Source organism: Lentzea sp. NPDC020367 (genome assembly GCF_044387305.1).
Taxonomy (GTDB): domain Bacteria; phylum Actinomycetota; class Actinomycetes; order Mycobacteriales; family Pseudonocardiaceae; genus Lentzea.
The window spans coordinates 531767-587805 of the sequence record NZ_JBIRVV010000005.1; the positions used below are offsets into that span (position 1 = coordinate 531767).

A 56039-nucleotide genomic window follows, 5' to 3' on the forward strand; every position below is an offset into this window, starting at 1 on the left:
CGATCACGCCGCTGGACTCGAGCTTGCCGACCCGCTCGTGCACGGCGGAGGCGGACAGGCCGACCTGCCTGCCGAGGTCGGCGTACGTGGCCCGTCCGTTGGCACGAAGTGCGGCGATGATCTGTCGATCAAGAGCATCCACCCGCGACACCCTATGCCCCACAAGTGCACGCACGTAGCGGCGGTCACACCTGCGCACACATCGCGGCGATCACATGGGGTCGCGAGTTCGCGTCGGTCGTCCGGGTCCCTCTTCGTGTCAACCGCCGCAGGCGATTCGGCGCGAAGCGGGGCCCGGACGGCCGACTGAGGGCGAACTCGCCGCGCGAGCGGAGCGAGCGCAGACTGAACTGTCCGAATCGCGCCGGTCGTCCCTTACTACCTCTTTACCAAAAAACAAGCGTTCGAGTACCTGATGGGTCAGATGCCACGATCAGACCGGAACGTCTGATCTGAGGAGGACGAGTGACTGCAGCCACCGAGCGGCTCTTGACGCCTGGGGAAGTCGCCAATCTGTTCCGGGTCGACCCGAAGACCGTGACCCGATGGGCCACCGCAGGTCGCATCGGCTCGATCCGCACCCCTGGAGGACATCGCAGGTTCCGTGAGACCGAGGTGAAGGCTCTGCTTTCGGAGCTGACCACCGAGGCGACTGAACCCGTCCGCCACTGAAACCGTAGTTATCCCTGTGCCGCGGGTAATCTCGTGGCAAAGGGAGGTGGCGACACGATGATCTACCTGCTGGCGGTGATCGGTGCGCTCACCGTGGCTGTGCTCGTGTGGCGAGCGTTCGCCCCGCAGCACTCGGAGTACACCCCAGGCCGCAAGGTGATCGCGCCCGACGACGACCCGGAGTTCCTGCGCAAGCTCGACGAGCAGCGCAAGCGCGACGAGTGACGGAAAAGGGGCCCTGATCACAGGACCCCTTTCCGCTAACTTTCAGACCCGCTGACCGGCTCAGGAGGAGTGCTGGAAGTCGTCCGCCACCACGGCGGCGAGTTCCAGCAACGCGAGCCGGGTCTCCGGCGCGAGCTGGTCCAGCGCGATCTCCGCGCCTTCTTCGAGGTGCTCGTCGAACGGCAGGCGGACCACGGCGCGGCAGCGCTGCTGGAAGTGCGCGGCGAGCTTGTCGAGGTCGACCTTGCCCGACTTCGGGCGCACCGAGTTGATCACGCAGACAGACTTCGCGACCAGGTCGCGGTAGCCGTGCGCCTCCAGCCAGTCGAGCGTCGCCGCTGACGTCTGCGCGCCGTCGACCGAGCCGGACGACACCAGGACCAGCGAGTCCGCCTCGTCCAGCACGCCCTTCATCGCGGAGTGCATCAAACCGGTGCCGCAGTCGGTCAGCACGATGTTGTAGAAGTGCTCCAGCAACGCCACCGTGCGCCGGTAGTCGTCCTCGCTGAACGCCTCCGAGACGGCCGGGTCCTGCTCGGACGCCAGCACCTCGAGCCGTGCCGGCGACTGCGAGGTGTACGCGCGCACGTCGCTGTACTTGGTGATCCGCGGGGCGTCGCGCAGCAGGTGACGCACGGTCGCCGTGGTCTCGCGCGGGATCTTCAACGCCAGCGTGCCGCGGTCGGGGTTCGCGTCGACCGCGACCACCCGGTCGCCGCGCAGCGACGAGAACGTCGAGCCCAGCGTCGTGGTCGTCGTGGTCTTGCCGACGCCGCCCTTCAGGGACAGCATCGCGATCTTGTAGCACCCGCGCAGGGGCTGGTTGATCCGCGCGATCAGCTCACGTCGCCGCACATCGGCCGGGCTCTCGCCGAGGTTGATGGCGCCGCCGGACAGCGAGTGCAGGGACTTGCGCCAGCCAGAGGTCGGCGGACGCTTCTCCTTCTTGATCAGCTGCTGCGACGACACTTCCTGCGCCTGCGAGCGGTACTCCTGCTGCGGGAAGTTGTTCGGGAACTGCGCGCCGGCGAACTGGCCGTACTGCGCCGTGTTCTGGGTGTTGTGGGGACCCGACTGGCCGCCACCCACCTGGTAGGGACCTGACTGCGCGCCCGGCACCGGGTAGGAACCCGACGTGGTGCCGGGGACCGGGTAGGGACCTGACGCGTTGCCGGGCACCTGGTAGGGGCCGGAGGCGTTGCCGGGCACCGGGTAGGAACCCGACTGGTTGCCCAAGTTGTACGGGCCGGACTGGCCGCCGCTGACGTGCTGCGGACCGGACTGCTGCGGGTCGAGGTAGGCCGCCGCCTGCGGGTCGACGTACTGCGGGCCGGAGCCCTGTTCCTCACCCGGTGGTTGCCATGTCACCGCTGTGGCCCTCCCTGAGCAAGAGGGACCGAGACTTCCCCGACCCCCAGGTTGCGACGGTACGCAACCGGCAACGGTTCCATCGACCTGGGGGCTTAACTCGTTAGAGACCCGCGTACGAATGCAACCCGCTAGTAACCAAGTTGATGAAGAACAGGTTGAACACGTTCAGGGCAAAGCCCGCGATGTTGATCCAAGCGGCCCCACGGCCACGCCATCCGGCCGTAGCGCGCGCGTGCAGATACGCCGCGTAGACCACCCACGAGACGAACGCGACCGTCTCCTTCGGGTCCCAGCCCCAGAACCGGCCCCACGCAGCTTCCGCCCAGATCGCGCCGAGGATGATCCCGGCCGTGAACAACGGGAACGCCAGCACGGTGGTCCGGTACGACATCCGGTCCAGCACGTCGGCGGACGGCAGCTTCGGGAAGCGGTCGGCCTTGCTGTCCTTGAGCAGGTAGAGGATCGACGTCACGCCGGGGATCAGCAGCACGCCGGACGAGATCGAGATCACCGAGACGTGGATCACCAGCCAGTACGACCGCAGCGCCGGCTGGACGGGCGCGGACTCGGCGTACAGGACGGTGCCGCCGAGGAACAGCAGCGTCAGGATCGGCGGCAGCACGAACACGCCGAGACGGCGGATCGGGAACTTCGCCATCAGCACGATCCACGTCACCACGGCCGCAAGGCACAGCAGCGACATGTACTCGTACATGTTGCCCCAGGGCGCGCGCCCGGCGGACAGGCCGCGCATGACCAACGAGCCGAGGTGCAGCAGCGCGCCGAGGACCGTCATCGCGGCACCCATGCGGCCGATGCGCTCGGCCCTGGTCAACTCGGCCTTGGGCTCGTCGACGAGGACGTCCGGCCCACCGGCGCCCACCAGCGCCTTGCGCGGCGCACGGGCGAAGGCCTGCTCCACCGCGTAGAGCAGGATCGCGAAGAGGTAGACCCCGAGGGCGCTGCGGTACAGCCAGTCGCTGTAGGTCGCGAAGGTCTCGTTGACCGGCATCAGGACTTCTCCTCGTTCAGCACCGCGCGGGCGAGCCGCGTGAACTCCTCGCCGTATCCTGCCTGGTCAGTGCGGGCGAGCCCGCCGACCTCGACCAAAGTACGCCCGTCTTCCAGACGAGTCGCACGGACCCACACCCTGCGGCGCTTGACGGTCAGCGAGACCCCCAGGCCGAGGATGATCAGGATGGCGAAAACCAGCACGTAACCCTGGGTCGGGTCGTGCGAGACCTGCAACGACACCCAGTCGCTCACGCTGTCGAAGCGCACCTTGGTGCCGTCGTCGAGCGCGATCTCCTCGCCCAGCGCGAGGTTCTTGCGCGCGACCTTCTGCAACCGGCCCTGGTCGACCATCTTCTGGTCGATCGAGAAGATCGACTGGCCGCGGCCGTCGTCCACGCCCAGGTCGCCCCGGTACACGTCGACGGCGACCATCGGGTCGTTCAGCGCCGGGAACTTCGAGTTCAGGATGTTGCCGTGCAGCAACGGCGTCGGCGCCAGCAGGCCCGTCACCGCGATCTGGTTCTTGCGCCGCGTCTCGGAGTCCGTGACGCCGGGCGGGTCGAACTTCGTCGCGCCCTCCGAGGCCAGCGTGAGCTGGTCGGTCGGCAGCCATTGGATGCCCTGCGTGCGCTTCTCGCCGTTGGGGAACGTCACCGTGAACGTCGGCGTGTACCCGTGGCCGAGCAGGTAGAGGCGGTCGCCCTCGGTACGCAGGGGGTGGTTGACCTGCAGCGTGTACGGGTTCCAGGTGTTCGAGGCGAGACTCTCGCCCGACTGGTAGCGGATGTCCGCCTTGAAGCCGACGGGCTGACCGTTGTCGAGGTACTCGGCGGAGAACTTGCCGATCTCGACGCAGAACGGCGTGAGGTCCGTGCCGTCGACCCGCAGGCCCGGCCGGAACTGGTCGTAGTTGAAGATGCCGCCGTTGCAGAACTGGCCGCCGTCGGCCTGGACGATGATCTGGCCCTCGTAGCTGAACATCTTGCCCAGCGCGAACGACACCAGCAGGCCGAGCAGTGCGAAGTGGAAGACCAGGTTGCCGGTCTCGCGCAGGAACCCGCGTTCGGCGCTGACCGTGTCCTCGCCGGTCTCCATCCGCCAGCCGCGCAGGACCTTCTTGGCCCGTGCGACGGCCTCGTCCGGTGTGATGTCGAGCTCGGCCTGCGCGTGGTGCGGCATCCGCGAGAGATTGCGCGGCGTCAGCACCGGCTTCGCGCGCATCTGCTTGAAGTACTCCCACGTGCGGGGAAGCAGGCACCCGACGAGGGAGGTGAACAGCAGCAGGTAGATCGCGGCGAACCACGGCGTGGCGTACACCTCGAAGAACCCGAGCTTGAGCAGGAGCTCGCCCCACCAGCCCTTCTGGGCGATGTAGTCGTCGACCTTGGCCGAGTTGAGCGACCGCTGCGGCAGCAACGCGCCGGGCATGGCCGCGAGCGCGAGCAGGAACAGCAGGGTCAGCGCGGTCCTCATCGAGGTGAGCCCGCGCCACGTGTTGCGGAGGAAGGCGATCACTAGAGCGGCAGCCTCACGACGTCGACGAACGAGTAGCGCAGCCACCCGACGAACTCACCCCAGAGCCCGGTGACCAGCGCGATCCCGACCAGGATCAGCAGCACGCCACCGAAGATCTGCACCTGACGGGCGTGCGTGCGCAGCCACTTCGTGACGCCCAGCGCCCACCGCGCGCCGAGCGCGAGGACCACGAACGGCAACCCGAGCCCCAGGCAGTAGGCCAGGACCAGCACCGCGCCGCGCGCCGTCGACGACCCGACCTCGGTGCTGCGCGCGACGGCGAGCACCCCGGCCAGCGTCGGCCCGAGACACGGCGTCCACCCGAGCGCGAACACGGCCCCGAGCACCGGCGCGCCGAACAACCCGGCGTTGGGCTTGGTGTGGAACCGCACGTCCTTCTGCAGCGCCGGAACGAGCCCGATGAACACCAGTCCCATCAGGATCGTGACGACACCACCGATGCGCTGGAACAGATCGGCGTTGAGGAACAACGCGTCCGACGCGCCGAGGATGGCCATCGAGGCCAACGCGAAGACGACCGTGAACCCGAGCACGAACAGCAACGAGGCCCCGGCGACGCGCCACCGGCCCTGCTTCGCCGGCTCGTTCGCCTCCACCCGAGGCGCCTCGGCACCGACCAGACCGGCGAGGTACGCGAGGTAACCGGGCACGAGCGGCACCACGCACGGTGACGCGAACGAGATGAAGCCAGCGAGCAAGGCAACCCCGGTGGCCAGCAGCAACGGCCCGGAGATCGCCAGATCGGTGGGGTTCACAGACCTCAGAGTAGGTAGTTGCCCAGATCACGCGACGACCGGCACCGGTTTCCACCCGACACAAGGCTTGGGCCAAAATTACGAACAATTGCCGCTTGTGGGTGACATCACGGTTGCTTAGCGTCAGGTCATGCATCGTTCCCGGCTGCTGCTCCCCGCGTTCACCGTCGCGGCGCTGGCACTGTTCGCGCAGGTACCGGCCGGTGGCGCTGCCCCGGCGATGGAATGGCGAGAGGTCTTCAACGAGGACGGCTCCATCACCCAGGCCCTGACCCCGAAAGCACCAGCCGAGAAGTCGACGAACTTCCGCGCCCTGGCGGCGGCCGACGTGATCCCCGTCCAGGTGACCGGTGACTCCGCCGAGCGCTTCGACCTCGTCTTCGTGGGCGACGGCTACACGGCCGACGACCTGGAGACCTACACCGGCAACGTGAAGAGCAAGTGGGAAGAGCTCTCCGCCGTGGAGCCCTTCGCCTCCTACAAGGAGTACTTCAACGTCTGGCAGGTCAACGTGATCTCCGCCGAGTCCGGTGTGGACCACGACCCGACCAAGGGCCTGCTCAAGAACACCGCGCTGGACATGGGTTTCTGGTGCCAGGGCCGGGACGCCAACACCGAGCGCCTGCTGTGCGTCAACGAGACCAAGGCCAAGGAGTTCGCGGCGCTGGCCCCGCAGGCCGACCAGGTGATCGCCCTCGGCAACACCGCGAAGTACGGCGGCGCGGGCGGTTCGGTGGCCACCGCGTCCGGCTCGAACGCCCAGGCCGGCCAGATCGCGATCCACGAGCTCGGCCACTCGATCGGCGGCCTGGCCGACGAGTACGACTACCCGTACGCCAACTACGTGGGCTCCGAACCGCGCGAGATCAACGTGACCAACGACCCGACCGGCGCGAAGTGGGGCGAGTACCTGGGCAAGCCCTCCCCGGACGGCGGCGTGGTCGCCCCGGTCGAGGGTGCGCGGTACTACAAGACCGGCCTCTACCGGCCGACCGGCAACTCGATCATGCGCACGCTGGGCAAGCAGTTCAACTCGATCGGCCGGGACGCGATGATCAAGGCCTTCAAGGCCAAGATCCCGTCGCTGAACGCTCCGGTGGAACCGCCCGCCCAGTAAGCGATGAAAAAGGGGGCCGCGAAGGCCCCCTTTTTCATTCCTTGGCCAGTTCGTCCAGAACGGACTGGAGGTCGGAGGCCAGCACCGGTACCAGGAACGCCGCCGCCACCTTGTGGTCCTTGTCCACGATGAACGTGGAAGGCACGGTGTTGGCCGGAACTCCCCGGAACACGTTGATGAAACTCCGCGCCGAAGCGTCGTAAATGGACGGATAGGTCAGCGACCGGTCCTTCATGAAGTCCCGGGGATGATCCTTCGAGGTCTCCTTGACGTCGACCCCGAGCACCTGGGTACCGGCGTCGAAGACCTTCTGCATCTCGGGCGCCTCGGTCCGGCAGGGCCCGCACCAGGCTCCCCAGATGTTGATCACGACGGGCTTGCCCGCGTAGTCGGAGAGCTTGACGACCTTGCCCTCTTCGAGCAGGGACTCGCCTTCGAGCCCCTTCAACTCCTTGCGCTCGCCAGGCGCGTACCGGATCTTGACCTGCCCGCCGGGCGCCACGAGGTAGAAGTCCCCGGCCCCGATCTGGGCGGCGTCCTTTCCGGTCGTGCACCCGGCGAGCAACAACAAAAGCACCAGAAAACGCTTCATGCCCCGGTCACCCGAGGGTTGGTAGCACCCACCGGTTCGGAGTAGGCGATGCGCACGAGCTGCTCGCCCTCGAAGATCAGCGAGGTGAGCGAGGCGAGCGAGCACTCCCGCTTGCGCGGGTCGTGCCACATCCGCTTGCCCTCCAGGAACCGTCGCACGGTCCAGATGGGCAGCTGATGCGAAACGCACACGGCCTCATGGCCCTCGGCGGCGGCCCGGGCCTTCTGCACCGCTCCCAGCATCCGGTGAGCGATCTCGATGTACGGCTCGCCCCACGACGGCTTGAACGGGTTGACCAGCTTCGACCAGTGCTGGGGAGAGCGCAGCGCCCCGTCGCCGACAGCGACCTTCAGCCCCTCGAACTGGTTGTCGGCCTCGATCAACCGGTCGTCGGTCGCGAGCTCCAGCCGATGCGAGTCGGCGATGGGCGACGCGGTCTGCTGTGCACGGTCCAAAGGGGACGCGACGACGTGCACGATGTCGTGGTCCGCCAGGTGTTCGGCCACGGTCAGCGCCTGCTTCTGCCCCCGCTCGGACAGCTTGAAGCCGGGCAGGCGGCCGTAGAGGATGCCGGTCGGGTTGTGCACCTCGCCGTGGCGGAGCAGGTGGACGACGGTGCGGGTCACTTGCTGGCCTCCTTGGCGGCACGGGCCGCGTGCGGCAACGCGTCGGCGATCACTGCGAACTCCTCTTCACCCATGGCGGCGTTCACGAACCACGCCTCGAACGCCGACGGCGGGGCGTAGACGCCTCGCTCCAGCAGTGCGTGGAAGAACGGCGGGAAGCGCCACGTCTCACACGCCTGCGCGCCCGCGTAGTCCTTCACCTCGGTGGCACCGAAGAACACGCTCACCAGGTTGCCGGCGAACTGCACGCGGTGCTCGACTCCGGCCTCGGTCAGCGCGGCCGTGAACAGCGCGCCGAGGCGCGTGGCGTTGCGGTCGAGGGCCCGGTAGACGTCCTCGTCGGCGGCCTTCAACGTGGCCAGGCCGGCGGCGACGGCGACGGGGTTACCCGACAGCGTGCCCGCCTGGTAGACGGGGCCGGAGGGCGCCAGGCGGGACATCACGTCCGTGCGGCCGCCGAACGCCGCCGCGGGCAGGCCACCGGACATGACCTTGCCGAACGTGTAGAGGTCACCGCGCACGCGCTCCAGGCCGAACCAGCCGGCCCGCGAGACGCGGAAGCCGGTCATGACCTCGTCCATGATCAGCAACGCGCCGTCGGCGTCGCAGATCTCGCGCAGGCCCGCGTTGAAGTCGGAGCCGGGCGCGACCGCGCCCATGTTGCCCGCCGCCGCCTCGGTGATGACGCAGGCGATCTCGCCGGGGTTCTCCGCGAACGCCGCGCGCACGGCCTCGATGTCGTTGTACGGCAGGACGATCGTGTCCTCGGCCTGCGCACCCGTGACGCCGGGCGACGAAGGCAGGCCCAGGGTCGCGACGCCGGAGCCCGCCTGGGCGAGCAGCGCGTCGACGTGGCCGTGGTAGCAGCCGGCGAACTTGATGACCTTGCGGCGCTCGGTGAAGCCGCGCGCGAGGCGGATCGCGCTCATCGTGGCCTCGGTGCCCGAGTTGACCAGGCGGACCTGCCGGACCGGCTCGACGCGGTCGATGATCTCGGCCGCGAGGTCGATCTCGCCCTCGGTCGGCGTGCCGAACGACAGACCGTTCACCGCCGCCTTCTGCACGGCCTCGACCACGGCCGGGTGGGCGTGCCCGAGGATCATCGGGCCCCACGAGGACACCAGGTCGACGTAGCGGTTGCCGTCCGCGTCCCACAGGTGCGGGCCCTCGCCGCGAACCATGAATCGCGGGGTGCCGCCGACGGAGTGGAACGCCCGCACCGGAGAGTTGACCCCGCCGGGGGTCAGCGTCGACGCGCGCTCGAACAGGGCCTGGGATCGACTCGCAGTCACGTACCCCAGTCTCACATGTCGGAGTCGGCGGCTTTCTGCGGCCGGGTGCGCACAGCCAGCAGGACCTGCCGCACGGCGTCGAGGAGGAAGACCACGGCCAGCGTGAGAGCGCCGGCGGCGGTGCCCAGCCAGTTGCCGTGATAGCGCGTGGAGATCAACGGCTCGCGGCCGTCGATCGGGTACTCCAGGCGCACGACGCCGCGGTTCCAGGCCCACACGGCAACGATCACCAGCACGACGATCGCGACGACCTCACCCGCGGCGATGAGCCACCGCTTGGGCTGGTGCAGGCTCGGACCGACCGGCGGGGCCGCCTCAGGCTCCGCCACGACGGTGTCCGACTCCGGCTCAGTCACGGCCTCTGTCACGTCGCTCACCCTCTCACGACCCGCCGCAGCGCCGCGAGGAAGGCTTCCGGATCACGCGCCCATCCCAGCACCACCGTGCCGTCGACCAGCCGCAACGGCATCGCGGTCGTTCCCTTGGGCACCGACCAGCCGCCGCCGAGCACCTTGGCGCCCGTGGGAGCGCCGACGTCGGTGAAGGCCTGGATCATCGCGACCGGCAGCTTCTCCCGCCCGAACTGGGCCTCTTCGGTCGTCAGCACGACGCTGCCGGTCTTGACCCGCAGGTTCACCCACAACACCGCGCACAGCGTCAGCACGAGCCCCACGATCGTCCACAGCGCCGCAGACGCGGGCCCGGTGATGAGCTCGATCAGGTATCCGGCGACCGCGAACCCCGGTCCCCACACCAACGGCCACCAGCTGCTGCCGGACTCCCGGTAGAGCACTAGCGCACGAACTTGTTCGAGGCGGGCAGGAACTGCAGCACCACGGCCGCGATGGTCAGCCCGATCACCACGACGCTGATCACCAGGCTCGGCTGCCACACCCGCGCGTTCAGCGAGATGAGCATGATGGCGATCATCGACAGGAACCCGATCACACCGAGGATCGTGAGCAGGATGCGCGCCCAGTTCTGGCCGTTGCGCAGCACGACGGCGAACGCGACGTACGGCGCCGCGGCGACGAGCATGGCGAACCCGAACAGCACGGCCATGACCCGCACACCGAGCTCACCGGCCTGCCGGTCCTCGTCCGTGACGACGCTGTCCTGGTTGACGAAGTAGTCGCCGTTCACGAGCAGCATCACCGGGAGCACGGCCACCGAGAGCACGGCGCCCGCGATCCAGATCCACATCGCGGCGGTGATCGTGGCGGGCCGCGGCGGCGCCATCTCGTGGGGCAGCACGGGCGAGAGCGGCGCCATCGCGAAGCTCGCCTGCCCGACCTGGTTCACCTGGTACTGCCCGGCGGGCGCCGGGGCCACGGGATAGGCGCCGGCGGGGTTCTGCCACTGGACGTCGTCAGGGTTCTGCTGCTGCCACGGGTCCTGCGGATAGGTCACTGCTCTCGCACCTCCGCGATCCACTGTGCCGTACGCGCCTGCCACGTGAAGACGATTGCGAAGCAGATGAGCAGCAACGTGACCAAGTTCGACGCGCTGATGCCGACGAACAGGATCCAGACCATGTGCGCGATGGCGACGAACGACAACGTGATCCGCGCCCAGTTCCTGCGCTTGAGGAACAGCCTGGTCAGCACCACGTAGGCCGCCACGAAGATCAGCGCGACCCCGGACAGCGTGGCCAGGAAGCTCGTGACCTGTCCTGACGTCCAGTCGGTCAGGCGCTGCACCTCACCGCGCTGGAACCACAGCCCGGCCGTGGTGAACACCACGAAGACGGCCGTCGCGAGCCAGAGTCCGACCGCGATGCGGACCGGCCGGGGAGCGTCGTTCACGTCAGCTGCTCGCGCTCGGCCAGGTAGTCGGTCGACTGCCGGAAGTAGAACAGCACCAGGCCGGAGATCGCGATCAGCAGCGTCACGATCCCAAGAGGGCTCGAGATCATCTGGAAGAAGAGCCCGATCAGCAACGTGATCATCAGGCCGGTGCGGCTCCTCCTGATCCCCGCCTTGACCTTGCCCGCGAACCACACCGAGAGACCGGCCAGCACGAGCGTCACGACCAGCGAGACGATCACCAGGGTGTTCACCGACGAGGTGATCATCTCCCGCGTGACCTTCGGGTCCTTGTTGCCTTGGAGGGAGGCCTCGACCAGCACCTGCTTGTTGAGCAACACGTACAGCGAGGCCAGCACGCTCAGGGCCACACCTGCCACGACGAGCCAGTAGCCCGCGGTGATGGTGCGAGGGGTGCCCGATTCCTTCGGAGACGTCACGCTCGAAACCTAGGTCCGCAGGAAGGTGCTGTCCACCGTGACGCGCTTCCTGAAGTGCGCGGACACCCGGTACATCAGCACGATCGCGGTCGCGTCCAGCGCAGTGGTGACCAGCGTTACGGCCAGATCGACCGCCCGCATCTCCACGCCGAGTTCCGCGGCGACCCCGCTCGCCCAGGCACCGAGCCGGAACAGTCCGAACGCGACGGAGGCACCGCCCAGCACGGTCAGCACGATCCGGGCCCAGTTGCGGCCACGCGCCATCGCGTTGGCAAGGCGCGTGTAAGCAAGCAGGACCGCGACGGCGATCAGCAGTCCGAAGAGGACACCACCGTTGACGCCGGCGTCGATCTGATCCTGGTTCATCGCCGGGTTCTGCCGGCGCGCTTCGGCCACCAGGGTCTCGCGGTCGAAGAGCTGCACCACGAACCGCAGCATGCCGACGCACGCGCTGGCGATCCACAACCAGCGCGCGACGTCGATCAGCTTCGGGGTCGGGGTTACCGGTCCAGCCATCGGGCGGCTTCGGTTGCCCAGTACGTGAGCACGATGTCCGCGCCGGCACGACGGATGGACGTGAGCGACTCCAGGATCGAGCGCTCGCGGTCGATCCAGCCGTTCGCGGCGGCGGCCTCGATCATCGAGTACTCGCCGGAGATCTGGTACGCCGCAACGGGTACGTCCGAGATCTCGGCGACCGAGCGCAGCACGTCCAGGTACAGCAGGGCGGGCTTGACCATGACCATGTCCGCGCCCTCGGCGAGGTCCAGCTGCACCTCGCGGATCGCCTCGCGGGCGTTCGCCGGGTCCTGCTGGTAGGTCTTGCGGTCACCTGAGAGCTGCGACTCGACGGCGTCGCGGAACGGGCCGTAGAACGCCGACGCGTACTTGGCCGAGTAGGCCAGGACGCCGGTGTCGGCGAGGCCCGCCTGGTCCAAAGCGTTGCGGATGAAGGCGATCTGGCCGTCCATCATGCCGCTGGGGCCGACGACGTGGGCACCGGCGCGGGCCTGGGCCACGGCCATCTCGCCGTAGACCTCCAGGGTCGCGTCGTTGTCCACGCTGCCGTCGGCGGTGAGAACGCCGCAGTGGCCGTGGTCGGTGAACTCGTCGAGGCAGCAGTCCGACATGAGGACGGTGCTGTCGCCCAGCTCTGCACGCAGGTCGCCCAGTGCGGCGTTGAGGATGCCGTCCGGGTCGGTGCCGCCGGAACCGACGGCGTCGCGCACGGCGGGGACGCCGAACAGCATGATGCCGCCGACCCCTGCCTGCACGGCCTCGACCGCGGCCTTGCGCAGCGAGTCACGGGAGTGCTGCAGGACGCCCGGCATGCTGCTGATCTCAGCAGGCTCGGCCAGGCCTTCCTTGACGAACATCGGCAGCACGAGCTGCCTCGGGCGCACCTCGGTCTCGGAGACCAGGCGGCGCATGGCGGGCGTCGTGCGCAGACGCCTCGGCCGGTGCAGTGGGTACATCGTTGACTCCCTGACGGAAGAGAGTCGAAGGGGCCACTCAAAGGATCTTGAGTGGCCCCGACGGCTTCGTTGACTTAGCTGCGGCGCAGACGCTTGGTCTTGCGCGGAGGAGGCAGCGCTCCCTCGGCGCGCAACCGGGCGGCGTGGGCGGCCAGCGCGTCGACCAGCGCGGGCACGTTCGCCTCCTCGGGCTGCACGTCGACCCGGAGGCCGAACTCCCGCGCCGTCTCGGCGGTCTGCGGGCCGATGCACGCGACGAGCGTGCGGGCGTGCGGCTTGCCCGCGATGCCGACCAGGTTCCGCACGGTCGACGACGAGGTGAAGCACACCGCGTCGAAGCCACCGGACTTGATCATCTCGCGGGTGTCGGCGGGCGGCGGGGCCGCACGCACGGTGCGGTACGCCGTCACGTCGTCGATCTCCCAGCCACGTTCGCGCAGGCCCGCGGCCAGCGTCTCGGTGGCGATGTCGGCCCGCGGCAGCAGCACGCGGTCGACCGGGTCGAGAATGTCGTCGTAGGGCGGGAAGTCGTTCAGCAGGCCCTCGGACGACTGGTCACCCGACGGCACGAGCTCCGGGATGATGCCGAACGAGCGCACCTTCGCGGCCGTGGCCTCGCCGACGCACGCGATCTTCACGCCGGAGAACGCACGGGCGTCCAGGCCGAACTCGCGGAACTTCTCCCACACCGCGCGGACGGCGTTGGTCGAGGTGAAGACGACCCACTGGTAGCGGCCGTCGACGAGACCCTTGACCGAGCGCTCCATCTGCGCGGGGCTGCGGGGCGGCTCGACCGAGATCGTCGGCACCTCGACGGCGATAGCGCCGTGCGAGTGCAGACGCTCGCTCATCGCGCCGGCCTGCTCCTTGGTCCGCGGGACCAGCACTCGCCAGCCGTACAGCGCCCGCGACTCCCACCAGGAGAGCTTCGAGCGGTTGGCGGCGGCGGCACCGACGGTGACGACCAGCGGGCCGCCCATCTCACCGGCGTCGGCCGCGACGGCGGCCAGCGTGGTGTCGATGGTGCGCTGCTGGAAGCCCGTTCCCTCGGCGGTCACGGCGACTGGCGTCTGCGGCGCGAGGCCGTTCTCCACCAGGTTCGACGCGGCCTCTGCCAGGTGCGAGCCGGTCGCGTGCAGCACGAGCGTGCCGGGCGCGGCGGCGAGGCCGGCCCAGTCCGTCACGGCGCGCACGTCGACCTCAGTGTGCACGCCACCGAGAGCGACACCCGCGTACGCCGGAACCGCGGTGCCCGAGGGCACTCCGGGTACGACGTCGAACGGGATCGTCGACTTCGCGACGGCCTGCGCTTCCTTGACGACCGAGTCGAGCGTCAGCGGGTCACCCGCGACGAGACGGACGACGGTCGCACCGTTGCGCGCCTCGTTCACCAGGTCCTTGGCCACGTCGGCGGACTCGCCGACAGCGGGGCGGACCTCGACTCCCTCCGGCACGGTCGCGAGGACGTCCGAAGGAACGTCCGGGTCCGTGACCACGAGTTCAGCCCTGGTGAGCAAGTCGTGGGCCCGGACCGTGAGCAGCCCGGTGTCGCCGGGGCCGGAGCCCACGAAGGCGATGCGTCCGGGGGTCTTGCGTGCGCGGGTCATCAGGGCACTCCCCATCGATTACGCCTCTGGACCGCTGAGAACCGCGGCCCCGAGGTCGAGCAACTCGGCGGCCAGCGCCCGGCCAAGTCCCTCAGCTTCGGTCAAGTCACCGGTGGCGGACGCCCGGAGGAGATCGTTCTCCGGCGTCGCAGCGACCCCGCGCAGAGAAAGCCGGTACACGACCTTCCCGTCGTCATCGAGGTCTTCCACCACATCGGCCAGCGCGCCGACCGGCGCGCTGCAGCCCGCTTCGAGCGCGGCCAGCATGGCGCGCTCAGCGGTCACAGCGGCCCGGCTGGCCGAATCGTCCAAAGTGGACTGGATCAGGTGCTCGGCGTCGACGTCGTCGACCCGGCACTCGACTGCCAACGCACCCTGCGCGGGTGCGGGAAGCATCTGGATGGGCTCCAGGTTCTCGGTGATCTCGCTCGTGCGGCCGAGCCGCGCGATGCCGGCGCGTGCCAGCACCACCGCGTCGAGCTCACCGTTGCGGACCTTGCCGATCCGCGTGTCCACGTTGCCGCGCAACGGGACGATGTCCAGCCCGAGGCCGAGGGCCTCCAACTGGGCCGCGCGGCGCGGCGAACCGGTGCCCACAGTGGACCCCTGCGGCAGCTCACCGAGCGTGAGGCCGTCGCGCGCCACGAGTGCGTCGCGCGGGTCCTCTCGCTGGGGTACGGCCGCGAGCGTCAGCCGGGGGTCCGGCGCGGTCGGGAGGTCCTTGTAGGAATGGACGGCGACGTCGATCTCGTCGTTCGCGAGCGCGTCACGAAGAGCCGACGTGAAGACGCCGATGCCGATCTGGGCGATCGGAGCGTCGGAGAGGTCGCCCGGCGTCTTGATGACGACGATCTCGACCTGTGCTCCGGCAGCCTTCAGCGCCTCGGCCACGGTTCCCGTCTGCGCGAGCGCCAGAGCGCTGCCTCGGGTACCGATCCGTAGGGTGCGGGTCACCGCGTTTCACCATCCACAGAAGACTTGGTCTGACTGACAACCCCAGGCGACTGGGGGTCGAGCCCGAACAGTTCGCGGAGAGCCTCCGCGTAGCCGGTACCACCAGGGGCGGAGGCGAGCTCCTTCACCCTGACGGTCGGCGTGTGCAGGAGCTTGTCTACAACGCGGCGCACCGTCTTGGCCAATTCACCGCGTGTCGCGGCGTCCAGTTCGGGAAGTCGCGAATCAAGACGGAGCAGTTCGGCGTCGACCACCTCGGCGGCCCGCTTGCGCAGGGCCGTGACGGTCGGCGTGACCTCGGCGGACCGCTGGCCCGCGAGGTAGGCCTTCACCTCGTCGGCGACCAGCTGGACCGCCAGCCGCGTGTCCTGGCCGGCGGGCGCGTCCGAGAGGCGGCGCTGCAGCGTTTCCAGATCCACCACACGAACGTTCGGCAGTTCGGCCGCGGCCGGGTCGACGTCCTTGGGCAGGCCCAGGTCGCACACGACCAGCGGCCGCGAGCGCTTGCTGATCATGTCCGCGCGGACGACCGTGTCGACCGACCCGGTGCACGCGAAGACGATGTCCGCGAGGTCGATCTCGACGCCCAGCGCGGCCAGGTCGACGGCCGTCGCGGGGACGCCCTCGGCCTTCAGCGACGTGGCGAGACGCACACCGTTGGCCTGCGTCCGGTTCGCGATGACGACCTCGCCGATGCCCGCCCTGCGCAGGTGCGCGGCGGCCAGGCCACCCATGGCGCCCGCGCCGACGAGCAGCGCGCGCTTGCCCACGAGGGTGCCCAGCTGGGCCTCGGCGTCACCGAGGGCCTCGGACACGACCGACGCGCCCGCGTGGTCGATGCCGGTCTCGGAGTGCACGCGCTTGCCGACGCGCAGCGCGTTCTGGGTCAGTTCGTGGACGGTCCTGCCGACGGTGCCCGCCTCGTCCGCCGCCGCGTACGCACCGCGCAGCTGGCCGAGGATCTGGGACTCGCCGACGACCATCGAGTCGAGGCCGGCCGCGACGGAGAACAGGTGCTCGACGGCAGCGGCGGCGTAATGCACGTAAAAGTGCTCGTAGAGCGAGTTCGCGTCGACCTGGGCGTGCTGCGCGAGGACGTCGACGACCTCGGACATGCCGCCGTGGAACGACTCGACGACGGCGTAGACCTCGACCCTGTTGCAGGTCGACAGGACCATCGCCTCGGAGACGCTGGGCGCGGCGAGCAGCTGACCGAGGACCTTGGGCAGGTTCGGCTCGGCCACGGTGACGCGTTCCAGGACGGGAACGGGGGCGGTGCGGTGCGACAGACCGACTACGAGCAAGCTCATGTGGTCACCACGTCTGCCGGAGCCGATTGGCTCACGCTCACGGGCGAATCACCATCCCGTCCACACCGAGTCCGTTGTTGCCGACCGAGACGTTGGCAGCTTCGTCCGCACGTCGAGCGACGTGGAACGACAGGATCTGCATCTCGACCGCCAAGTCAACCTTGCGCACCTCGACGTTGTCTGGAACCTGAAGGACAACTGGTGCAAAGTTCAGAATGCACTGGACGCCCGCAGATACCAAACGGTCGCAAACCGACTGAGCCGCAGGCGGCGGCGTCGCGATGACGCCGATCGACACCTCGCGCTCCATGCAGACCGACGTGATCTCGTCGATGTGGTTGACGGGGATGCCCCCAACAGGGATTCCGACGAGATCGGCGTCCACGTCGAAGAGGGCGGTGACCGGGAAACCGCGACCGGGGAACCCGCCGTAGTTGGCGAGAGCGTGACCAAGGTTACCGATGCCGACGACGGCCACGGAGTGGTTGCGGGTGAGGCCGAGGATGCGCTCGATGTGGCTCACGAGGACCTCGACGTCGTACCCGACGCCCCTCGTGCCGTAGCTGCCGATGTAGCTCAGGTCCTTGCGGAGCTTCGCCGCGTTGACGCCGGCGGCCTGGCTCAGTTCCTCGCTGGAAACCGCCGTCACGCCCTGGTCGGCCATGCCGGACAGCGCGCGCAGGTACACGGCGAGGCGGGCCACGGCCGCTTCCGGGATCGCACGAGCGCGCTCCCTGTCGGCAGGCTCCAGAGGGGTGGTGGTCGTCTCACCTTCGCCCCGCTGTGATGCCACGCTCTCCGACCTCCGGGTGTGCTTCACCGCAGGGACCCCGCGGCGTTGGTGATGCTCACACCGTACCGCTTGTGAACGCATGCACAAAGTCGGTGATCGGGTGTCACAGCACTGGTGACAGGGCGTGACCAGCGCTTCAGCGGTTCATGATCACTACGGGGTGAGCGCCTACTCGACGGTGAAGGTGACCGAATGCCATCCCGTCGCGCCGTCGGGAACGGGGTCCAGGCGCGCCTGGTCCTGGGTGAACCCGGATTTGTCGGTGGCCCGGCACTCGACCGTGTGACTGCTCTGGGAGAGGTCCGTCTCGATCTTCCACATCCGCCAGGTGCTGTCGCTGACGTCGGCGCCGAGCTCGGTCTCCTGCCACGGCCCGCCGTCGAAGCGGACCTCGACCTTGGCCACGCCCTTGGGCTGCGCCCACGCCGTTCCGGCGATGACGGCCTTGCCCTGGACCTTGCCCATCCGCTTCGGCCGGTCGATCCGCGAGGACGCCTTGATCGGCGCCCGCGTCGCCCACCCGCGCGGGATCCAGTACCCCTGGTCCTTCGCGAACGTCGTGACGTTGAGGTCGGTGACCCACTTGGTCGCGGAGACGTAGCCGTAGAGCCCCGGCACCACGAGCCGCGCGGGGAAGCCGTGCTCCGCGGGCAGCGGCTCGCCGTTCATGCCGATCGCGATCAGCCCGTTCTCCAGCACGTAGTCGAGCGGGCTGCCCGCCGTGAACCCGTCGTCGCTCGTGCTGAACAGCTGGTCGGCACCGGCCTTCACGCCGGCCTCCCGCAGCACGTCGCCGATCTTCACGCCGATGAAGTTGGCGGTGGAGATGTACGGCCCGCCGACCTCGTTGGAGACGCAGGTCAGCGTGACCGTCTCCTCGACGAGGTCCTTGCTGCGGATCTCCTCGAACGTGAGCACCATCGGCCGCTCGACCATGCCGTGCACCCGCAGCGCCCACTCCTCGGCCCGGATCCGCGGCACGCTCAGCGCGGTGTCGATCCGGTAGAAGTCCTTGCCGCTGGTGATGAAGCTCGGGGTGCCGTCCTTGACGAAGTCGGCGTTGAACGGGATCTCCGGCGCCTTGACCTTCGGCGTGAGGTCCCCGATGGCCTGCCGCGAGCCCTCGACGTCCGTCCGGTTGCCGAACAGCTGCCCCGCGACCCCGGCGAAGACCGTGAGCCCGGCGGTGATCAGGAACCCGCGCCGGCTGTCGCTCTCCTCGGCCTCTTTGTGCAGGTAGCGGAACACGTAGACGCCCGCGGCCGTGCTGGCGACGGGCGCGAGGACCGCGAGCTGCCCGACGTCCGGCCTCGTGACGACCGCCGCGACCCCCACGAACCCGAGCAGCACGGCCACCAGCGACCCCGGCGCGGCGCTGTTCCTGCTGGCCAGCCCCGCTGCCACGCCGATGCCCGCGAGGACCAGGGCCATGCCGCTGAGCAGCACGAGCTTGTCCGCCGTGCCGAACGTGGAGACCGCGAAGTCCTTCAGCCACGACGGCGTGAGGTCGATCGCGGCGTTGCCCACCGCGAGGTACGGCGACGCGCTGATGCCCACGAAGGCCGCCACCAGATGCCCCGCCGCTAGGGCGGCCACGAGGGCGAGCAGTCCGGTCAGTGCGGCCTTGGCGGGCTTCATGCCTCTCATTCGACACCCGAACGGCCCCGGTTCGCTCAGGTCGTAAGCCCTCGGTAATCAACTCCTACGCTGGGAGGCGTGTCCGAAGACGGCTGGCCTGAGCAGGAGTACGTCGCGTACCTCGAGAACGAGCGCGCGAACTACGCCTGGACGTTGCAGCACTACGGCGACATGTCCGCAGATGAGGCCGTGGCGGCCGCCCTCGCGAGCTACCCGTACGAACCGCCGGACGCGCCCTACCGAGGCCTGCACTTCAACAAGGAGGCCTGGTACTGGGCGGCTGAGCGGATCGCGGAGGCCAGGGGAACCGACCCGCACGACTTCCCGGCCATGCCGCCCGAGTACCCCGGCTACGTCGAGCCTGGCGTGATCGAGCCGTCCGAGGAGCAACTGGCGGCGCTCCGACGCAGGCTGGACGGCGGCGAGGGCTGAACGGCGTCGGCTGAACGCCGTCGGCAGACGAGTCTCCGGCAGACGAGTCCCCGGCAGACGTGACCCGCCCACGAGTCCCCGACCACATGACCCCGGCCCACGTGCCAGCCCATGTAAACCCCGGCCGATGTGACACCCAGCCGGGACTAGCCGGCGAGGGCCGCCCGCAGGCGGTCATCCTCCACCTTCCAGTACCCGTGCTCGGCCCCGTCCACCAGGAACACCGGCACCCGGTCCCCGTACTCGGCCCGCAGCTCCGGATCGGCGTCCACGTCCTCGACGGACCAGGTCGCGCCAGCCTCGGCGCAGATCCGCTCGATCTCGGTCGCCGCCTCCTCGCAGGCGTGGCAGTCGACCCGGCTCATCAGCGTGACGTGGTGGCTCATGCCGGTCATGCTCCCAGTGGCTTGCGCAGGACGGCGCGCGCCAGCTTGCCGGTCGGCGAGTGCGGCAGGGCCGGGGCGAACTCCACCGACGTCGGCACCTTGAACTTGGCCAGGCGGGCGGCGCAGTGCGCGACGACGTCCTCGATCGACACGGTGGCGCCGTCGCGGAGCACCACGACGACCTTCACCGACTCGCCGGTCTTCTCGTCCGGCACGCCGACGGCCGCGGCCTCCACGACCCCGTCCATCTCGCCGACGACCTGTTCGACCTCGTGCGGGTAGACGTTGAAGCCGTTGACGATGATCAGGTCACCGGCGCGGTCCACCAGGTGCAGGTCGCCGTCGGCGTCGATGAAGCCGACGTCGCCCGTGCGGAACCAGCCGGAGCTGTCCGGGCCGTACGCGCCGTCCGGCCAGTAGCCGCTGAAGAGGTTGTCGCCCTTCGCGGAGACCAGGCCCGTACCGGGTTCGTCCTCGTCGATGTCGAGCACCGAGCCGTCGGTGTCGACCAGGCGGATCTCGACGCCGGGGAGTGCCTGGCCCACCGAACCCGGCTTCGGCGTGCCGCCGACCAGCGTGGACGTCAGCACCGGGCCCGTCTCGGTCAGGCCGTAGCCCTCGAAGATCGGGATGCCGATCGCGCCGCGCATCTCCGCGATGACGCTCGCCGGGAGCGGGGCAGCGCCGGAGGTGAAGAGGCGAACGGTGGCGAGCTTCTCGCGCAGCACGTCGACCGGGTTCGCGAGCAGCGCCCGGTACATGGGCGGCACGCCGACCATCGTGGTGACGCGGTGCTCCTCGATGACGTCCAGCGCCGCCGCCGGGTCGAAGCGCTCCAGCAGGACCGCCGTGGCGCCGGCGCCCGCCACCTGCAGCAGGCCCGGGCCGAGGCCGTAGACGTGGAACAACGGCAGCGCGAGCAGCACCCGGTCGCCCGCCGTCACGGGGGCGGGGCGCAGGGAGGCGCACTGCGAGACGTTCGCGAGCAACGCCCGGTGCGACAGCATCGCGCCGCGCGGCACGCCGGACGTGCCCGAGGTGTAGCCGAGAACCGCCAGGTCCTCACCGCCGCGAACGGCCTCGAAACGCTCACCGACGGCGGTCACGTCCGGGACGTCGAGGACCTGGGCATCCGAGCCCTCGCCGTCGCCCACGAGCAGCGCGGCGCCGGAGTCGGCGAGGATCCGCTGGAGCTCGCGGGGCGGGATGCCGGGGCCGGTGGGCACCACGACGCCGCCCGCACGCAGAATTCCGAACACGGCGACCACGAACTCGGGGCTCGTGGGCAGCCGTACCGCCACTCGGTCGCCCGATTCGAGTCCTGAATCAGCCAAATGGCGGGCGAAAGCATCGGTCGCGCCGTCGATGGTTTCCCACGTGAGGCTCTTACCGCTCGCTACGTCGACCAAGGCGACGTGGCTGGGTCCCCGCTGTGCCGAAGCACGGACCAGATCTGACACATTGCGAGCGGAAGTCAACATGGCCTCCTCATGAACAACTGGACGCTTCGAGCAGTCTTCCACGCGTGACGAGCGTCATGAAGTCACGGTTGGCTCGTCTACACCACAGAACACCGTCCGCTACCTACTACGGAGTAACAACACGTATGCTGCCGCCACGGCGACTCTGTGGAGGTGCCGCGAGCCGATGACCGCGCGGGCACGACCGAACACGATCAGGACCACCCGAACCATGACGGGGGGTCAGCACGACAACGCCACCGACGAGCCGTGGCAGCTCGTCAAGGCCGCCCAAGAGGGTGACACCGAGGCGTTCGGAGTGCTCTACGACAACTACGTCGACATGGTGTTCCGCTATGTCCTCTTCCGGGTGGGCGGCGATCGCGCGTTCGCCGAGGACGTGACGAGCGAGACGTTCCTCAGGGCGCTGCGGAGCATCGCCTCGGTCAGCTACCAGGGCCGCGACGTCGGGGCGTGGTTCGTCACGATCGCCCGCAACATCGTGTTCGACCACGTGAAGTCGAGCCGCTACCGGCTCGAGGTCACCACGGCTGAGCTGCAGGACAACCGCGAGGAGACGAGCGGCCCTGAACAGGAGGTCATGACCGAGGCGACCAACGCGGAGCTGCTCCGGTGCGTCTCCCAGCTGGGTGATGACCAGCGCGACTGCATCGTGCTGAGGTTCATCGAGGGCAAGTCCGTGTCCGAGGTCGCGCAGATCATGGACCGCAACGAAGGCGCCGTGAAGGCGCTGCAACACCGGGCCGTGAGGCGGCTCGCACAGATTCTTCCGTCGTGGTTGCGGTGATTGCGATCGCAGACGCGTAACCCAAAGCAGATCAACTTCGTTACTCGGGCTGAGATGGACGGCAAGGGAAGAACACCGCGGTGGCGGCACACGGAGCACGAGCGCTTCGCTCGTGCCGTTGAAGGCGGCCCACAGCCGGTGGGGAACGACGACCTCGCTGAGGACCTCGCGATCGTCGAACTCCTCCGGAGGATGGACGTCGGTCCGGACGCCGAGGCGCGCGAACGGATGAGACAGCGCGTCCTCACCGCGCCCCCACCTGAGAAGCCACTGGAGCTCTCGTCGGTAAGACGGGTGGGAGCGCGCGCACGATTAGCGGTCGCAGCGGCCGCGGTCCTCTGCTTGCTGTTGTCACTCGCCGGCATGAGTGTGCTGCTCAGCCGTGACGCGCTCCCGGGAGATCCGCTCTACGGCATCAAACGCACCACCGAAAGCGCCTCGCTGGGCCTGACCTTCGACGACGAGGACCGCGCCCTCAAGCACCTGGAGTTCGCCGCGTCCAGGGTCACCGAGATGGAGACCCTCGCCGACCGCTCCTCGGCCCCGGAAGCGCAGCTCACCGCGCTGTCCGACCTGGACGCCGACGCGGTCGAGGGCGCCCGCCAGCTCACCACCTACGCGGCCGCGTCCGACGAGACGGCCCTGCCCGCGCTCCGCGACTGGGCACTCGGCCAGTACATGAAGCTCGGCACGCTTCGCCCCCGTCTGCCCGGCGACGCCGGTGCCCACGCCGACACCACGATGTGGCTGCTGGCGAGCATCGCGCAGCGCGCCCACGACCTGGCCGCACGAGCCGGGTGCGACGCCGTGACCAGCGGTTCGTCCGACCCGCTCGGCCCGTTGCCGGCCAAGGACGCGTGCGCCGCGGCCGTCACCGACCCGAACTCCTCGACGGGCCGCAAGCCGTCCTCGGTGCAGCCGACCCCGTCCGGCCTGCCCGTGCCGTCCGGCTCGGTGGCTCCTCCGGTCCAGCCCACCCAGTCGGTGGCGCCGGGCACGTCGAACCCGCAGACGTCCCAGCCGGGCACGTCCACGAAGCCGTCGACGGGCAAGCCGGGAATCACGATTCCGCTGCCGCTCCCGTTGCCGAGCATCTCGCTTCCGCTGCTCCCCGGCATCAGCTTCGGCTGAGTCGGGCGCTTTCCGACGAACCTGATCGCTACGCTTGGGACATGGCAAGCAAGCGTGACGTGGAGAGCGACCGGCTGGCCGAACTAGCCGGCGAGGCATCGGCAGACGCGGCGATCCAGGCTGCCGCAATGGCGCCAGAGCTCGAAGCGTCACTGACGGTCCCGCCGGACCTGACGGCGGCGGCCTTCTTCGACGTGGACAACACGATGATGATGGGCGCGTCGATCTTCCACTTCGCCCGCGGCCTGGCCGCGCGCAAGTACTTCTCGTCCTCGGACCTCGCGGGCTTCGTCTGGCAGCAGCTCAAGTTCCGCGTCGGCGGCCGCGAGGACCCGGAGTCGGTCAAGGCCTCCCGCGAGCAGGCCCTGTCCTTCGTGGCGGGCCGCAGCGTCGCCGAACTGGTCTCGCTGGGCGAGGAGATCTACGACGAGCTGATGGCCGACCGCATCTGGAAGGGCACGCAGGCCCTCGCCCAGATGCACCTCGACGCGGGTCAGCGCGTCTGGCTGGTCACCGCCACCCCGGTGGAACTGGCCCAGATCATCGCGCGCCGCCTCGGCCTGACCGGCGCCCTCGGCACGGTCTCCGAGTCGACGAACGGCGTCTACACCGGCCGTCTGGTCGGCGACCTCCTGCACGGCAAGGCCAAGGCGCAGGCGGTCCGCTCGCTGGCCGCCAAGGAAGGCCTCGACCTGCGCAGGTGCACCGCCTACTCGGACTCGTCCAACGACGTCCCGATGCTCTCGGTCGTGGGCACCGCCGTGGCCGTGAACCCGGACTCGCAGCTGCGCGAGGTCTCCCGCCGCAAGGGCTGGGAGATCCGCGACTTCCGCACCGGCCGCAAGGCGGCGAAGATCGGCGTCCCGTCGGTGCTGGGCGCGGGTGCCCTCGCCGGAGCCGTGGCGGCCACGATGGCCTACCGCCGCCGGGTGAAGTAGCCGGTCAGACGATCCCCAGTTCCCGCCAGCCCTGCTCGCCGGCAGGAGCGAGAACGACGGCCCGTCCGGACCCGATCCGGCGCACCCAGCCGCGCTCGAAGAACACCCTGCACAGGTGAGCCCCTGCCGCGCCGGCGAGGTGCGGCACGCGCTCGGTCCAGTCCAGGCAGGCCCGGCTGAGCTGACGCTGCGACGGCTCGAACCCGAGTTCCTTCAGCCACACCATGCCGGGCTCGGTGACGGCGAGTTCCGCGGTGACGACACCCAGCCCGACCAGCCCTGACCTCAACGCGATCCCGAGCTGCCCGGCCAGGTGGTCGTAGCAGGTCCGGCCACGCGCCATCGCCTCCGAGGCGGAGGACGCCCGCAGCGAACGAGGCCGCGCGTCCGGCCCGGCGAACGCGACCATGCTCTCCAGCAGCTCCGCGACGTGCGGCCCGGCCAACGCCACGTACCGATGCCGGCCCTGCCGGTGCTCGACCAGCAGCCCGCCCTCGACCAGCCGGGTCAGGTGCTCGCTGGCTGTGGAAGCAGCGACCCCGGCGTGAGCGGCCAGTTCCCGAGCCGTCCAGGCGCGTCCGTCGAGCAGGGCACCGCAGAACGCCGCCCGCGTCCGGTCCGCGAGCAACCCGGCGACCTGAGCAAGTCCCTCCATGGACCCCATTCTGCGACCGGAACACTTCGGCCCGCGCCGAACCGTCCCGGCCCTAGCGTCGGCACCATGACCGAAGAGCTGCTGAACCTCCCCGTACCGACCGTCCCCGGCGGCGACCGGGGCGTGGCGTGGCTGCGCGCCACCGTCGTCCGTTTCAGCAACGGCCAAGAGCACACCCGCAGGCGTGCGCTCACGACCAAGCTCCTCGACAACGTCACCGCCACCACGCTCGACGAGCTGGCGACCGCGCTGGGCCTCCCCGGCTCGCTGGCCGACATCGCCAGAATCGCCCCGAGCTACCAGCCGCACGAGCCGATCACCGCGGAAGCCGACGCGGCCGTGGAACGCCTGGCCACCGCCCACGATGAGGAGTCCGCGGCGAGAATCGGCCTGCTCGTCCAGGCCTGGGCCGCGACGAACGCACTGGCCGAGCACCTGCGCACCGGCAACCAGACCCCACCGGTGCCGATCACCCGCAGGGCCGCGGCGACGGGCACGATCGAGGTGAGCCTCGACGACCACCCGTTCGGCCACGGCCCGCACGCTTGCCCCGGCCGCGAGTTGGCCACCCGGATCGCCAAGAACATGGCGTTCAGGGCCCTGCACCACCAGGACGAGCCGTTGATCCTCCCCAACGCCTGGGACCACGCCTCGGCCGTGGCTCTGCACGCGGCGGGCTTCACCGCGATCGGCACGACCAGTCTCGGCGTCGCGGCGGCGCACGGCATCCCGGACGGCATGGGCCTGGCCGGCGACCAGGCGACGGCACTGGCGCGGCTCCTGGCCACGTTGCCCTGCCCGGTCACCGCGGACCTGGAGTCGGGCTTCGGCAAGGCACCGGCGGAGGTGGCCGAACTCGTGGCGGACCTCGGCGTGGCGGGGGTGAACCTGGAGGACGGCCGCCCGCACGGTCTCGCCACCCCGCGGGAGCAAGCAGAACTCATCGCGGCGGTGAAGGAACGCACGCCGGGCGTCTTCCTCAACGCCCGCATCGACACCCACTGGCAGGGCGTGGCCCTGGAGGAGACCGAGGACCGGGCCCGCCGCTACGTCGACGCCGGCGCGGACGGGATCTTCGTCGCGGGCCTGACCGAACCGAGGGACATCGAGAAGCTCGCGGCGCTCGCCCCGTTGAACGTGCTGGCCCAGCACCGCACCCCGAAGGAGCTCGGCGACCTCGGGGTGAAGCGGATCAGCACCGGCTCGCTGCTGTTCAGGGCGGCCCTGCACCACACCGTCGCGACCGCTCAGGCAGTGCGCGACGGCGAACCGGTCTCGCGGTCGTTCAGCTACGACCAGGTCCAGGACCTGATCAGCCGAGGAACACGTTCCGACGCTGGGTGAGCAGCCGGTAGAGGGTCTGCTGGATCGTCTCCCGCACCTGGTCGGTGAGGTTGAAGACGAGCATCGGGTCGTCGGAGGCGTTCTCGCCGAACACGTCCGTCTGGATCGGCTCGCCGAACTCGATGTACCACTTCGAGGGCAGCGGGATCGCCCCGAGCGGGCCGAGCAGCGGGAAGAACGGCGTCACCGGGAAGTACGGGAAGCCGAACAGCCGCGCGAGAGCCTTGATGTCGCCGATCATCGGGTAGATCTCCTCGGCCCCGACGATCGAGCACGGGATGATCGGCACGCCGGTCTTCAGCGCCGCCGACACGAAGCCGCCGCGACCGAAGCGCTGCAGCTTGTAGCGGTCCTTGAACGGCTTGCCGACGCCCTTGAAGCCCTCCGGCCACACGCCGACGAGCTCACCGGAGGACAGCAGCCGTTCGGCGTCCGCGTTGCACGCGAGCGTCTGGCCGCCCTTGCGCGCGATCGCGCCGAGCAGCGGCGTGCGGAACACCAGGTCGGCGCCGAGCCCGCGCAGCGACCGGTGCGCCGGGTGCTCGGCCGCGATGCCGTACGACGTCATCAGGGCGTCCAGCGGCAACGTGCCGGAGTGGTTCGCCACGATCAGCGCGCCGCCGGCCAGCGGGATGTTGTTCATGCCGATGGTCTCGACGCGGAACCACTTCTCGTACAACGGCTTCAGCGGCGGCATCAGCACGTTCTCGGTCAGGTCGCGGTCGAACCCGAACTCGTCGATCTGGTAGTCGCCCGCGATCCGCCTGCGGGCGAAGGACAGCAGGTCGGCGAGCCTGCGTTCCCAGTCCGACGTCTCGGGCTGCTGCTGCTCCGGCTCGGGAACCACCTCGACGTGGCGCGCTCTGCGCGCGGCGTCGCGTTCCGGGTCGTGCAGCGGGATAACGCGTGCTCCTGCCACTGCGTTCATCTCCTCAAAGCAAAGATCAGCGGAAACGGGCGGCCGCGTCGAGGATTCCCCGCTCCGCGGCTTCGACCGTCTCCGGGTCGATGAGCGGCTTCAGGCCTCGGCCGTTCACGTAGTCGTCGAACGCCTGCTGGGTGGTCCACCGCGGCGTGAACCCGAATTCCTTGCGCAGCAGGGTGGTGTCGACCACGCGCCCCCAGTTGAGGAACCTCATCTGGTCCGGCGAGAAGTCGACGAGCCGGGCGCTCCGGAAGAAGCCACCGACCGTGGGCACGGCCATGCTGGGCACCGGCAGGTTCAACCTGCCCGCCCGTCTAATCGCCTGCGACAGCAGCAGCACGCCGTCGCCTCCCACGTTGAACACACCGGGCAGGTCGTGCATCGTCGCGCGCTCCAGGACCGCCAGTGCGTCCTCGGAGTGCAACAGCTGCACACGAGCGTCGTAGCCCAGAACCGTGGGCACGACCGGAAGAGCGAAGTAGCGCGTCAGCACCGTGTCGATGCGCGGGCCGATGAAGTTCGTGAAGCGCAGCGTGGTGACGTTCACATCGGGCCTGCGGCGGCCGAACCCGCGCACGTACCCCTCGACCTCGACCGCGTCCTTGGCGTAGCCGGACGACGGCAGGTCCTTGGGGCCCATGTCCTCGGTGAACACCGCCGGGTCGCGGCTGCTGGACCCGTAGACGGCGCTGGTCGACTTCACGACGAGCTTCTGCACCTTGGGCGACTTCTGGCACGCGGCCAGCAGCTGCATGGTGCCGATGACGTTCATCTCCTTCATCACCGTGCGACCGGTGGGCCCGGCCGGGTTCGCGGTGACGGAGGCGTGCACGACGGTGTCCACGTTCGCGGTGGAGATGACCTTGCTGATCAGCGGGTTGCGGATGTCCGCCCGCACGAACTCGGCCCTGCCCATGCGGCGCAGCAGATCGCGCGGCGGCGGTTCGGTGTCCACACCGAGCACGCGCTCGATGTCCGGGTTCGCGGCGAAGCGCGCGGCGAGGTGGCCGCCGAGGAAGCGGCTGACTCCGGTGACGAGGACGACCTTGGGCGTCATGCGACTCCAAGCACGAAGGGTGGTGCGATTGGTCGATGCTACAGACCGAATAGAGAACCGCAGGGGGCCGGAACGCCGTCTTGACGCAGGTCACGCAGGCTTTACCGGCTAATCACCCGAACGGCGGCGACCGATCCCGTGTTTCCCGCGGTTCGTCTCAGTGGGTGATATCCGTGCCGGTGCAAGCACCCGACCGAGTACCCCTGGGCGGCCCTTGGAAACGCAACCGCCGCCGACCTCCGTGAGGAGGCCGGCGGCGGCAGAGCGCATGCGGGCTTACTTGCCGCGCTTCCTGCGCTGGACCCTGGTCTTGCGCAGCAGCTTGCGGTGCTTCTTCTTCGACATGCGCTTGCGGCGCTTCTTGATGACCGAGCCCATGCGGGTTCCTTAGCTCTAGACGTTGCTTTGACTGGCGCGCCCCAGCCTTGGCCGTGTCAAGCACGGCGCGCCGGTAAGCACGATCGGCCTACCAGTCTACCCGGCGAGGTTCACCAGCCTTCAGCCAGCGTCGAAGTACGCGTTCTCCAGGTAGGCGTGGACCGCCTTCTCGGGCACCCGGAACGACTTGCCGACCCGAACAGCGGGCAGCTCACCGGAGTGCACCAGGCGGTACACGGTCATCTTGGAGACCCGCATCATCGAGGCCACCTCGGCCACGGTCAGGAACTGGACCTGAGCGAGACCTGTTCGTTCGTTCTCCTTCGCAGGCATACATCACCGCATCCTTCGACACGTGTCGTGCCGTCGGTCTTCCCCACCAACGGTTCGACACGCACGTGCTGCCTCTGAGAGTAGCGGGACTGGTGTGACTCCTGCGACGTCCAAAGTGGGGACGACCCCTCACTTGGGTCAGTCCTCGTGCTGCCGGCCCAGTTCGACCGAGCGGTCGCGAGCGCTCTCGATGGCCGCGAGCAGGGCCGCACGGACGCCGTGCTTCTCCAGCTCGCGGATGGCCATGATCGTCGTGCCCGCGGGCGACGTGACCGCCTCACGCAGGATCACGGGGTGCGAGGAGCCCTCGTTCAGCATCGTCGCGGCCCCCACGGCCGACTGGATGATCAGCGTCGAGGCGAGGTCTCGCGGGATGCCGAGCAGGATGCCCGCGTCGATCATCGCCTCGACCAGGAAGAAGAAGTACGCCGGACCGGAGCCGGACAGCGCCGTCACCGCGTCCTGCTGCGACTCCGGCACGACGGCGACCTTGCCCACGGTCGACAGCAGCTCCTCGACGACCTTGAGGTGCTCGGGCGTCGCGTTGGAACCGCCGGAGACGGCGCTCATGGCCTCACCGACGACCATCGGGGTGTTCGGCATGACCCGCACGACCGGCGTGCCCTCGGGCAGCCTGCGCTCGTACAGGGCCGTCGGCAGCCCCGCGCACAGCGAGACGATCAACGTGCCGGGACGCAGCACCGGCGCGAGCTCGGTGAGCAAGGGCTCGATGTCCTGCGGCTTGACCGCCACGACCAGCACGTCGGCCTGGGCCGCCGCGCCGGAGACCGTGACGGCCTCGAAGCCGTACTGCTCGGTCAGAGCACGAGCCCGTGACTCGTGCTTCTCCGTGAACAGGAGATCCGTGGCGGCGCGGCCGCCCTGCAAGAGCCCGGACAGCAGCGCCTCACCGATCTTGCCCGCGCCGAGCACCGCGATCTTCGTCATCGGTCAAGTCTCACACAGCGGGTGTCAATGCCAGCTGCCGTGCCTGACACACCAACCGGCCGGCGGAATCGATCACCGTGGCGTCCTCGTCGAACCACTGACCGTGCACCGCTTGGCAGGTGACGTGGATGCGCAACCAGCCCGGCGCCGGCCGGGCCCGCAGCAGCGCCGTCAGCTGCACGGTCGGTGACCAGCCGAAACGGCCGAGGTTGAACGTCACCGGCATCGACAGGTCGCCCGCGAGCAACGCGAAGTACGGGTCGGGCTGCTCGTCGGTCGGCCGCGCCCACAGCTTCAGCGTGAGCGGTCCGTCCGTGCGCCGGTCGAGGAACGTCGCCGACTCGCGGTCCACCCGAAGGTCGCACAGCGCGCCCACCCGGTAGACCCCGCCGGTCGGGAACGTCGCCATCTCCACCGAACCGGGCGGTGGCGCCGCGGGCATGGTGGGCAGGTTCACGTAGTCGGCACGGTGCTCGGGGATCCGCCCCGTCGTCACCGACGCCTCCACGCACACCTGACCGCGTTGCTCCAGCGTCACCGCGATGACCGTCGCCGTCCGCCCGGCCTTGCGCACGTCGGTGCGGACCAGCACGGGCCCGACCTCCGGCGCACGCAGGAACTGCGCGGACACGGCCAACGGATCACCGTCGGCGACATGAGCCGCCGCACGGGTCATCACCGCGAGGAGGAAACCGCCGTGGGGCTTCGGGCCCACGGTCCACTCGGCGGGCAGGGACGCGGTGAAGGTTCCGTCACCGAGCGACCGCACCGCACTGGACTTCGAGAAGGTCATGAGCGGCTGGCCAGCGACCGCAGGAAAAAGGTCACGTTGGCAGGCCGTTCCGCAAGTCGCCGCATGAGATATCCGTACCACTGCTCGCCGTAGGGAACATAAACGCGAGTCCCGAGACGCTTCTGCTCCTCGGTCCGGATGCCGTAGAGCATCTGGTACTCGAAGTCAGTTTTGTCATACCAGCGCGCTCGTTCGCCAATGATCTCGATCAAGCGCGGGTCGTGCGTCGCGAACATCGGGTACCCCTCTCCGGCGAGGAGAACGTTCAGGCACCGCACGTAGTTCAGATCAACCTCGAATGGATCCTGAATCGCAACCTCGGGAGGCTCCGCGTAGGCCCCCTTGACCAGCCGAACCCTGCTCCCGGCCCCGGAGAGCGCCTTGCAGTCGTCCAGCGTCCGATGCAGGTACGACTGCAACACCGCCCCCACCCAAGGCCAGCTGCGACGCAGTTCGTGCAGGACCCGCAACGTCGAGTCGGTGGTCGTGTGATCTTCCATGTCGAGCGTGACGGTCGTCCCGCACTGCTCGGCGGCGGCACAGATCCGGGAGGCATTCGTCAGGGCGAGCGCCTCGTCGAGCGTCTGCCCGACCGCGGTCAACTTGACGCTGACCTCGGCGTTCACCGCCAGCCCCGCGGCGTGCAACGCGTCGAGCAACTCGAGGTACGCCTGCACGGTCCGCTCAGCCTGAGCCTCGTCCCGCGTGTCCTCACCGAGGTAGTCGAGCGTCACCGGCAGCCCCAGCCCGCGCACGACCTCGACCGCGTCTTCGGTGGTCTCGCCGGCGACGAACCGCTTCACGACATCGCGGCTGATCGGCGCGTTGGCGACCAGATGACGGACGGCCTCGTTGCGAGACGCGGCCATGATCAACGCTCGCAGCGGGTTCACACCGGAAACCCTAACTCGCGACTCAACTCACAGCGCCGAGACGCGCGGCAGGCGCCCAGAGGGACCAGACCCGCGATCGGTCAGCGGGACAACCCGGGCCGAGTCTTCCCGGCCTCACCCTCAGCAGCCCAGTCCAGGTGCAACCGGGCGAACAACAACGCCTCCGCCAACATCTCCCGCCGCCCAGCAGGAGTCCCGGCCCGCCGTGTGTTGACCTCCAACACGACCTGCCCGTCGAACCCACCCCGAGCCAGCATCTCGCACAGCTCCGCGCAAGGCTGCGTCCCGCGCCCAGGCACCATGTGCTCGTCCTTGGGCGCTCCAGACCCATCAGCCAGGTGGATGTGCCGCAACCCATCCCCCATCCGCTTGGCCAACTCCAACGCATCCATGTGCGCGGCGGCCGAATGCGACAGGTCCAGCGTGTAGTTGGCGTGCCCGACATCAGTCGGGTCGACAGAAGGCTTGAACGCGTTCATCTCGACAGTCCGCCCCCGCCCCAGAGGCCGGCGCACGGGGAACATGTTCTCCACCGCGATGGCGATCCCGCTCTCGGACTCGAGCGACGAGACCAGCTCCGCGAACCCGTCCGCGTACTTGCGCTGCCACCGGAACGGCGGATGCAGCACCACGGTCGAAGCGCCAAGATCAAGGGCAGCCCGAACCGACTTGCGCAACCGCTCTGCCGGGTCCGGTGACCACACCCGCTGCGAGATGAGCAGGCAGGGCGCGTGCACGGCGAGGACCGGCATGCCCGTCCGGGACGACAGGCGGTCGACCGCGCGGATGTCCTGCGACACCGGGTCGGCCCACACCATCAGCTCGACGCCGTCGTAGCCCAGTTCGGACGCGATCTCGAACGCCGCTCCGGCTGGCTGCGGGTAGACCGACGCCGTGGAAAGCCCGACCGGGATGCGGGCGGTCAACTCTTCACCAGCAGCATCGCCGCTGGTGAGACGGTCACGATGAGGCCAACGAGCACGGCCAGGACGGTGGTCTGCAGATCGTCCGCTCGGCGGATCTTTCGAACCAGCAACACCAGACCCACGGTAACGGCAAGCGCCACCACGAGTGCGGCGGCCGGTACCGAGCGCCACAGGTAGTTGAACGCGAGCCACAGCGCGGCACCGCCGAGCACGCCCACGGCGAGCTGGCCGATCATGATCAGCCATTCCTTGCCGGCCGAGCGCGGTTCGGCGTCCGGGTCCTCCTCGACGTCGGCCGCGTCGTCGAGGCCGGCGGGACCCTCCTCCTCGTCGTCCTCCTCGTCGGCGTCCGCGAGGTAGTCGTCCTCCGGGCGGTAGACGGCGTACTCCTGCGAGTCGTCGTCCACGTACGGGGCGGGGTGCGCCGCGGTCGACTCCATCGGCGCCATCGACAGGTCGGTCTTGGCGTCCGCGTCGTCGTCGCTGAACCAGGCGTCGGGCACGTTGCCCGGCAACGGTTCCGGCAGCTTCGGCGGGGCGGGCGGCACGATCAGCACGGACTCGGTCTCGAGCGCGGCGATCTTGTCCACCGGCGCCTTCGCCGGGATGCGCGGAAGCTGCTCGGTCATCGCCTCGCGCGGCGGGCCCGGCACCGGCATCTGCACCGACGGCGGGACCGGCTTCGGCGGCCGGGTGATGTTCGTGCGCGACGGCGCGCCGGGCGCCTGGTCGAGCCGTGCCTCCAGGCGGCCGGGCACATCCGGGCGCGGCATGTCCGAGCGGGACGGCTGGTCGCGAACCTGCGGCACCTGCCTGGTCTGCTCGGCGGCCGCGGGAGGCGGCGGCACCGGCGCGACGGGCTTGGGGACGGGCGGCGCCGGCTTCGGCTGCTGCGGGGCCGGTCTGCGGACCAGCGGCGGCTGGGCCTGCGGTACCGGCATCTGCTGCGACTGCTGTGGCGGCTTCGGCGGCGCGACCTGCTGTTTCGGCTGGTACGCCGTGCGCTCGGCCGGCGGTTCGGGTGCGGCGCGACGACCGGGCTGCGGTACGTCGTCGTCGCGAATGGCCATCAGGCGGCCGCTGTCGGACAGCACCCGCTCGATGATCGTCTGGGGCGCGGTCTCCGGCTGCTGGACGTCGTCCTCGTCGTCAGCCCGGCGGCGTCGCCGACGTGGCGCACTCTCTGCGCTGCCCCCGTACTGGGCGAGCAGCTCAGCGACTGTGCGCTGCGTCTGGTCCGATCCGCTCTCTCGACTCATCAACTCCACCGTGCCCCGGTCTGGCCAGTCCGTCCAGTATCGCTCTGGTCCGTCCCATCAGTGTGATCCAGCCGCCGGAGGATGACACCCTCCCGGAGTGCCCAGGGGCAAATCTCCAGCTGCGTGAGTGACAGGGCTCGCATTGTTGCCTCCGCGACCAACGCTCCCGCGACGAGCTGGTGTGCGCGTGAAGTGCTCACGCCTTCCAGCTCCGCGAGGTCGTTGGCCGACATCCGGGAAATGAACGCGATCAGCTGCCGCAGGCCGGCGTCGGTGAGAACCCGACGCGCCCTGGGCCCGGCAGACGATGGCGCGGCCCCGGTGAGCCGCGCCAGCGTTCGGAAAGTTTTTGAGGTCGCAACCACTCGATCGGGTTCACCCGCGCGTTTCAGCTTCCGCGCCACGGGCGCGAGCTGGTCGGCGAGCCAGTCGGTGGTCTCGCGGACCTCCGAACGCCGGGGCGGATCCTTCTTGAACCGGGTCCTGGTGAGCCTTCCCGCGCCGAGCGGCACGGAGAAGGCCAGGTCCGGGTTCTCGTCACGGCCGATGGCGAGCTCCAGCGAGCCTCCACCGATGTCGAGGCTGAGCAACCTCCCGGCGGACCAGCCGTACCAGCGGCGGACCGCGAGGAAGGTGTAGCGGGCCTCGTCCTCGCCGGACAGGACCTTCAGCTCGACCCCGGTCTCGGTGCGCACGCGGTCGAGCACCTCGGCCGAGTTGCCCGCCTCGCGCACCGCCGAGGTCGCGAACGCCATCATGTCGTCGCAGCCGGACTTCTTGGCCGACGCCTTGGCGGCGGCCACGGCACGAACGAGCTGGTCAGCGCCCGATTTGGAGAGCTGTCCCCGGTCGTCGAGCTGCTCGGCGAGACGAAGGATCGTCTTCTCGGACGTCATCGGGATTGGGTGGGCACCACGATGCGCGTCCACCACCAGTAGGTGGACGGTGTTGGACCCCACGTCGAGAACGCCCAGGCGCACGCCGGAAACGGTACCTGGTCGTGTCCGTCAGGACTCGAACTTGTAACCCAGACCCCTGACCGTAACGAGATGGCGCGGTGCCGAGGGGTCGGGTTCGATCTTCGAACGGAGCCGCTTGACGTGCACGTCCAGCGTCTTCGTGTCGCCCACGTAGTCCGCTCCCCACACGCGGTCGATCAGCTGACCCCTGGTCAGGACGCGGCCGACGTTGCGCAGCAGGTACTCGAGGAGGTCGAACTCCTTGAGCGGCAGGCTGATGTCCTGACCCGCGACGGTGACGACGTGGCGTTCCACGTCCATCCGCACCGGGCCGGCCTCCAGGATCTGCGGCAGCAGGTCCTCGGACTCGCCGCCGCGGCGCAGCACCGCGCGGATGCGGGCGATGAGCTCCCGCGCCGAGTACGGCTTGGTGACGTAGTCGTCGGCGCCGAGCTCGAGGCCGACGACCTTGTCGATCTCGCTGTCGCGGGCCGTCACCATGATCACGGGGACGGCGGAGCGCTGACGGAGCTGCTTGCACACGTCCGTGCCGCTCATGCCGGGCAGCATCAGGTCGAGCAGCACGATGTCGGCACCGTTGCGGTCGAACTCCTCGAGCGCCTCCTGGCCGGTGGCCGCGAGCGCCGCGGTGAACCCTTCCTTGCGCAGCAGGAAGGCGAGCGGATCGGCGAAGGACTCCTCGTCCTCCACGATGAGCACTCTGGTCACAGCTCTCCTCCTGGGTCACCCGCGCCGGAAGGCACGAGAGTCGGATTCGGTTCGGTCGCCGCGGCGGGAATCCGCAGCGTGAAGGTGGACCCCGTTCCTGGCAGGCTCCACAGCTTCACCTCACCGCCGTGGTTGGCGGCGACGTGCTTGACGATCGCGAGCCCGAGACCGGTGCCCCCGGTCGCGCGCGATCGGGCCTTGTCGACGCGGTAGAAGCGCTCGAAGACGCGGATCTGCTGGTCCTCGGCGATGCCGATGCCGCGGTCGGTCACCGCGATCTCGACGTGCCCGTCCACCAGCCGCCGGCTCACGCTCACCGGACTGCCGGGCGGCGAGTACGCGACGGCGTTGTCCAGCAGGTTCGTCAGCGCCGTGACCAGCAACGACCGGTCGCCCGGCACGACGAACCCGCTCGGTTCGTCGACGTTGATGGAGATGTTGACGGACTCGGCGGCGAGCTTGGACCGCGACAGCGCCTCGTTGATCACGACGTCGATCTCGGTGTCGGACAGCTCCGGCAGCTTCTCGGCGCCCTGCAACCGGGACAGCGCGATCAGCTCGGTGACGAGCGTGCCGAGGCGGGTGGCCTCCTGCATGATCTTCGCGCTGAACCGGCGGACCTCGTCCTGGTCGTCGCTCGCGTCCAGCACGGCCTCCGCCAGCAACGCGAGGGCCCCGACAGGGGTCTTGAGCTCGTGGCTGACGTTCGCCACGAAGTCGCGCCGGGTCTTCTCCAGCCGCACCGACTCCGACTCGTCCGTGGCGTCCACGACCGTGAAGTTCTCGATGAGCAGGCGGACCTCTGCGTGCACGGCCTCCGGCTGACGCCCGGTCCGATAGCCCTCCAACGGCGAGAGGTCGACGTACACGACCTCGTTGCTGCCGCGGACGCCCTCGGCCGCCTTGCGGGCCCGGTCGTCGACGCGGTTGTTGCGGACGATCCCGAGCTCTTCGGCGCGGGGGTTGTGCAGCACGACGTCACCGAAGTGGTTCAGCACCACGATGCCGTCGTGCGAGTCGTGCACGATCTGCTGGATGAGGTCGGCGACCGTGAGGCCTTCCGGCTTCTTCGGGTGCCGCGGGGCGGTGGACCGGCCGATGAAGAAAGCGGCGATCACGCCGATGAGCGCGAGGCCGATCGACACAGCGAGGTAACCCGTTGTGGTCACGAGGCGAATGGTAAGCAGCTCAGAGGTGTCTTGGCCTAGTGCGGAAGCGTGAACCGTGACACCCGCGACACCTCAATGGACGGTTGTTCCGTCCCTGGTCAGCCCGTGTTCACCCAACCGTGTCCTAAGACGCGAAAAGGCGCACCCGAACACCGGGTGCGCCTTTCTCGAAATGTGGTCAGCGACCTTGGTTCGCCACCGCCGCGATGGCGTCCTTGGCAGCGTCGGGGTCGAGGTACTCGCCACCCGGCTTGAGCGGCTTCAGGTCCTCGTCGAGGTCGTAGCGCAGCGGGATGCCGGTCGGGATGTTCAGGCCCGCGATGGCCTCGTCGGAGATGCCGTCGAGGTGCTTCACGAGGGCGCGCAGCGAGTTGCCGTGCGCGGCCACCAGGACCGTCTTGCCGGCGCGCAGGTCCGGGACGATCGCCTCGTCCCAGTACGGGAGCATGCGCTTCACGACGTCGAGCAGGCACTCGGTGAGCGGCAGGTCGGGGCCGAGGCCCGCGTAGCGCGGGTCGGTGTCCTGGCTGAACTCGCTGCCGGGCTCGATGGGCGGCGGCGGGGTGTCGTAGGAGCGGCGCCAGAGCATGAACTGCTCCTCGCCGAACTCCTCGAGCGTCTGCTTCTTGTTCTTGCCCTGCAACGCGCCGTAGTGGCGTTCGTTGAGACGCCAGTCGCGCTTGACCGGGATCCAGTGCCGGTCGGCGGCGTCGAGGGCCAGGTTCGCGGTCATGATCGCCCGGCGCATCAGCGACGTGTGCAGGATCTCCGGCAGGACGCCGGCGTCGCGCAGCAGCTGGCCGCCGCGACGGGCCTCCTTCTCACCCTTCTCCGACAGGGGAACGTCCACCCAGCCGGTGAAGAGGTTCTCCGCGTTCCACGTGCTCTCGCCGTGGCGGAGCAGGATCAAAGTTCCGACAGACATGGCGGCTAGCCTGCCATGCCGACCCCCGTGCCGTACCCCGGCCGGGCACCGTGATCCACGCCATGAGATTCGCCGGTGCGGACGGGCTACCGCTCCTCCAGTTCGGCCAGCACGTCGGCCGCGTCGCTGCTGCCCGCGCCGGCGAGGCGCCGCAGCTCGTCCAGGTCACCGCGCTCACCGGCCAGCTCCACCAGCACGTCCACGGCGTCGGACGAACCGCCGTCCGCGAGCCGGCGCAGCTCGTCGAAGTCGCCGCGTTCGCCCGCCAGCTCCACGAGCTGGTCCACGGCGTCGCTGTCGCCGGCCGCGGCGAGCACCCGCAACTTCCTCAGTTCTTCGTCGTCCACTTCGCCCACTTTCCGCCGAAACGCCGAGAGGCCCCGGCAGCATCCTGCCGGGGCCTCTCGGACGTCGCAGATCAGGCCTGTTCGCGGGCCCGCAGGTCCTTGCGCAGGATCTTGCCGGCGGCCGACTTCGGGATCGCCTCGATGAACTCGACCACGCGCACCTTCTTGTGCGGCGCGACGTGCGAGGCCACGAACGCCATCACGGCGTCGCCCTCGATCGACGATCCGGCCTGGCGCACCACGAACGCCTTCGGGATCTCCTCGCCGTCCGCGTCGCGCACGCCGATGACCGCCGCGTCGGCGATCTCCTCGTGGGTGAGCAGCACGGCCTCGAGCTCGGCCGGCGGGACCTGGTAGCCCTTGTACTTGATCAGTTCCTTGACGCGGTCGACGATCGAGACGATGCCGTCGGCGTCGATCACGGCCACGTCGCCGGTGTGCAGCCAGCCGTCGTCGTCGATGGTGGCGGCGGTGGCCTCGGCGTTGTTCAGGTAGCCCTTCATGATGTTCGGGCCCTTGCACCACAGCTCGCCGCGCTCGTCCACGCCGACGTCCTCGCCCGTCGCCGGGTCGACCAGGCGGCACTCGAGGTTCGGGATGATCACGCCGACGGTGCCGACCGAGATGTCGTCGCGGCCGTCCGGGATGGCGTGGCTGACCGGTGACATCTCCGTCATGCCGTAGCCCTGGACGACGCGGCAGCCGATGCGCTTGCGCACCGCGTCGGCGAGTTCGACGTCCAGCGGGGCAGCGCCGGAGAACAGCGTGTGCAGCGGGGACAGGTCGTACTTGTCGACGATCGGGTGCTTCGCCAGGGCGACGGCGACCGGCGGTGCGATGTAGACGCGGTCGGTCTTGTGCTCGGCGATGACGCGCAGGAACTCCGGCAGTTCGAACTTCGGCAGCGTCACGACGACACCGCCGATGTACAGGCCGTTGTTCATCAGGACCTGCATGCCGTAGATGTGGAAGAACGGCAATACCGCAAGAATTCGCGTGTGCGCGCCCACGTCCGAAAGAATTGGGCCGCATTGCACGAGATTCGCGACCAGATTTCGGTGCGTGAGCATTACGCCCTTGGGCAACGCCGTCGTGCCGGACGAGTACGGCAGCACCGCCAGGTCCTCGGACGGGTTGATCGTCACCTCGGGCACCGGGTGGTCGTTCGCCAGCAGCTCGGGCAACGACGGGTAGCCCTCCGCGCCGTCGAGCACGACCACGTCGGTCACACCGGCCTTCGCGGCGCCGGGGGCGGCGTTGGGCAGCAGCACCGAGACGGTGAACAGCATCTTCGCGCCCGCGTCGTGCAGCTGGTGCGCGACCTCGTCGGGCGTGTAGAGCGCGTTGATCGTGGTGGCCGTGGCGCCCGCACGCAGGATGCCGTGGAACACGACGGCGTAGTACGGCGTGTTCGGGCTGAGGATGCCGACGACATCACCCTTCCCAATACCTCGCGCGGCCAGCGCGGCGGCCATCCGGTCGATGGCTCCGGCGAGCTGGCCGTAGGTCATCGACGCGCCGGACATGCCGTCGATCAGCGCAACCCGGTCCACCCGGTCGGCGATGTCGCCGAACAACAGCTGGTGCAGCGACACATCGGGGATCTCGACATCGGGGTACGGACTGCGAAAGACCATGCGGCGACCTCATTCACTCGCTGTACAGCGCTGTACACCCAGCCTGTGGGGTCATCGTGATCCAGGCCACTGAGCAGGTCAAGGACTGCTCGATCGCTACAGATACGTTACTTAGCACGTCTAAATACACTCGAATGGAGTAATACAAGCACTTGTGATCGCAAGGATGTATCTGAGAAGTTGATACCGCCTCCGCGAGTCGGCTCCCACGCTTACTCGACGAGCGCGAGGCACCGAGCGCGATTCGTCATCCCCCGTCGAATCGCGTGGCCCGCTTGGGATCCGCAGGCACCCCCCGTCCACGGATCCACAGCAGCGGGGACCTTTGACGCGGGACGGCTCGATGCGACTCCCCCTCTCTCCCGAGCCGTTCCGCGCATCATCAAAGGCACACTCTCAGTAGAACTTGATCAGGCTGCTTCGTTCATTCGGGTGACACGCCTGCGTCGACGCAGGACGTAGATCACCACCGCCGCGGGCACTCCCAGCGCTACGACGAACGGCAGCAGGGCGCCGGCCGCGATCAGGATCCCGTTCAGCACGGCGAGCAACGCGCTCCAGCCCCCGGCGAGCGCGCTCAGGAACCCGGCCTTCTCCGGCTCCGGCGGCGCGATCGGCACGGTCGCGACCTGCACGGTCAACGTCGCCATCGCGACCTTGCCCTTCAGCGACTCGCTGCGCCGCTGCTGGGACTCCAGCTCGGCCTGCCGCTTCGTCAGCTCGGACTCGATCTGCGCGATCTCGGCCGTCGTCCCGGCCCGCTCGAACAGCACGCGGAGCCGCTCGACGCTGGCCTTCTGCGTCGCGATCCGCGCCTCGACGTCCACCAGCTGGTCGGTGACGTCCTCGCTGCGCACCTCGCTGCGGGTGACCTCCCCGACGCTCCCGAGATCGCGCACGACCCGGTCCAGCTCGGACGACGGCACCCGCACGGTCACGGATCCCGACCTGCTGGTCGAGTTCTCCTGCCCCGCGAACCCGCCGACCGCCGTGGCCCGGTCCTTGATCTGACCGATGGCCTTCAGCACGTCATCGCTGCGTAAGTCGACAGTGGCCGTGCGCACCAACTGCCGTTCCTGCTGCTGCACCGGCTGCACGGCCTGTGCGGCGTTGTTCTCCTGCTGCGGCGCCTTCTGCTGTGCCGCCTGCGGAGGCGCGGCGGCATCCTTCGCCGCCGACCCACCACCACTCATGTTGCTGCTGCACCCCGCCGTGACAAGGGTCAGCAACGCGACTCCCACCCACACCCCTGGTCTGCGCATGCCCATCGGACGGGACGGCGGGGACGGGTGGTTGCCGGGGAAGCCGAAACGAGTTGCCCGCTAGTCCGAAACGAGATGTTGGAAGGCCTGCAGGTTCGCCAGCGACTCGCCGCGCGACACCCGCCACGCCCACTCCCGCCGGATCGCGTCGGCGAACCCGATCTCGAGCAACGGGTTGAAGTCGCCGTCCGCCGCCTCCAGCACCTGCCCGAGCACGCGGTCCAGCTCGTCGGGCGTCACGGCGTGCTTGCCGACCCGTCCGACCAGGTAGATGTCACCCTCGGCGTCGATCGTGTAGTGCACGCCGTACAGCCGTGCGTTACGGCGCAGCAGGAACCGGTACACGTCCTCGAACGACTGGTCCGGCCGCCGGCACACGAACGCCTCGACCACCAGCGCGTGCTTCGTCTCGACCAGCCACAGGTTCGTCTGGAGCTTCTTGGTGCCCGGCAGCGTCACGAAGAACTTGCCGGGCTCGCTCCGGTCGTACTTCAGCTCCCGCTCGTCCAGAAAAGCCTTGATGACGCCATCGATGCTCAAGCGAAAACCTCCCGGCGGAACACGTCTCCCGCCTCTTGATACCCCGCCAGCAGGGCGTCAGTCGTGCGGTCCCACGAGAAGCGTCGCGCATGCCCCACGGCGTTGCTCGCCAGGTGCTCCCGCTGCGGCAGCGCGACCCCGTTGATTGCGGAAGCCCACTCACCGGCCTCGTGCCCGTGCACGAGCACCCCGGACACGCCGTCGTTGACCGCCACCGGCAACCCTCCGACGGCCGCCGCGATCACCGGCGTCCCGCAGGCCTGGGCCTCCAGCGCGACCAGCCCGAACGACTCGTTGTAGCTCGGCACGGCGACCAGGTCCGCGGCCCGGTAGACCTCCGCCAGCGCCGGACCCGGCTGCGGCGGCAGGAACCGCACGACGTCCGTGATCTGCAGCTGAGCGGCCAGTTCTTCCAGCGCCTTGGGCCGTTCCGTGCCGCTGCCCGACGGCCCGCCGACGATCAGCACGACGAGCTTCGACCGCAGCCCGGGGTCGCGCACGAGCATCTCGGCGGCCGCCCGGAGCAGCACGTCAGGGGCCTTCAGCGGCTGGATCCTGCCGACGAACGCCAGCACGATCGCGTCCTGCGGGATGCCGAGCGCCTGCCTGGCCGCGCACTGGTCGCCCGGCGTGAAGCGGTCGAGGTCCACACCTGGCGGCACGACGGCCACCTTGGACGGCTCCGCGTCGTAGAGCTTGATCAGTTCGCCGGCCTCGATGTCGGTGTTCGCCACGAGCCGGTCCGACTCCGCGACGACCTGCTCCTCGCCGATCACCCGCATCCGCGGCTCCGGCGCGTCGCCCTCGGCCAGCGCCAGGTTCTTCACCTTGGCGAGCGTGTGCGCGGTGTGCACCAGGGGCACGCCCCAGCGTTCGCGGGCGATCCAGCCGACCTGCCCGGACAGCCAGTAGTGCGAGTGGATCGCGTCGTAGTAGCCGGGCTCGTGCCGTGCCTCCGCCCGCAGGACGCCCGCGGAGAACGCGCAGAGCTGACTCGGCAGTTCCTCCTTGCCGAGCCCCTCGAACGGACCGGCGGCGACGTTGCGGACGCGCACACCCGGCGCCAGCTCGACCACCGGCGGCAGCTCCGACGACGTGGCACGGGTGAAGATCTCGACCTCGACACCGCGCTGGGCCATCCGTGTGGCCGTCTGCACGATGTAGACGTTCATCCCGCCCGCATCACCCGTCCCCGGCTGTTCGAGCGGCGAGGTGTGCACTGAGAGCACCGCTACGCGCTTCATCGGGCGACTCGCAGCAGATCGGCGGCGAACCGCGCGGGCCGCTCCAGGAAGGGCGCGTGCGCGGTCTCGGGGTACAGGCTCAACTCGGCTCCGGGGATCAGGGCGGCGGAGTACTCGGCGGCGGCAGGGGCGACCACCTCGTCTTGAGTTCCGTGCACGACCAGAGTCGGCACGTCGACGGCCTTCAGCACGTCGGCGCTGCCCACATCCCTGCGGAACAGCTCACCTCGCACTTTATGGCTCACGGAGGTCGCGGAGGCAGTGAGCTTCGCGACGGTCCCAGCAGGCAGGAGAGGTGCCATGGCCTCGCAGAACTTCGCCATCACGAGGTCGTCGGTGAGCGCGCCGGGCAGTGCGTCCCGCATCACCGGCCCGGTCTCGCCCCCAGGGCGACCGCGGCCGATCTCGGTGATCGCGCTCACGAACACCAGCGCGTTGATGCCCGCCGTCCCGTGGACGCGCAGGTAGTCGGTGATGACGAGCCCGCCGTAGGACCATCCGACGACGGTCGCGGGCCCTGTGTGGTCGAGCACGGCTTTGAGATCCGCGGCCCACTGGGCGGAATCGCGGTAGTCGCCGAAGTCGTCCGATTCGCCGTGTCCGCGCAGGTCGACGGCGTAGGTGCGAAAGCCGGGCAGGTCCCAGACGGCACCCGTCTGCGCCCAGCCGTGGATCAGGACCACCGGCGGAGCGTCGGCCGGACCTGCCTCACGTACGGCCAGTCGTCCCCCGCCGGCCGCCGCCACGTGTGTCAGATGCACACCTGTACGAACGACCTGGTCGGGGGACGCATTCCCGCCGGTCCTACTTGATGGCGGACTTGCCCTTCCACTGGTCCCACGAGAGCTGCCAGTCGTACCAGTCGAACTGGGCCGGCAGCGTCGTGATCGAGCCGGTCACCTCGACCGGGTCACCGACCAGCGCCGAGTCGTAGTACGCCTTCGCGTCGGCTTCCAGCAGGTTCGCGCAGCCGTGCGAGGTGTTGTTGTTGCCGATGTTCGCCGCGTTGTCGTTGTTCTCGTGGATGAACTCGCCGTGGTTGGAGAACCGGACGGCCCACTTCTTCACGACGTTGGTGTAGCCGTAGCGCGGGTTGTCGAACGAGAACGTGTCGTTCTTCGACATGACGACGAACGTGCCGTTCGGCGTGGTCAGCTCGGGGTCGGCGTCCTTGCCGAACGACGCCGGGTAGTCGGCGACCTGCGCGCCGTCGCGGAACACCTTGAGCCGGTGCGTCGGGTTGTCGATCTTCACGACCTGGTTGCGGCCGACGGTGAAGTCGCTGGTCACGTCGGCCTTGCCGAACGCGCCGCCGCCGTAGTTGACGCCGTAGAGCTTGGCCTCGACCTTGACCGTGGTGTTGGCGGGCCAGTACTTCTCCGGCCGGTAGTGCACTTCCTGGGCGCTGAGCCAGGCCCACGAGCCCTGGACGTTCGCCGAGCTGGTGACCTTGAGGGCCTTCTCGACGGTGGCCTTGTCCTTGACCGGCGCCTCGAACTTGACCATGATCGGCGCGGCGACGCCGACCGTCTGGTTGTCGGAGGGCCAGAGCGTCGCGCGGGTCTGCGAACCGGGCGCGACGGTGGTGAACGAGCCCTTGAGCTCGACCGGCTTGCCGTCGGAGCCGACGGCCTTGCCGTTGTAGCTGTACGTCTTGCCGTAGCCCAGGGGCTCGGCCGTCGTCCAGCCGGACTTGTCCTCGGTGAGGGTGCCCTTGACGTCGGCGCCCTCGGGGGACTTCAGTGCGACGGACTCGATCTTGCCGTCCACCACGGTGACCTGGACCGGGGTCGTGACCTGCACGTCCTTGGTTCCGTCGACCGGGGACAGGGTCACCTTCGCGGACGGCAACGAGCTGTCCGCCTTCGGCGATCCTGCCTCGACACTCGAGCAGCCGGTCAGCAGCGTCAGTCCGGCGACCAGCGCGACAAGTGTTCTCTTCACGGTTTCGACCTCCCACCATGGTGGACGTCCAGAACCCCATCGGGGTGTGAGTGATGTCAGTCACACCCTGTTCGGCACCTACGATCGAAGTCGTGAATCGACCTGTCGCAGTTGTGACCGGAGCTAGCGCGGGCATCGGCGAGGCCACCGCGCGCCGGTTGGCCGCCGAGGGCTTCCACGTCGTGCTCGGTGCACGTCGTCTGGACCTCCTCCACGTTATCGCGAAGGAGATCGACGGGACGGCCATCGAGCTGGACGTCACCGACGAAGCCTCCGTCGCCGCCTTCGCGGACCGGGTACCCCAGGCGAACGTCCTCGTGAACAACGCGGGCGGTGCGCGCGGGCTCTCGACCGTCGCCGAGGGGAGCGCGGACGAGTGGCGCTGGATGTGGGAGGCGAACGTCCTGGGCACCCTGCTGGTGACCAAGGCGTTCATCCCGAAGCTGATCGCGTCCGGGGACGGGCACATCGTGTCCGTGACGTCCATCGCCGCGTACGAGGCCTATGACAACGGCTCCGGGTACACGAGCGCCAAGCACGCCCAGTCGGCGTTGCACCGCACGTTGCGCGGCGAGCTGCTCGGTCAGCCGGTGCGGATCACCGAGATCCAGCCGGGCATGGTCGAGACGGACTTCTCGGCGAACCGGTTCGGCGGCGACACCGAGCGCGCGGCCAAGGTCTACCAGGGCATCACGCCGCTGGTCGCGGACGACGTGGCGGACGTGATCGCGTTCGCCGTCACCCGGCCCTCGCACGTGAACCTGGACACCATCGTGCTCAAGCCGCGGGCCCAGGCCTCCGCGACTCGGGCACACCGGGAGTGAGCAACTCCACGTCCAGCTGACGCAGGACGGGCTCGATGGGGTTCGCGAACCCCGTCGAGCCTGATCCGGCGACGTACAGGCCCACGACGAAGTTGTCGGCGTCGACCAGCACGGCGCCGCTGTCCCCGTGGTCGCCGAAGCGTTCGGACGAGTGGACGCGGATCTGGTCGCGCAACGTCCGGACGCCGATCCCGTCGCCGAAGTCGAGCCGCAGCGTCGAGTCCGTCGACTCGATCACGCCGTACGTGAGTTCGGTGGTGCGCCCTCGTTTGCGCACGGTCGAGCCGATGACCGCCCTGGCGCTGCCCATGATCGCGCCGACGTCGAGCACCTCCGCGCGAAACGGCCTGGCGCCCATCTTCAAGCCCGCCGCGGACACCGCTCCGGCGAGCGCCGCCCGGTCCAGCACGGCGATCTGGTCGGCACCTGGTACGCCACCGTCCACTCGGGACGGATGCACGAACTCGTCGCCCACCGACCACGAGTCGTCGACACACCCGACGTGGAAAGTGGTGAGCCCCAACACCTTGCGAGGCTCGTCACGGGTGAGGACGAACGCGCCGAGCGTGCCCGCGATCACGTACTCGCCGGCACGCTCGACCTCGGGCGGCACGACCCTGAACGTCCTGGCAGGGCCGATGCCGATGCCCCCGCGCAGCACCGGATGCCGTTCCGCCGCAACGGGTTGCCCGTCGGCGGCGCGGCTGATCCTGGCCCGGTGCAGCACGATCGACTCGGCGACCACATCGGTCGGCACGCCGCGGACCTCCACCGGGATCTGCTGCGGGTGGTCAGGTCCCTTGGCGCACACGTAGACCACGATCGCAGCCCTGCCCGTCGGGCGGCCGCGGGTGACCTTCTCGCCGATGTCGACGCCGATCACCCCTGGCCGGGACAGGAACTCGTCTTCGACCATGCGCTTGACCGGCCTGATGACCTCACGCGCGTTCTCGTCGAGGTAGCTCATGGCGACCCCCGTTCCAGCGGTCCTACCTCAATGAAACACGGGAAGTAGCGGTTCGTCACACGGAGTCACCCAGAAGGACTTACGGCCGACGGACTTACAGCTGAACGCCTACGAAGACCGGTTCGGGGTGCAGTTCCACGCCGAACGCCGCCCGTACGCCGTCGCGCACCTCGCGCGCCAGGTCGAGCAGGTCCTCGGTCGAGGCGCCGCCGCGGTTCGTCAGGGCCAGCGTGTGCTTGCCGGACAACGACACCCGGCCGCCCGGACCCTGGTGGCCCTTGCGGAACCCGGCCCGTTCGATCAGCCACGCGGCGGAGAGCTTCTTCTGGCCGTGGCCCGCGGGGTAGCTCGGCACGTCGACGTCGGCGCCGAGGCGTTCGGCGATGCGGATCAGCACGCCGCTGAACGTCGAGTCGTCGATGATCGGGTTGGTGAAGAACGAGCCCGCGCTCCACGTGTCGTGGTCGGTGGCGTCGAGCACCATGCCCTTGCCGCGCCGCAGTTCCAGCACGGCCTTGCGGGCGGCGTCCGCCGGAACGCGATCACCTTGCGCCACGCCGAGAACGCGCGCCAGCTCGCCGTAGCGGATCGGCGCGGACATGCCCCCGGAGGTCAGCGAGAACCTGGTGCGCAGCACGACCGCGTTGTCCGTGCCCTTGAGCACGCTGGTGCGGTAGTCGAGGCCCAGCTTGGCTGCGGGCACCTGGTGCACCTTGCCGCTGCGGCGGTCCAGCAGGTCCACCGACTGCAGCACCTGGGAGATCTCGACGCCGTACGCGCCGACGTTCTGCACGGGCGTGGCGCCGTTGAGGCCGGGGATGCCCGACAGGCACTCGAGCCCGCCGAGGCCCTGCGCGACCGCCTCGGCGACGACCGCGTCCCACTCCTCGCCCGCCTCGACGGTGAACTGGACGATGCCGCCGCCCAGCGGGTCGAGCCGGAAACCCTTGGTGGCGACGTGCACGACCGTGCCGTCGAAGCCGCCGTCGGAGATCACGAGGTTGGAGCCGCCACCGAGCACGAGGACCTTCTCGTCGGCGGCCGCGTCGGCTGTTCGCACGGCTTCGACCAGCTCAGCGGCGGTCGTGGCGTGGACGAACCGCGCGGCCGGGCCACCGAGTCGGAGCGTGGTGCGCTCGGCCAGAGGTACGGACTGCGTGGTGGTCACAGACGTCAACGGTAGCCTCCGCGACATGGCACGCCGCATCGAGCACCACACCACGTCACCCCATTCGGCGGAGAAGGTCTACGGCGCGATGGTCGACGAGACCTATCTGCGCGACCGGCTGGCGTCGATCGGTGGCCCCGGCGCCGCTCTCGTGACGTTCACCAAGGCGGACGATCACACGTCGTACCAGCTCAAGCAGGGTGTGCCCGCGGAGCACGTGCCGTCTGCGGTCAAGGCGGTGCTCGGTGGCGACCTGGTGATCCAGCGCACGGAGACCTGGGCGGCCGGTGCCGGCACCGTCGAGGTGGCCGTGGGCGGCGTGCCCGGCCGGCTCGAGGGCTCGTTCACCGTCCTGGACAACGGATCCGGCTCGAAGCTCACCCTCTCGGGGGAGGTCAAGGTCAGCATCCCGTTCGTCGGCGGCAAGATCGAGAAGCTGATCGCCGAGCAGGTCGCCGTGCTGCTCGACAAGGAGAGCGAGTTCACCTCTCAATGGCTCGCAAACCGCGGCTAGCGGCCGGCCGGGCCCGCGCGCTCGGCGTTCCGACCCGCGGCACGACCAACCCGAACCGCCTGCGCCGGGTCGACCGGTGGATGACCGGGACGCTGTCCGGCTTCCTGGCCGAGACCGCCGATCCGCTCGTGGTCGACCTCGGGTACGGGGCGACGCCGATCACCACCGTCGAAATGGCGTCGCGGCTGCGGGTCGTGCGGCCGGACGTGCGCGTGCTCGGGCTGGAGATCGACACCGACCGGGTCGAGGCGGGCAAGGCCGTCGCCGACCCGCCCTTCCTGGACTTCCGGCGCGGCGGCTTCGAACTGGCCGGTGCGCGGCCGGTGTTGTTGCGCGCCTTCAACGTGCTGCGCCAGTACACCGAGGAGCAGGCGTTCGAGGCGTGGGACACGATGCTCGGCCGGATGGCTCCCGGCGGGTTGGTCGTCGAGGGCACGTGCGACGAGATCGGGCGCCGGTGCACGTGGGTGACGCTGTCCGCCGACGGGCCGTTGCGGTTCACGCTGGCGTGCAAGCCGTCCGGCATCGACGTGCCCTCTGATCTCGCCGAGCGGCTGCCCAAGGCGTTGATCCACAAGAACGTGCCTGGCGAGCGCGTGCACGCGTTGCTGGCCGAACTGGACGCCTGCTGGGCCACCGCGGCGCCGTTCGCGCCGTTCGGGCCTCGGGCGCGGTGGGTGGAGTCGGCGCGGCTGCTGGCCGAGCGGGGCTGGCCGGTGCTGGACGACCGGCGGCGGTGGCGGCTCGGCGAAATCACGCTCGAATGGGCGGCTGTCGCACCCTAGTGTGGGTTTCGTGGACTTCGTCGCGCAGATCGAGACCCAGGCTTCCCTGCTCCGTTCGGCCGCTGTGAAGGCAGGTCCGGACGCCCCCGTCTCCACGTGTCCTGAGTGGACGGTGCGGAAACTGGTGCGGCACATCGCCGAGGTCCACACGTGGGCGGCGCAGGCCGTCGTCACCGAGCCCGAGGCGGGCCGGCCGGAGTGGTCCAAGGCCCCGCGGGACTGGGACGAAGCGCTTGCCTGGTGGGACAACGGTCTCTCGACGCTCGTCACCCGCCTGCGCGAGGTTCCCGCGGACCGTCCGGCGTGGACGTTCCAGGGTCCCTCGCACGCGGGGTTCTGGGCACGCAGGCAGGCGCACGAGACGTCGATCCACCGCCTGGACGCGGAACTCGCGACCGGTCACGAGCTGCCGTCGCTGGTCTTCGACCCGGAGTTCGCCGCGGACGGCATCGACGAGATGCTCACGATCATGATGCCCCGCCAGCTGGTGCTGGGCCGGGTGATCGAGGTGACCGGCCGGGTCCTCGTGCACGCCGCCGACGCGGGCCGCACGTGGGAGGTCTGGCTCGCGCCCGGTGAGCCGCTGGTCGTGACCGGGGTGCTGGACTCGGCCGTCGACGCCGACGTCACCCTCGCGGGCACGGCCGACGCCGTCTACCGCGCGCTGTGGGGTCGTCCGAGCCACGCGATCGTGACCGGAGACGAGTCGCTGTTGGCGGGGCTGCCCAGGCCGTGAATACTTCTGCGGCGTGTCATCGCCTGAGCGTCGCTATGTGATCACCTTCGGCTGTCCGGACCGCACCGGCATCATCGCGAGGATCTCGTCGTTCCTCGCGGACAACGGCGGCTGGATCGTCGAGGCCGCGTACCACACCGACCCGGACACGGGCTGGTTCTTCACGCGCCAGGAGGTCCGCGCGGACTCGCTGCCGTTCGGCGTGGACGAGCTGCGCTCCCGGTTCGCCGAGGTGGCCGCGGCGCTGGGCGCGCAGTCGACGTGGACGGTGACCGACACGGGTTCCCGAAAGCGCGTGGTCATCCTGGTGTCGAAGGAGGGCCACTGCCTGTACGACCTGCTGGCGCGCGTCGCGACCGGCGAGCTCGACGTCGAGGTGTCCGCCGTCATCGGCAACCACCCGGAACTCGGCGACATCACGCGCGCGCACGGCATCCCGTTCCACCACGTGCCGTTCCCCCCGAACGACCCCATGGGCAAGCAGGCGGCGTTCGCCCAGCTGCGTGAACTGGTGGAGAAGCACGATCCGCACGCCGTCGTGCTGGCCCGCTTCATGCAGATCCTGCCGCCGGAGATCTGCGCGGCGTGGACCGGCCGCACGATCAACATCCACCACAGCTTCCTGCCGTCGTTCATCGGCGCGCGCCCGTACCACCAGGCGCACCGCCGCGGCGTGAAGCTGGTCGGCGCGACGTGCCACTACGTCACGGCCGACCTGGACGCCGGGCCGATCATCGAGCAGGACGTGATGCGGGTGCACCACGGCGACTCGGTGGCGGACATGGTCCGCAAGGGACGCGACATCGAGAAGGTCGTGCTGGCGCGCGGGTTGCGGTGGCACCTGGAAGACCGCGTCCTGGTGCACGGCAACCAGACGGTGATCTTCTAGCGAACCCGCGCGCCGGCACGTCAGATCTTGTTGGCGGCCATCCCCACGGCTTCGATCATCCAGCCCGCGTCCTCCGCCGACATGACGGCGGGCGGGGTGAAGCTGACCGTCAGGCCGCGGAAGTCCGCCAGCACGCGCTGCCGCAGCAGCTCGCCGGTGAACACGTCGGCGGCGTGCTTGTCCGGCAGTTCGACGCCGAGCAGCAGCCCCGTCCCGGTCGCATGGGCCTTCCCCGCGACCACGGCCCGCAGCCCGAACAGCAGCTCGTCCCCGAGCAGCTTGGCGCGTTCCACCAGGCCCTCGGAGGCCGTGACGCGCAGGCAGGCGTTCACGGCGGCCGAGGCCAGCGGTGACACGGCTTCCGAGCCGCGCAGCAACGGCACCTCGACCTCGGCCGTGGCGACCACGGCGGCGATCGGGAGCACGCCGCCGGACAGGCCCTCGCCGACCAGCATGATGTCCGGCGTCACGCCGTCGAGGTCGACGCCCCACCACACGCCGAGGCGGCCGAGGCCGGAGCGCGTCTCGTCCACGATCATCAGGGCACCGGACTCGCGGCACACCTCGGCCACGGCGCTCAGGTAGCCGGTCGGCGGGAGCGAGGCGCCGCGGACCGGTTCCACGAGCACGCACGCCGGCGGTCCGGAGGCCAGGGTGGCGCGCAACGAGTCGACGCCGCCGTACGGGACGTCACCGGTGGTCAACACACGTGGGCGGCCGTTCGCCTGTGCGAGGGCAACGGCGAACTGGGCGGCCTCGGAGGCCGAGGCGAAGGTGTGTATGTGGTCGAGCCCGTTGGGGGTGACCAGGTCGAGCATCAGGCGGTCCAGCAGGGACGGCCGGCGCACCTGGCCGACCACGGCCTGCACCACGGCCGGGTGGGCGTGGCCGAGAAGAGGGACTCCGTACCCACCGCAGTCCAGGTACTCGACGCGGTGGGGATCTACCACTCGTGCGCCACGGGCGGCGCATCCGGTCAGCAGTTCGGTGGCCATTGCGGGGAACCTTTCCAGGGCAGCGCGGCCCGCGGCCGCTCGTCGGGATGGCGAGCGGACCTCAGTTCCCATTACTCATTCGGATTCCAGGCCACGTTGGTTCGCCCTGGGCATAGGCTTTTTCTCGTGCGGATCGAAATCACCGACCTCGACCAGCTGCGGGCAGCTCCTGACCTGCGCAAAGCCGTCATCATCGGGCTGGACCTCACTCGCGAGGACGTGCGGGTGCCACTGGACGGCGCGCTGCTGCTCGGCTGCACCCTCAGCGAGAGCATGCAGCGCCGGGCGGAGGCCGCGGGAGCGTTGATCTTCCCGGTCATCCCCGACCTGCCCTACGAGGTGTACCGGTCGGCCCTCTACACGCCGAAGGAGCTGTTCGCGGGCTTCGACCCGGCCGACCCCAAGTCGTACGCGGACACCCCGGACGCCGAGATCTACCGGCACAGCAAGCAGCAGGGCCACCACCCGGACCCGTTGCACGCGCTGGCCGAACGCCTGCACGACCACTCGATCACCGAGGCCCTCGACGAGACGCTGACGGGCTCGCCGGTCGCGGTCATGGGCGGCCACGCGCTCGCCCGCGGCACCGACGGCTACCGCAACGCCGTCGCGCTGGGCGCCTCACTGGGCAACGCGGGCTTCACCGTGCTGACCGGCGGCGGACCGGGCGCGATGGAGGCGGTGCCGCTGGGCGTGCGGCTCGGCGAGGTCGACCAGGCCGTGCTCGACGCCATCTCGCAGGCCCCGACGTTCGGCCACGACGACGAGTCGATCGGCCGGTGGCTCGCGGCGTTCCCGGAGATCCGCAGCTTCGACACCCCGCGCACGATCGGCATCCCGACCTGGTTCTACGGCCACGAGCCGCCCAACCCCGCCTGCGAACTGCACGCGAAGTACTTCGCGAACTCGGTGCGCGAGGAGGGCCTGCTGACCGTCGCGACCGGCGGCATCGTCTACACGCCGGGCAAGGCGGGCACGGTCCAGGAAGTCTTCCAGGACTTCACGCAGAACTACTACGGCAGCGTCGGCCCGGCCGCGCCCATGATCTTCCTGGGCAAGGCCTTCTGGACCGACGAGGTCCCGGCCGCGCCGCTGGTGCTGAAGCTCGCGGCGGGCCGGGAGGCCGAGCAGTGGATCCTCGTCACGGACGACGTGGACGAGGCGATCGAGCTACTGCAGAAGTACCAGTCCTAGTCACTGGTAGCGGTAGCCCGACGACGAGCAGACGATGTCGCCACCGGTGCTGCGGTTCCAGGTGCAGGGGAAGCCGTTCAGCACGCTGTCCTCGTAGTAGTCCTTGTTGCACTGGCCCCAGTTGCCCTTGCCGAGGCTGGTGATGCAGGTGCCGTTGCGGTACAGCGAGCCGTTGCGGATGTTCTCCCAGTACACACCGGCGGACGCACCGTCGGAGTCCTGGTCCTGCACCCACCAGTGGTCGCCGCCCTTCTCGTAGCAGATCTCGACGGCCGTGTAGGAGTGGCACGTCAGCTCCGAGCGGGGCGGCAGCGTGCCGGCGACGGCGAACTCGACGCCGTCGGCCGCCACGCCGATCTCGGACACCGCCCGCACCGACGTGGCCTCCGCCGAGGCGGTCGCGGGCATCAGGGAGCCCATCACGGCCAGAAAGGCCATGGAGACTGCGAGCACGAGCTTGCGCATAGAGATTTCCTCCTGTTCGTCAGGATTTCCCGCCTCGGAGGAGGCGGAAGTCGAGTGGGCTCAGCCGATCTCGCTGAGCGGCACGGCGAAGATCGCTCGCCGGTCGATGAACGTGCTGCGGTCCTCGGTCCAGGCGTGCTCGGAGACCGTCCAGAGCTTTCCGGCGGTGATTCCCGGGCCGTGCTCGTGGTAGAGGTCCTCGCCGCCGATGGCCCAGCTGTTGGTGCTCGTGGCTCCGCCGAGGGAACCGAAGTGCATCCAGCTGTGCCTGCGGTTCGAGCTGCGGCCGAGGTAGTAGGTGCCCTTCCAGGTCTGGACGCCCTGGAGGTTGCTGCGCGGCACGGTCACCACGTCCTGCGGCACGGCCTTGCCGCTGGTCAGCGTGAGCTGCCGGGACGAGGCGTCGACGCGGTAGCGGACCACCCGGCCACCGTCGACGGCGGCGTCGGTGCTGCGCTCGTTGCGGTACTCGCCGACGACGAGCGTGTCCGGCGTGGAACTGCGGTCCAGCGACAACGACGAGAAGCACAGCTGGACGGCACTCGGCGTCTCGCACTCCGTCTGCACCGGCTGCCGGTACCAGCCGATCTGCGGCAGCACGTACTTGTAGTTGTAGGCGTAGTAGGTGCTGCCGCTCTTGCCGATGCTGTCCTGCGCGTCGGACACCTCGAGGAGGCGTTCGACGTCGAACACGCGCAGGCCGCCGGAGGTGTCGGCCACGTAGAGGTAGTGGCCGAGCCAGGCGAGCCCGCCGGCGTGGATCGGCACCGCCTTGTAGTTCGCGTTCGCGGTCGGCTCGACCAGCAGCACGTGCCGGTACTTGCGGTTCTTCATGTCGACGAACGAGATCCGCACGCCCTTGTCCGGGCCGGAGGCCTTGTAGTGCCAGCTGACGAGCAGGATGCGGTTCTCGCCCCACAGACCGTCGTCGTCCGCGTCCGACGAACCGGTGACGCCCTGGGGGATCCAGTAGTCGACCTTGCTGTCGCCGGGGTCCCAGCAGAACTTCTCGCTGCTGTGCAGGATCTGCCCGGACGTCAGCGGGTAGTCCGTCCGGTCGTAGTTCTCCGGGAGCGCGTGCTGCTGCGCGCTGTTGCAGGAGGCGATGTCCCGGTTCGCGTCGCGCAGCAGTGCGGCGACCGACGTCGTGGTGCCGACCGCGGTCTGCAGCTGCGCCGCGGACGACTCCAGACTCCAATCGGGCGTCAATGCGAACGCACCCGTTGGGCGGCTGTGGATTAGGTCGTCCGCCGCCTCTTGTGCCTGCACGGGCAACGCCGCACTCAGCGCGCCCGTCAACGCCAGTAGAAGTGCTGTGCGCCAGCGTCTGGTCATCATCGCTCCTGCTCAGCCCGAAGTCGTTGCGGCTTCAGGTTTAGAGCGGGCCGGGTTGATCAGGCAGTGACGCGGGTGCTGATCAATCAACTCAGATCAACTGGAGTCCGAGTGGGAAGACGAGAGCGGCCGATCGATCCCGAGGAAGGCCCGGTCCAGCGATTCGCCTGGGAGCTGCGGCAACTGAGAGAGAAGGCAGGCTCGCCGAACTACCGGACACTCGCCCTGCGCGCCCACTACTCCGCCACGGCGCTGTCGCAGGCCGCCGCGGGAGAACAGCTGCCGTCGCTCGCGGTGGCGCTCGCGTACGTCCAGGCCTGCGAAGGCGATGTGACCCAATGGGAGCAGCGCTGGCGTCAAGCCGCCACGGGCGAGAACGACTCGACGCCGTACCTCGGGCTCACGGCGTTCGGGATCGAGGACGCGGACCGGTTCTTCGGACGCGACGACCTCGCCGCGGACATCGCCGGCCGCATCCGGAGACAACGCGTCGTCGGCGTGTTCGGGCCGTCCGGATCGGGCAAGTCCTCGTTGGTCCACGCCGGGGTGCTGCCGGCCCTGACCGACTGGACCGTCCTCACCGCGACACCGACGACCTGGCGCGGCGGCCAGGCCGATCTCGTGGTGGTCGACCAGTTCGAGGAGTTGTTCACCCACTTCGACAGCGCGGTCGACCGGGAGGCGTTCGTCGCGTCGCTGTTCGACGGCGGCAACCGGGTGCTGCTCGCCGTGCGGGCCGACTTCCTCGGCCACTGCGCCACGGTGCCCGCGCTGGTGGACGCGTTGCGCGATGCCCAGGTTCTGGTCGGGCCGATGACCGACGACGAACTGCGGGCCGCCGTGGAACTACCGGCCTTGCGCGCAGGGCTGAAGGTGCAGCCGGACGTGCTCGCGGCCGTGATGGCCGACGTGCGCGGGCAGCCGGGCGCGCTGCCGTTGCTGTCCCACGCGCTGCTGGAAACGTGGCGAAGACGCGAGCGCGGCCGGCTGACCCTCGACGGTTATCGAGCGAGTGGCGGGGTCACCGGCGCCGTCGCCGCCACGGCCGAGAGCACCTACGCCGAGCTGTCCGTGCGCGGGCGATCCGTCGCACGCGCAGTGCTGCTCAGGCTCGTGCAGACCCACGACGACGTGAACGACCTGCGCCGCCGGGCCCCGCTCGACGAGGTGATGGCGGCGGGCAGGCCGACCGACACCGCGCACGTCGTGAACGTCCTCGCGAACGCACGGCTGATCGTCGTCGCGGACGGTGTCGTGGAGCTCGCGCACGAGGCGCTCGTGCGGGCGTGGCCCCGGTTGCGGCAGTGGATCGACGACGACCGGGAGGCGTTGCGGCTGCACCGCGACTTCACCACCGCCGCCGCGGCGTGGCAGTCGGCCGGCCGCGATCCCGGCGATCTCTACCGGGGTGTCCGGCTGGCCGCGATGCGCGAGCTGGCTGGCCGGATCGAGTGGCCGGTGTCGTCCAACGACCTGGAACGCGAGTTCCTGCAGGCGGCGGTGGACGAGGAGAGCGCTTCCAG

Annotated in this window: 63 protein-coding genes (2 of these 63 running past the window's edge); 15 read left to right on the plus strand and 48 right to left on the minus strand. The window is 69.4% G+C overall.

Going from position 1 to position 56039, the window contains the following annotated elements; all coding sequences use genetic code 11:
* Nucleotides 1–142 carry the beginning of an Lrp/AsnC family transcriptional regulator gene (locus ACH413_RS24380; protein ID WP_360045201.1) on the minus strand. It extends 323 nt beyond the left edge of the window, so 142 of the gene's 465 nt are visible here — the first part of the coding sequence; it begins with the start codon at nt 140–142; the stop codon falls past the left edge of the window.
* A gap of 323 nt (nt 143–465) precedes the next feature.
* On the opposite strand from ACH413_RS24380, the gene ACH413_RS24385 reads away from it, so the two are divergent.
* On the plus strand, nt 466–672 hold the full coding sequence (locus tag ACH413_RS24385) for a BldC family transcriptional regulator (protein WP_030473853.1): 207 nt from the start codon (nt 466–468) through the stop codon (nt 670–672).
* Nucleotides 673–729: 57 nt separating this feature from the next.
* Nucleotides 730–897 carry a hypothetical protein gene (locus ACH413_RS24390; RefSeq protein ID WP_086667950.1) on the plus strand — a complete coding sequence of 56 codons (168 nt, stop codon included), beginning with the start codon at nt 730–732 and terminating at the stop codon, nt 895–897.
* Nucleotides 898–957: 60 nt separating this feature from the next.
* On the opposite strand, the gene ACH413_RS24395 is transcribed toward ACH413_RS24390, so the two are convergent.
* From ACH413_RS24395 to ACH413_RS24410, 4 genes are all read right to left on the minus strand, one after another.
* The gene (locus tag ACH413_RS24395; protein WP_360045205.1) at nt 958–2265 is read right to left on the minus strand and encodes an AAA family ATPase; all 1308 of its coding nucleotides are present in this window, start codon (nt 2263–2265) and stop codon (nt 958–960) included.
* A gap of 103 nt (nt 2266–2368) precedes the next feature.
* Nucleotides 2369–3280 (minus strand): c-type cytochrome biogenesis protein CcsB, encoded by a 912-nt coding sequence (gene ccsB, locus ACH413_RS24400; protein WP_360045208.1) that lies wholly within the window; start codon nt 3278–3280, stop codon nt 2369–2371.
* Nucleotides 3280–4755 carry a cytochrome c biogenesis protein ResB gene (locus ACH413_RS24405; protein WP_360045464.1) on the minus strand — a complete coding sequence of 492 codons (1476 nt, stop codon included), beginning with the start codon at nt 4753–4755 and terminating at the stop codon, nt 3280–3282. The genes ccsB and ACH413_RS24405 overlap by 1 nt, the downstream gene beginning before the upstream one ends.
* Nucleotides 4756–4796: 41 nt before the next feature.
* Nucleotides 4797–5582, minus strand: a complete 786-nt coding sequence (locus ACH413_RS24410) for a cytochrome c biogenesis CcdA family protein (protein WP_360045466.1) — start codon at nt 5580–5582, stop codon at nt 4797–4799.
* A gap of 121 nt (nt 5583–5703) precedes the next feature.
* On the opposite strand from ACH413_RS24410, the gene ACH413_RS24415 reads away from it, so the two are divergent.
* Nucleotides 5704–6690 carry a M64 family metallopeptidase gene (locus tag ACH413_RS24415; RefSeq protein ID WP_360045211.1) on the plus strand — a complete coding sequence of 329 codons (987 nt, stop codon included), beginning with the start codon at nt 5704–5706 and terminating at the stop codon, nt 6688–6690.
* A 34-nt stretch (nt 6691–6724) separates the two neighbouring features.
* Here ACH413_RS24415 and ACH413_RS24420 read toward each other — a convergent pair whose 3' ends face one another.
* From ACH413_RS24420 to ACH413_RS24490, 15 genes are all read right to left on the minus strand, one after another.
* Entirely contained in the window at nt 6725–7282 is a 558-nt protein-coding gene (locus tag ACH413_RS24420; protein WP_360045214.1) for a TlpA disulfide reductase family protein, read from the minus strand.
* Nucleotides 7279–7908 carry a histidine phosphatase family protein gene (locus tag ACH413_RS24425; protein WP_360045217.1) on the minus strand — a complete coding sequence of 210 codons (630 nt, stop codon included), beginning with the start codon at nt 7906–7908 and terminating at the stop codon, nt 7279–7281. Before ACH413_RS24425 ends, ACH413_RS24420 begins: the two co-directional genes overlap by 4 nt.
* Nucleotides 7905–9200 (minus strand): glutamate-1-semialdehyde 2,1-aminomutase, encoded by a 1296-nt coding sequence (gene hemL, locus ACH413_RS24430; protein ID WP_360045220.1) that lies wholly within the window; start codon nt 9198–9200, stop codon nt 7905–7907. The genes ACH413_RS24425 and hemL overlap by 4 nt, the downstream gene beginning before the upstream one ends.
* Before the next feature lie 11 nt (nt 9201–9211).
* Nucleotides 9212–9568: a hypothetical protein gene (locus ACH413_RS24435; protein WP_360045223.1), complete on the minus strand. Its 357-nt coding sequence runs from the start codon at nt 9566–9568 to the stop codon at nt 9212–9214.
* 5 nt (nt 9569–9573) lie between these two features.
* Complete coding sequence (locus tag ACH413_RS24440) at nt 9574–9993, minus strand: hypothetical protein (protein WP_360045226.1); 420 nt, start codon at nt 9991–9993, stop codon at nt 9574–9576.
* Complete coding sequence (locus tag ACH413_RS24445) at nt 9993–10610, minus strand: hypothetical protein (protein WP_360045229.1); 618 nt, start codon at nt 10608–10610, stop codon at nt 9993–9995. Before ACH413_RS24445 ends, ACH413_RS24440 begins: the two co-directional genes overlap by 1 nt.
* Complete coding sequence (locus ACH413_RS24450) at nt 10607–11005, minus strand: hypothetical protein (protein WP_360045232.1); 399 nt, start codon at nt 11003–11005, stop codon at nt 10607–10609. The genes ACH413_RS24445 and ACH413_RS24450 overlap by 4 nt, the downstream gene beginning before the upstream one ends.
* Nucleotides 11002–11445 carry a hypothetical protein gene (locus tag ACH413_RS24455; RefSeq protein ID WP_360045235.1) on the minus strand — a complete coding sequence of 148 codons (444 nt, stop codon included), beginning with the start codon at nt 11443–11445 and terminating at the stop codon, nt 11002–11004. Before ACH413_RS24455 ends, ACH413_RS24450 begins: the two co-directional genes overlap by 4 nt.
* 9 nt (nt 11446–11454) lie before the next feature.
* On the minus strand, nt 11455–11961 hold the full coding sequence (locus ACH413_RS24460; RefSeq protein ID WP_360045238.1) for a hypothetical protein: 507 nt from the start codon (nt 11959–11961) through the stop codon (nt 11455–11457).
* On the minus strand, nt 11946–12920 hold the full coding sequence (gene hemB, locus ACH413_RS24465; RefSeq protein ID WP_360045241.1) for a porphobilinogen synthase: 975 nt from the start codon (nt 12918–12920) through the stop codon (nt 11946–11948). Before hemB ends, ACH413_RS24460 begins: the two co-directional genes overlap by 16 nt.
* A gap of 74 nt (nt 12921–12994) precedes the next feature.
* Nucleotides 12995–14527, minus strand: coding sequence for a bifunctional uroporphyrinogen-III C-methyltransferase/uroporphyrinogen-III synthase (locus tag ACH413_RS24470; RefSeq protein ID WP_090065980.1), 1533 nt, complete (start codon nt 14525–14527; stop codon nt 12995–12997).
* Nucleotides 14528–14545: 18 nt separating this feature from the next.
* Nucleotides 14546–15481 (minus strand): hydroxymethylbilane synthase, encoded by a 936-nt coding sequence (gene hemC / locus ACH413_RS24475; RefSeq protein WP_360045245.1) that lies wholly within the window; start codon nt 15479–15481, stop codon nt 14546–14548.
* Nucleotides 15478–16791 (minus strand): glutamyl-tRNA reductase, encoded by a 1314-nt coding sequence (locus ACH413_RS24480; RefSeq protein ID WP_360045248.1) that lies wholly within the window; start codon nt 16789–16791, stop codon nt 15478–15480. The genes hemC and ACH413_RS24480 overlap by 4 nt, the downstream gene beginning before the upstream one ends.
* A gap of 37 nt (nt 16792–16828) precedes the next feature.
* Nucleotides 16829–17584, minus strand: a complete 756-nt coding sequence (locus ACH413_RS24485; RefSeq protein ID WP_360045251.1) for a redox-sensing transcriptional repressor Rex — start codon at nt 17582–17584, stop codon at nt 16829–16831.
* 168 nt (nt 17585–17752) lie between these two features.
* Nucleotides 17753–19222: a molybdopterin-dependent oxidoreductase gene (locus tag ACH413_RS24490; protein ID WP_360045254.1), complete on the minus strand. Its 1470-nt coding sequence runs from the start codon at nt 19220–19222 to the stop codon at nt 17753–17755.
* Between the two features lie 78 nt (nt 19223–19300).
* On the opposite strand from ACH413_RS24490, the gene ACH413_RS24495 reads away from it, so the two are divergent.
* Complete coding sequence (locus ACH413_RS24495) at nt 19301–19654, plus strand: hypothetical protein (protein WP_360045257.1); 354 nt, start codon at nt 19301–19303, stop codon at nt 19652–19654.
* Nucleotides 19655–19800: 146 nt separating this feature from the next.
* Here the strand turns inward: ACH413_RS24495 and ACH413_RS24500 are convergent, their stop codons facing one another.
* Nucleotides 19801–20040: a glutaredoxin family protein gene (locus tag ACH413_RS24500; protein WP_360045260.1), complete on the minus strand. Its 240-nt coding sequence runs from the start codon at nt 20038–20040 to the stop codon at nt 19801–19803.
* Between the two features lie 5 nt (nt 20041–20045).
* A complete protein-coding gene (locus tag ACH413_RS24505) occupies nt 20046–21521 on the minus strand; it encodes an AMP-binding protein (protein WP_360045263.1) in 1476 nt (491 codons plus the stop codon).
* Between the two features lie 211 nt (nt 21522–21732).
* On the opposite strand from ACH413_RS24505, the gene ACH413_RS24510 reads away from it, so the two are divergent.
* From ACH413_RS24510 to ACH413_RS24520, 3 genes are all read left to right on the plus strand, one after another.
* Nucleotides 21733–22308 carry a sigma-70 family RNA polymerase sigma factor gene (locus ACH413_RS24510; RefSeq protein ID WP_360045266.1) on the plus strand — a complete coding sequence of 192 codons (576 nt, stop codon included), beginning with the start codon at nt 21733–21735 and terminating at the stop codon, nt 22306–22308.
* A gap of 138 nt (nt 22309–22446) precedes the next feature.
* Nucleotides 22447–23439, plus strand: coding sequence for a DUF5667 domain-containing protein (locus ACH413_RS24515; RefSeq protein WP_360045269.1), 993 nt, complete (start codon nt 22447–22449; stop codon nt 23437–23439).
* Nucleotides 23440–23480: 41 nt separating this feature from the next.
* Nucleotides 23481–24377: an HAD-IB family hydrolase gene (locus tag ACH413_RS24520; protein ID WP_360045271.1), complete on the plus strand. Its 897-nt coding sequence runs from the start codon at nt 23481–23483 to the stop codon at nt 24375–24377.
* Between the two features lie 4 nt (nt 24378–24381).
* Here the strand turns inward: ACH413_RS24520 and ACH413_RS24525 are convergent, their stop codons facing one another.
* Entirely contained in the window at nt 24382–25041 is a 660-nt protein-coding gene (locus ACH413_RS24525) for a winged helix-turn-helix domain-containing protein (RefSeq protein WP_360045273.1), read from the minus strand.
* 57 nt (nt 25042–25098) lie between these two features.
* Here ACH413_RS24525 and ACH413_RS24530 point away from each other — a divergent pair, with 57 nt between their 5' ends.
* On the plus strand, nt 25099–26376 hold the full coding sequence (locus ACH413_RS24530; RefSeq protein WP_360045276.1) for an isocitrate lyase/phosphoenolpyruvate mutase family protein: 1278 nt from the start codon (nt 25099–25101) through the stop codon (nt 26374–26376).
* Here ACH413_RS24530 and ACH413_RS24535 read toward each other — a convergent pair.
* The 20 genes from ACH413_RS24535 to ACH413_RS24630 form a co-directional block, all read right to left on the minus strand.
* Nucleotides 26345–27304 (minus strand): lysophospholipid acyltransferase family protein, encoded by a 960-nt coding sequence (locus ACH413_RS24535; protein ID WP_360045278.1) that lies wholly within the window; start codon nt 27302–27304, stop codon nt 26345–26347. The two genes, ACH413_RS24530 and ACH413_RS24535, sit on opposite strands and share 32 nt — an antisense overlap.
* Nucleotides 27305–27320: 16 nt before the next feature.
* Nucleotides 27321–28358 carry an NAD-dependent epimerase/dehydratase family protein gene (locus ACH413_RS24540; RefSeq protein ID WP_360045280.1) on the minus strand — a complete coding sequence of 346 codons (1038 nt, stop codon included), beginning with the start codon at nt 28356–28358 and terminating at the stop codon, nt 27321–27323.
* Nucleotides 28359–28634: 276 nt separating this feature from the next.
* Nucleotides 28635–28736, minus strand: a complete 102-nt coding sequence (locus ACH413_RS24545; RefSeq protein WP_015105422.1) for a 30S ribosomal protein bS22 — start codon at nt 28734–28736, stop codon at nt 28635–28637.
* Nucleotides 28737–28856: 120 nt separating this feature from the next.
* Nucleotides 28857–29069, minus strand: a complete 213-nt coding sequence (locus tag ACH413_RS24550; protein ID WP_030477960.1) for a helix-turn-helix domain-containing protein — start codon at nt 29067–29069, stop codon at nt 28857–28859.
* A gap of 138 nt (nt 29070–29207) precedes the next feature.
* Nucleotides 29208–30017 carry a pyrroline-5-carboxylate reductase gene (gene proC, locus ACH413_RS24555; RefSeq protein WP_360045282.1) on the minus strand — a complete coding sequence of 270 codons (810 nt, stop codon included), beginning with the start codon at nt 30015–30017 and terminating at the stop codon, nt 29208–29210.
* A 10-nt stretch (nt 30018–30027) separates the two neighbouring features.
* The gene (locus ACH413_RS24560) at nt 30028–30810 is read right to left on the minus strand and encodes a thioesterase family protein (protein WP_093605842.1); all 783 of its coding nucleotides are present in this window, start codon (nt 30808–30810) and stop codon (nt 30028–30030) included.
* Nucleotides 30807–31703 carry a proline dehydrogenase family protein gene (locus ACH413_RS24565; RefSeq protein WP_360045284.1) on the minus strand — a complete coding sequence of 299 codons (897 nt, stop codon included), beginning with the start codon at nt 31701–31703 and terminating at the stop codon, nt 30807–30809. The genes ACH413_RS24560 and ACH413_RS24565 overlap by 4 nt, the downstream gene beginning before the upstream one ends.
* Nucleotides 31704–31783: 80 nt before the next feature.
* Nucleotides 31784–32629 carry a sugar phosphate isomerase/epimerase family protein gene (locus tag ACH413_RS24570; protein ID WP_360045285.1) on the minus strand — a complete coding sequence of 282 codons (846 nt, stop codon included), beginning with the start codon at nt 32627–32629 and terminating at the stop codon, nt 31784–31786.
* A complete protein-coding gene (locus tag ACH413_RS24575) occupies nt 32626–33888 on the minus strand; it encodes a hypothetical protein (protein WP_360045287.1) in 1263 nt (420 codons plus the stop codon). Before ACH413_RS24575 ends, ACH413_RS24570 begins: the two co-directional genes overlap by 4 nt.
* Entirely contained in the window at nt 33888–34868 is a 981-nt protein-coding gene (locus ACH413_RS24580) for a Ppx/GppA phosphatase family protein (RefSeq protein ID WP_360045289.1), read from the minus strand. Before ACH413_RS24580 ends, ACH413_RS24575 begins: the two co-directional genes overlap by 1 nt.
* 27 nt (nt 34869–34895) lie before the next feature.
* A complete protein-coding gene (locus ACH413_RS24585; RefSeq protein WP_030477953.1) occupies nt 34896–35576 on the minus strand; it encodes a response regulator transcription factor in 681 nt (226 codons plus the stop codon).
* Nucleotides 35573–36745, minus strand: coding sequence for an ATP-binding protein (locus tag ACH413_RS24590; RefSeq protein WP_360045291.1), 1173 nt, complete (start codon nt 36743–36745; stop codon nt 35573–35575). Before ACH413_RS24590 ends, ACH413_RS24585 begins: the two co-directional genes overlap by 4 nt.
* A gap of 178 nt (nt 36746–36923) precedes the next feature.
* Nucleotides 36924–37670, minus strand: coding sequence for a phosphoglyceromutase (locus tag ACH413_RS24595; RefSeq protein WP_360045293.1), 747 nt, complete (start codon nt 37668–37670; stop codon nt 36924–36926).
* Between the two features lie 86 nt (nt 37671–37756).
* Nucleotides 37757–38017, minus strand: a complete 261-nt coding sequence (locus ACH413_RS24600) for a hypothetical protein (protein WP_360045295.1) — start codon at nt 38015–38017, stop codon at nt 37757–37759.
* A 71-nt stretch (nt 38018–38088) separates the two neighbouring features.
* Nucleotides 38089–39654, minus strand: coding sequence for a 4-coumarate--CoA ligase family protein (locus ACH413_RS24605; protein WP_360045297.1), 1566 nt, complete (start codon nt 39652–39654; stop codon nt 38089–38091).
* Between the two features lie 410 nt (nt 39655–40064).
* The gene (locus ACH413_RS24610) at nt 40065–40895 is read right to left on the minus strand and encodes a DUF4349 domain-containing protein (RefSeq protein ID WP_396425143.1); all 831 of its coding nucleotides are present in this window, start codon (nt 40893–40895) and stop codon (nt 40065–40067) included.
* A gap of 81 nt (nt 40896–40976) precedes the next feature.
* The gene (locus ACH413_RS24615) at nt 40977–41456 is read right to left on the minus strand and encodes a YbjN domain-containing protein (protein ID WP_319976764.1); all 480 of its coding nucleotides are present in this window, start codon (nt 41454–41456) and stop codon (nt 40977–40979) included.
* Complete coding sequence (gene mshA / locus ACH413_RS24620) at nt 41453–42700, minus strand: D-inositol-3-phosphate glycosyltransferase (RefSeq protein ID WP_360045301.1); 1248 nt, start codon at nt 42698–42700, stop codon at nt 41453–41455. Before mshA ends, ACH413_RS24615 begins: the two co-directional genes overlap by 4 nt.
* Nucleotides 42697–43461, minus strand: a complete 765-nt coding sequence (locus ACH413_RS24625; protein WP_360045303.1) for an alpha/beta hydrolase — start codon at nt 43459–43461, stop codon at nt 42697–42699. The genes mshA and ACH413_RS24625 overlap by 4 nt, the downstream gene beginning before the upstream one ends.
* A gap of 43 nt (nt 43462–43504) precedes the next feature.
* On the minus strand, nt 43505–44644 hold the full coding sequence (locus ACH413_RS24630) for an Ig-like domain-containing protein (protein ID WP_360045305.1): 1140 nt from the start codon (nt 44642–44644) through the stop codon (nt 43505–43507).
* Between the two features lie 92 nt (nt 44645–44736).
* Here ACH413_RS24630 and ACH413_RS24635 point away from each other — a divergent pair, with 92 nt between their 5' ends.
* Nucleotides 44737–45468: an SDR family NAD(P)-dependent oxidoreductase gene (locus tag ACH413_RS24635; RefSeq protein ID WP_360045307.1), complete on the plus strand. Its 732-nt coding sequence runs from the start codon at nt 44737–44739 to the stop codon at nt 45466–45468.
* Here ACH413_RS24635 and ACH413_RS24640 read toward each other — a convergent pair.
* Together ACH413_RS24640 and ACH413_RS24645 are read right to left on the minus strand one after the other, a co-directional pair.
* Entirely contained in the window at nt 45422–46435 is a 1014-nt protein-coding gene (locus ACH413_RS24640; protein ID WP_360045309.1) for a hypothetical protein, read from the minus strand. The two genes, ACH413_RS24635 and ACH413_RS24640, sit on opposite strands and share 47 nt — an antisense overlap.
* A gap of 94 nt (nt 46436–46529) precedes the next feature.
* A complete protein-coding gene (locus tag ACH413_RS24645) occupies nt 46530–47630 on the minus strand; it encodes a UDP-N-acetylmuramate dehydrogenase (protein WP_245822742.1) in 1101 nt (366 codons plus the stop codon).
* On the opposite strand from ACH413_RS24645, the gene ACH413_RS24650 reads away from it, so the two are divergent.
* The 4 genes from ACH413_RS24650 to purU are packed head-to-tail and all read left to right on the plus strand — an operon-like array spanning nt 47629 to nt 50527.
* Nucleotides 47629–48117 carry a DUF2505 domain-containing protein gene (locus ACH413_RS24650; protein WP_360045311.1) on the plus strand — a complete coding sequence of 163 codons (489 nt, stop codon included), beginning with the start codon at nt 47629–47631 and terminating at the stop codon, nt 48115–48117. The genes ACH413_RS24645 and ACH413_RS24650 overlap by 2 nt on opposite strands.
* Nucleotides 48096–48902, plus strand: coding sequence for a class I SAM-dependent methyltransferase (locus ACH413_RS24655; RefSeq protein WP_360045313.1), 807 nt, complete (start codon nt 48096–48098; stop codon nt 48900–48902). The genes ACH413_RS24650 and ACH413_RS24655 overlap by 22 nt, the downstream gene beginning before the upstream one ends.
* Nucleotides 48903–48912: 10 nt before the next feature.
* Nucleotides 48913–49638, plus strand: coding sequence for a maleylpyruvate isomerase family mycothiol-dependent enzyme (locus tag ACH413_RS24660; protein ID WP_360045315.1), 726 nt, complete (start codon nt 48913–48915; stop codon nt 49636–49638).
* Nucleotides 49639–49675: 37 nt separating this feature from the next.
* A complete protein-coding gene (purU, locus tag ACH413_RS24665) occupies nt 49676–50527 on the plus strand; it encodes a formyltetrahydrofolate deformylase (protein WP_360045317.1) in 852 nt (283 codons plus the stop codon).
* Between the two features lie 20 nt (nt 50528–50547).
* Here the strand turns inward: purU and ACH413_RS24670 are convergent, their stop codons facing one another.
* Entirely contained in the window at nt 50548–51522 is a 975-nt protein-coding gene (locus ACH413_RS24670) for an aminotransferase class III-fold pyridoxal phosphate-dependent enzyme (RefSeq protein WP_360045319.1), read from the minus strand.
* Between the two features lie 126 nt (nt 51523–51648).
* On the opposite strand from ACH413_RS24670, the gene ACH413_RS24675 reads away from it, so the two are divergent.
* A complete protein-coding gene (locus ACH413_RS24675) occupies nt 51649–52716 on the plus strand; it encodes a hypothetical protein (protein ID WP_360045321.1) in 1068 nt (355 codons plus the stop codon).
* Here the strand turns inward: ACH413_RS24675 and ACH413_RS24680 are convergent, their stop codons facing one another.
* Both ACH413_RS24680 and ACH413_RS24685 read right to left on the minus strand, forming a co-directional pair.
* Entirely contained in the window at nt 52717–53181 is a 465-nt protein-coding gene (locus ACH413_RS24680; protein WP_360045323.1) for a hypothetical protein, read from the minus strand. It abuts the gene before it with no gap.
* 60 nt (nt 53182–53241) lie between these two features.
* Nucleotides 53242–54516 (minus strand): hypothetical protein, encoded by a 1275-nt coding sequence (locus ACH413_RS24685; protein WP_360045325.1) that lies wholly within the window; start codon nt 54514–54516, stop codon nt 53242–53244.
* Nucleotides 54517–54627: 111 nt separating this feature from the next.
* Here ACH413_RS24685 and ACH413_RS24690 point away from each other — a divergent pair, with 111 nt between their 5' ends.
* Nucleotides 54628–56039, plus strand: the 5' portion of a protein-coding gene (locus tag ACH413_RS24690; RefSeq protein WP_360045327.1) for a hypothetical protein. Its footprint extends 1999 nt past the window's final position; the window shows 1412 of its 3411 coding nt (coding positions 1–1412); the start codon lies at nt 54628–54630; its stop codon lies off the right edge, out of view.

Bases quoted from the DNA above. Each gene is read 5' to 3' on its own strand.
- ACH413_RS24390 (WP_086667950.1), top strand. From the start codon at position 730: ATGATCTACCTGCTGGCGGTGATCGGTGCGCTCACCGTGGCTGTGCTC.
- ccsB (WP_360045208.1), bottom strand. From the start codon at position 3,280: ATGCCGGTCAACGAGACCTTCGCGACCTACAGCGACTGGCTGTACCGC.
- ACH413_RS24405 (WP_360045464.1), bottom strand. From the start codon at position 4,755: ATGAGGACCGCGCTGACCCTGCTGTTCCTGCTCGCGCTCGCGGCCATG.
- ACH413_RS24415 (WP_360045211.1), top strand. From the start codon at position 5,704: ATGCATCGTTCCCGGCTGCTGCTCCCCGCGTTCACCGTCGCGGCGCTG.
- ACH413_RS24420 (WP_360045214.1), bottom strand. From the start codon at position 7,282: ATGAAGCGTTTTCTGGTGCTTTTGTTGTTGCTCGCCGGGTGCACGACC.
- ACH413_RS24460 (WP_360045238.1), bottom strand. From the start codon at position 11,961: ATGGCTGGACCGGTAACCCCGACCCCGAAGCTGATCGACGTCGCGCGC.
- hemB (WP_360045241.1), bottom strand. From the start codon at position 12,920: ATGTACCCACTGCACCGGCCGAGGCGTCTGCGCACGACGCCCGCCATG.
- ACH413_RS24470 (WP_090065980.1), bottom strand. From the start codon at position 14,527: ATGACCCGCGCACGCAAGACCCCCGGACGCATCGCCTTCGTGGGCTCC.
- ACH413_RS24480 (WP_360045248.1), bottom strand. From the start codon at position 16,791: ATGAGCTTGCTCGTAGTCGGTCTGTCGCACCGCACCGCCCCCGTTCCC.
- ACH413_RS24490 (WP_360045254.1), bottom strand. From the start codon at position 19,222: ATGAAGCCCGCCAAGGCCGCACTGACCGGACTGCTCGCCCTCGTGGCC.
- ACH413_RS24500 (WP_360045260.1), bottom strand. From the start codon at position 20,040: ATGAGCCACCACGTCACGCTGATGAGCCGGGTCGACTGCCACGCCTGC.
- ACH413_RS24505 (WP_360045263.1), bottom strand. From the start codon at position 21,521: ATGTTGACTTCCGCTCGCAATGTGTCAGATCTGGTCCGTGCTTCGGCA.
- ACH413_RS24510 (WP_360045266.1), top strand. From the start codon at position 21,733: ATGACGGGGGGTCAGCACGACAACGCCACCGACGAGCCGTGGCAGCTC.
- ACH413_RS24520 (WP_360045271.1), top strand. From the start codon at position 23,481: ATGGCAAGCAAGCGTGACGTGGAGAGCGACCGGCTGGCCGAACTAGCC.
- ACH413_RS24525 (WP_360045273.1), bottom strand. From the start codon at position 25,041: ATGGGGTCCATGGAGGGACTTGCTCAGGTCGCCGGGTTGCTCGCGGAC.
- ACH413_RS24530 (WP_360045276.1), top strand. From the start codon at position 25,099: ATGACCGAAGAGCTGCTGAACCTCCCCGTACCGACCGTCCCCGGCGGC.
- ACH413_RS24535 (WP_360045278.1), bottom strand. From the start codon at position 27,304: ATGAACGCAGTGGCAGGAGCACGCGTTATCCCGCTGCACGACCCGGAA.
- ACH413_RS24540 (WP_360045280.1), bottom strand. From the start codon at position 28,358: ATGACGCCCAAGGTCGTCCTCGTCACCGGAGTCAGCCGCTTCCTCGGC.
- ACH413_RS24545 (WP_015105422.1), bottom strand. From the start codon at position 28,736: ATGGGCTCGGTCATCAAGAAGCGCCGCAAGCGCATGTCGAAGAAGAAG.
- ACH413_RS24550 (WP_030477960.1), bottom strand. From the start codon at position 29,069: ATGCCTGCGAAGGAGAACGAACGAACAGGTCTCGCTCAGGTCCAGTTC.
- proC (WP_360045282.1), bottom strand. From the start codon at position 30,017: ATGACGAAGATCGCGGTGCTCGGCGCGGGCAAGATCGGTGAGGCGCTG.
- ACH413_RS24560 (WP_093605842.1), bottom strand. From the start codon at position 30,810: ATGACCTTCTCGAAGTCCAGTGCGGTGCGGTCGCTCGGTGACGGAACC.
- ACH413_RS24575 (WP_360045287.1), bottom strand. From the start codon at position 33,888: ATGAGTCGAGAGAGCGGATCGGACCAGACGCAGCGCACAGTCGCTGAG.
- ACH413_RS24595 (WP_360045293.1), bottom strand. From the start codon at position 37,670: ATGTCTGTCGGAACTTTGATCCTGCTCCGCCACGGCGAGAGCACGTGG.
- ACH413_RS24605 (WP_360045297.1), bottom strand. From the start codon at position 39,654: ATGGTCTTTCGCAGTCCGTACCCCGATGTCGAGATCCCCGATGTGTCG.
- mshA (WP_360045301.1), bottom strand. From the start codon at position 42,700: ATGAAGCGCGTAGCGGTGCTCTCAGTGCACACCTCGCCGCTCGAACAG.
- ACH413_RS24640 (WP_360045309.1), bottom strand. From the start codon at position 46,435: ATGAGCTACCTCGACGAGAACGCGCGTGAGGTCATCAGGCCGGTCAAG.
- ACH413_RS24650 (WP_360045311.1), top strand. From the start codon at position 47,629: ATGGCACGCCGCATCGAGCACCACACCACGTCACCCCATTCGGCGGAG.
- ACH413_RS24645 (WP_245822742.1), bottom strand. From the start codon at position 47,630: ATGTCGCGGAGGCTACCGTTGACGTCTGTGACCACCACGCAGTCCGTA.
- ACH413_RS24655 (WP_360045313.1), top strand. From the start codon at position 48,096: ATGGCTCGCAAACCGCGGCTAGCGGCCGGCCGGGCCCGCGCGCTCGGC.
- ACH413_RS24670 (WP_360045319.1), bottom strand. From the start codon at position 51,522: ATGGCCACCGAACTGCTGACCGGATGCGCCGCCCGTGGCGCACGAGTG.
- ACH413_RS24680 (WP_360045323.1), bottom strand. From the start codon at position 53,181: ATGCGCAAGCTCGTGCTCGCAGTCTCCATGGCCTTTCTGGCCGTGATG.
- ACH413_RS24685 (WP_360045325.1), bottom strand. From the start codon at position 54,516: ATGACCAGACGCTGGCGCACAGCACTTCTACTGGCGTTGACGGGCGCG.